General features: G+C 73.4%; 42 protein-coding genes and 2 pseudogenes. 35 read left to right on the top strand and 9 right to left on the bottom strand.

The window, feature by feature from the left end:
* Together infB and B1H55_RS08030 are read left to right on the top strand one after the other, a co-directional pair.
* On the top strand, nt 1-2,035 hold a 2,035-nt coding region (infB, locus tag B1H55_RS08035; RefSeq protein WP_080461670.1), incomplete at its 5' end, for a translation initiation factor IF-2.
* A gap of 188 nt (nt 2,036-2,223) precedes the next feature.
* Nucleotides 2,224-3,237, top strand: a complete 1,014-nt coding sequence (locus tag B1H55_RS08030; protein ID WP_231952891.1) for an NADP-dependent oxidoreductase — start codon at nt 2,224-2,226, stop codon at nt 3,235-3,237.
* 136 nt (nt 3,238-3,373) lie between these two features.
* On the opposite strand, the gene B1H55_RS08025 is transcribed toward B1H55_RS08030, so the two are convergent.
* Entirely contained in the window at nt 3,374-4,219 is an 846-nt protein-coding gene (locus B1H55_RS08025) for a restriction endonuclease (protein WP_077240335.1), read from the bottom strand.
* Nucleotides 4,220-4,464: 245 nt separating this feature from the next.
* Nucleotides 4,465-5,403, bottom strand: coding sequence for an EamA family transporter RarD (rarD, locus tag B1H55_RS08020; protein WP_231952903.1), 939 nt, complete (start codon nt 5,401-5,403; stop codon nt 4,465-4,467).
* Nucleotides 5,404-5,596: 193 nt separating this feature from the next.
* Here rarD and rbfA point away from each other — a divergent pair, with 193 nt between their 5' ends.
* From rbfA to B1H55_RS12870, 3 genes are all read left to right on the top strand, one after another.
* On the top strand, nt 5,597-6,097 hold the full coding sequence (gene rbfA, locus B1H55_RS08015) for a 30S ribosome-binding factor RbfA (RefSeq protein ID WP_073453196.1): 501 nt from the start codon (nt 5,597-5,599) through the stop codon (nt 6,095-6,097).
* Entirely contained in the window at nt 6,094-7,167 is a 1,074-nt protein-coding gene (truB, locus tag B1H55_RS08010; RefSeq protein ID WP_077240333.1) for a tRNA pseudouridine(55) synthase TruB, read from the top strand. The genes rbfA and truB overlap by 4 nt, the downstream gene beginning before the upstream one ends.
* A gap of 128 nt (nt 7,168-7,295) precedes the next feature.
* Entirely contained in the window at nt 7,296-7,436 is a 141-nt protein-coding gene (locus B1H55_RS12870) for a hypothetical protein (protein WP_231952906.1), read from the top strand.
* A 124-nt stretch (nt 7,437-7,560) separates the two neighbouring features.
* Here B1H55_RS12870 and B1H55_RS08000 read toward each other — a convergent pair.
* The 3 genes and pseudogenes from B1H55_RS08000 to B1H55_RS07990 all read right to left on the bottom strand — a co-directional run.
* Nucleotides 7,561-7,758, bottom strand: a pseudogene (locus B1H55_RS08000) (hypothetical protein); the annotation flags it as partial.
* Nucleotides 7,740-9,041 (bottom strand): MFS transporter, encoded by a 1,302-nt coding sequence (locus B1H55_RS07995; protein ID WP_077240331.1) that lies wholly within the window; start codon nt 9,039-9,041, stop codon nt 7,740-7,742. The pseudogene B1H55_RS08000 and the gene B1H55_RS07995, both read right to left, overlap by 19 nt.
* Complete coding sequence (locus B1H55_RS07990) at nt 9,038-9,673, bottom strand: TetR/AcrR family transcriptional regulator (RefSeq protein WP_077240330.1); 636 nt, start codon at nt 9,671-9,673, stop codon at nt 9,038-9,040. Before B1H55_RS07990 ends, B1H55_RS07995 begins: the two co-directional genes overlap by 4 nt.
* A 250-nt stretch (nt 9,674-9,923) precedes the next feature.
* Between B1H55_RS07990 and B1H55_RS07985 the strand changes: the two genes are divergently transcribed.
* From B1H55_RS07985 to dapB, 6 genes are all read left to right on the top strand, one after another.
* Nucleotides 9,924-10,949 carry a bifunctional riboflavin kinase/FAD synthetase gene (locus tag B1H55_RS07985; RefSeq protein ID WP_077240329.1) on the top strand — a complete coding sequence of 342 codons (1,026 nt, stop codon included), beginning with the start codon at nt 9,924-9,926 and terminating at the stop codon, nt 10,947-10,949.
* Nucleotides 10,950-11,123: 174 nt separating this feature from the next.
* Nucleotides 11,124-11,393 carry a 30S ribosomal protein S15 gene (rpsO, locus tag B1H55_RS07980; RefSeq protein WP_073453210.1) on the top strand — a complete coding sequence of 90 codons (270 nt, stop codon included), beginning with the start codon at nt 11,124-11,126 and terminating at the stop codon, nt 11,391-11,393.
* A 171-nt stretch (nt 11,394-11,564) separates the two neighbouring features.
* Complete coding sequence (locus tag B1H55_RS07975; protein WP_077240328.1) at nt 11,565-13,937, top strand: glycoside hydrolase family 3 N-terminal domain-containing protein; 2,373 nt, start codon at nt 11,565-11,567, stop codon at nt 13,935-13,937.
* Between the two features lie 144 nt (nt 13,938-14,081).
* A complete protein-coding gene (locus B1H55_RS07970) occupies nt 14,082-16,487 on the top strand; it encodes a polyribonucleotide nucleotidyltransferase (protein WP_073453212.1) in 2,406 nt (801 codons plus the stop codon).
* 98 nt (nt 16,488-16,585) lie between these two features.
* Complete coding sequence (locus B1H55_RS07965) at nt 16,586-17,974, top strand: M16 family metallopeptidase (protein ID WP_073453214.1); 1,389 nt, start codon at nt 16,586-16,588, stop codon at nt 17,972-17,974.
* Between the two features lie 67 nt (nt 17,975-18,041).
* Complete coding sequence (dapB, locus tag B1H55_RS07960) at nt 18,042-18,794, top strand: 4-hydroxy-tetrahydrodipicolinate reductase (RefSeq protein ID WP_077240327.1); 753 nt, start codon at nt 18,042-18,044, stop codon at nt 18,792-18,794.
* Between the two features lie 158 nt (nt 18,795-18,952).
* On the opposite strand, the gene B1H55_RS07955 is transcribed toward dapB, so the two are convergent.
* The gene (locus B1H55_RS07955) at nt 18,953-19,639 is read right to left on the bottom strand and encodes a GNAT family N-acetyltransferase (protein ID WP_073453216.1); all 687 of its coding nucleotides are present in this window, start codon (nt 19,637-19,639) and stop codon (nt 18,953-18,955) included.
* Between the two features lie 472 nt (nt 19,640-20,111).
* Here B1H55_RS07955 and B1H55_RS07945 point away from each other — a divergent pair, with 472 nt between their 5' ends.
* From B1H55_RS07945 to B1H55_RS07935, 3 genes are all read left to right on the top strand, one after another.
* On the top strand, nt 20,112-21,041 hold the full coding sequence (locus B1H55_RS07945) for an NAD(P)-dependent oxidoreductase (RefSeq protein ID WP_231952908.1): 930 nt from the start codon (nt 20,112-20,114) through the stop codon (nt 21,039-21,041).
* A 42-nt stretch (nt 21,042-21,083) separates the two neighbouring features.
* Nucleotides 21,084-21,986, top strand: a complete 903-nt coding sequence (gene dapA / locus B1H55_RS07940; RefSeq protein WP_073453220.1) for a 4-hydroxy-tetrahydrodipicolinate synthase — start codon at nt 21,084-21,086, stop codon at nt 21,984-21,986.
* Between the two features lie 64 nt (nt 21,987-22,050).
* The gene (locus tag B1H55_RS07935; RefSeq protein ID WP_073453222.1) at nt 22,051-22,932 is read left to right on the top strand and encodes an aldo/keto reductase; all 882 of its coding nucleotides are present in this window, start codon (nt 22,051-22,053) and stop codon (nt 22,930-22,932) included.
* 76 nt (nt 22,933-23,008) lie between these two features.
* Here the strand turns inward: B1H55_RS07935 and B1H55_RS07930 are convergent, their stop codons facing one another.
* Both B1H55_RS07930 and B1H55_RS07925 read right to left on the bottom strand, forming a co-directional pair.
* Nucleotides 23,009-24,814, bottom strand: a complete 1,806-nt coding sequence (locus tag B1H55_RS07930) for an AMP-binding protein (protein WP_073453224.1) — start codon at nt 24,812-24,814, stop codon at nt 23,009-23,011.
* Nucleotides 24,815-24,875: 61 nt separating this feature from the next.
* Nucleotides 24,876-27,467: a HelD family protein gene (locus tag B1H55_RS07925; RefSeq protein ID WP_077240325.1), complete on the bottom strand. Its 2,592-nt coding sequence runs from the start codon at nt 27,465-27,467 to the stop codon at nt 24,876-24,878.
* Between the two features lie 384 nt (nt 27,468-27,851).
* Between B1H55_RS07925 and B1H55_RS07920 the strand changes: the two genes are divergently transcribed.
* A complete protein-coding gene (locus B1H55_RS07920) occupies nt 27,852-28,766 on the top strand; it encodes a PAC2 family protein (RefSeq protein ID WP_077240324.1) in 915 nt (304 codons plus the stop codon).
* 44 nt (nt 28,767-28,810) lie between these two features.
* Here the strand turns inward: B1H55_RS07920 and B1H55_RS07915 are convergent, their stop codons facing one another.
* The gene (locus B1H55_RS07915) at nt 28,811-29,650 is read right to left on the bottom strand and encodes a spermidine synthase (RefSeq protein WP_077240323.1); all 840 of its coding nucleotides are present in this window, start codon (nt 29,648-29,650) and stop codon (nt 28,811-28,813) included.
* 81 nt (nt 29,651-29,731) lie between these two features.
* Here B1H55_RS07915 and dinB point away from each other — a divergent pair, with 81 nt between their 5' ends.
* The 20 genes and pseudogenes from dinB to B1H55_RS07815 all read left to right on the top strand — a co-directional run.
* The gene (gene dinB / locus B1H55_RS07910) at nt 29,732-30,958 is read left to right on the top strand and encodes a DNA polymerase IV (RefSeq protein ID WP_073453231.1); all 1,227 of its coding nucleotides are present in this window, start codon (nt 29,732-29,734) and stop codon (nt 30,956-30,958) included.
* A 164-nt stretch (nt 30,959-31,122) separates the two neighbouring features.
* Entirely contained in the window at nt 31,123-31,512 is a 390-nt protein-coding gene (locus tag B1H55_RS07905; RefSeq protein ID WP_073453233.1) for a DUF3040 domain-containing protein, read from the top strand.
* 356 nt (nt 31,513-31,868) lie between these two features.
* Nucleotides 31,869-32,300, top strand: coding sequence for a division/cell wall cluster transcriptional repressor MraZ (gene mraZ / locus B1H55_RS07900; protein ID WP_017176957.1), 432 nt, complete (start codon nt 31,869-31,871; stop codon nt 32,298-32,300).
* 165 nt (nt 32,301-32,465) lie between these two features.
* Nucleotides 32,466-33,548, top strand: coding sequence for a 16S rRNA (cytosine(1402)-N(4))-methyltransferase RsmH (gene rsmH, locus B1H55_RS07895; RefSeq protein ID WP_073453235.1), 1,083 nt, complete (start codon nt 32,466-32,468; stop codon nt 33,546-33,548).
* On the top strand, nt 33,545-34,069 hold the full coding sequence (gene ftsL, locus B1H55_RS07890; RefSeq protein ID WP_077240322.1) for a cell division protein FtsL: 525 nt from the start codon (nt 33,545-33,547) through the stop codon (nt 34,067-34,069). The genes rsmH and ftsL overlap by 4 nt, the downstream gene beginning before the upstream one ends.
* Before the next feature lie 6 nt (nt 34,070-34,075).
* Nucleotides 34,076-35,896, top strand: coding sequence for a peptidoglycan D,D-transpeptidase FtsI family protein (locus B1H55_RS07885; RefSeq protein ID WP_073453239.1), 1,821 nt, complete (start codon nt 34,076-34,078; stop codon nt 35,894-35,896).
* A gap of 216 nt (nt 35,897-36,112) precedes the next feature.
* Nucleotides 36,113-37,720, top strand: a complete 1,608-nt coding sequence (locus B1H55_RS07880; protein WP_077240321.1) for a UDP-N-acetylmuramoyl-L-alanyl-D-glutamate--2,6-diaminopimelate ligase — start codon at nt 36,113-36,115, stop codon at nt 37,718-37,720.
* Nucleotides 37,705-39,195 (top strand): UDP-N-acetylmuramoyl-tripeptide--D-alanyl-D-alanine ligase, encoded by a 1,491-nt coding sequence (locus tag B1H55_RS07875; RefSeq protein ID WP_073453243.1) that lies wholly within the window; start codon nt 37,705-37,707, stop codon nt 39,193-39,195. Before B1H55_RS07880 ends, B1H55_RS07875 begins: the two co-directional genes overlap by 16 nt.
* The gene (gene mraY / locus B1H55_RS07870; RefSeq protein ID WP_073453245.1) at nt 39,192-40,334 is read left to right on the top strand and encodes a phospho-N-acetylmuramoyl-pentapeptide-transferase; all 1,143 of its coding nucleotides are present in this window, start codon (nt 39,192-39,194) and stop codon (nt 40,332-40,334) included. Before B1H55_RS07875 ends, mraY begins: the two co-directional genes overlap by 4 nt.
* Nucleotides 40,335-40,408: 74 nt before the next feature.
* Nucleotides 40,409-41,893, top strand: a complete 1,485-nt coding sequence (gene murD / locus B1H55_RS07865) for a UDP-N-acetylmuramoyl-L-alanine--D-glutamate ligase (protein ID WP_077240320.1) — start codon at nt 40,409-40,411, stop codon at nt 41,891-41,893.
* Entirely contained in the window at nt 41,890-43,302 is a 1,413-nt protein-coding gene (locus tag B1H55_RS07860) for a peptidoglycan glycosyltransferase FtsW (protein WP_077240319.1), read from the top strand. The genes murD and B1H55_RS07860 overlap by 4 nt, the downstream gene beginning before the upstream one ends.
* Nucleotides 43,295-44,509 carry a UDP-N-acetylglucosamine--N-acetylmuramyl-(pentapeptide) pyrophosphoryl-undecaprenol N-acetylglucosamine transferase gene (locus B1H55_RS07855; protein ID WP_073453249.1) on the top strand — a complete coding sequence of 405 codons (1,215 nt, stop codon included), beginning with the start codon at nt 43,295-43,297 and terminating at the stop codon, nt 44,507-44,509. Before B1H55_RS07860 ends, B1H55_RS07855 begins: the two co-directional genes overlap by 8 nt.
* On the top strand, nt 44,506-46,005 hold the full coding sequence (gene murC, locus B1H55_RS07850; protein ID WP_073453252.1) for a UDP-N-acetylmuramate--L-alanine ligase: 1,500 nt from the start codon (nt 44,506-44,508) through the stop codon (nt 46,003-46,005). Before B1H55_RS07855 ends, murC begins: the two co-directional genes overlap by 4 nt.
* Nucleotides 46,005-46,973 carry a cell division protein FtsQ/DivIB gene (locus tag B1H55_RS07845; RefSeq protein ID WP_077240318.1) on the top strand — a complete coding sequence of 323 codons (969 nt, stop codon included), beginning with the start codon at nt 46,005-46,007 and terminating at the stop codon, nt 46,971-46,973. Before murC ends, B1H55_RS07845 begins: the two co-directional genes overlap by 1 nt.
* A 156-nt stretch (nt 46,974-47,129) precedes the next feature.
* Entirely contained in the window at nt 47,130-48,452 is a 1,323-nt protein-coding gene (gene ftsZ / locus B1H55_RS07840; RefSeq protein WP_073453254.1) for a cell division protein FtsZ, read from the top strand.
* Between the two features lie 14 nt (nt 48,453-48,466).
* On the top strand, nt 48,467-49,249 hold the full coding sequence (locus B1H55_RS07835) for a purine nucleoside phosphorylase YfiH/LACC1 family protein (RefSeq protein WP_077240317.1): 783 nt from the start codon (nt 48,467-48,469) through the stop codon (nt 49,247-49,249).
* A gap of 158 nt (nt 49,250-49,407) precedes the next feature.
* Nucleotides 49,408-49,860 carry a cell division protein SepF gene (locus B1H55_RS07830; RefSeq protein WP_073453258.1) on the top strand — a complete coding sequence of 151 codons (453 nt, stop codon included), beginning with the start codon at nt 49,408-49,410 and terminating at the stop codon, nt 49,858-49,860.
* Between the two features lie 15 nt (nt 49,861-49,875).
* Nucleotides 49,876-50,175: a YggT family protein gene (locus B1H55_RS07825; protein WP_370427860.1), complete on the top strand. Its 300-nt coding sequence runs from the start codon at nt 49,876-49,878 to the stop codon at nt 50,173-50,175.
* 198 nt (nt 50,176-50,373) lie between these two features.
* Nucleotides 50,374-51,012, top strand: a complete 639-nt coding sequence (locus B1H55_RS07820; protein WP_073453262.1) for a DivIVA domain-containing protein — start codon at nt 50,374-50,376, stop codon at nt 51,010-51,012.
* A gap of 121 nt (nt 51,013-51,133) precedes the next feature.
* Nucleotides 51,134-51,322: pseudogene (locus tag B1H55_RS07815) on the top strand (hypothetical protein); the annotation flags it as partial.

Raw genomic sequence — 51,322 nt, 5'->3', positions numbered from 1 at the left:
CGGCTCAGGCGGCGGCCGCGGCGGCCGTCCCAGTGGCGGCGGTCGTCCCGGTGGCGGCGGCGGCTTCGGCGGCGGTCCCCGCGGGGGGCGCGGCGGACGCGGCTCCACCCAGGGCGCCTTCGGGCGCGGCGGGGGCGCTCCCCGCGGGCGCAAGTCCAAGCGGGCCAAGCGCCAGGAGTTCGAGCAGCAGAGCGCGCCCTCGCTGGGCGGCGTCATCGTCCCGCGCGGCGATGGCTCCACCGTGGTGCGCGTGCGCCAGGGCGCCACGCTGACCGACCTCGCCGAGAAGATCAACGCCAACCCTGCGGCCCTGGTCACCGTCCTGTTCCACCTCGGGGAGATGGCCACGGCCACCCAGTCCCTCGATGAGGACACCTTCGGCCTGCTGGGCGCCGAGCTCGGCTACGATGTCCAGATCGTCTCCCCGGAGGACGAGGATCGCGAGCTCCTGGGCTCCTTCGACATCGACCTGGAGGCCGAGGAGGCGGCCTGGGACGACGAGGACATGGCCCCCCGGCCGCCCGTGGTCACCGTCATGGGCCACGTCGACCACGGCAAGACCAAGCTCCTGGACGCCATTCGCTCCACGGATGTCGTGGCGGACGAGGCCGGCGGCATCACGCAGTCGATCGGCGCCTACCAGGTGCGCGTCCCCGTGGGCGATGAGACCCGTCCCATCACCTTCATCGACACCCCCGGTCACGAGGCCTTCACGGCCATGCGCGCCCGCGGCGCCGAGGTCACGGACATCGCGATCCTCGTCGTCGCCGCGGACGACGGCGTCATGCCGCAGACCGTTGAGGCCCTCAACCACGCCCAGGCGGCGAACGTCCCGATCGTGGTGGCCGTCAACAAGATCGACAAGGAGGGCGCGAACCCGGACAAGATCCGCGGCCAGCTCACCGAGTACGGCCTCGTGCCCGAGGAGTACGGCGGCGACACCATGTTCGTCGACATCTCCGCCAAGCAGCGCCTCCACATCGACGAGCTCCTCGAGGCCGTGGTCCTCACCGCGGATGCGGCCCTGGACCTGCGCGCCAATCCGAGCTCGGACGCGCGCGGCGTGACGGTCGAGGCCAAGCTCGACAAGGGCCGCGGCGCCGTGACCACGGTGCTCGTCCAGCAGGGGACCCTGCGCGTGGGGGACCCGATCGTGGCCGGCTCGTCCTACGGGCGCGTGCGCGCCATGTTCAACGAGCACGGGGACAACCTCGACGAGGTCGGGCCCGCCCGCCCGGCCCTGGTCCTGGGTCTGACGAGCGTACCCAGCGCCGGTGATTCCTTCATCGTCGCCCCGGACGACCGCACCGCCCGGCAGATCGCCGACAAGCGCGAGGCCGCCGAGCGCGCCGCCCTCCTGGCCAAGCGCCGCAAGCGCGTGTCCCTTGAGAACCTCTCCGACGTCCTCAAGGCCGGGAAGGTCGACACCCTCAACCTCATCCTCAAGGGTGACAGCTCGGGCGCCGTCGAGGCCCTGGAGGACTCGCTGCTCAAGATCGACGTCGGCGAGGAGGTCGCCCTGCGCGTCATCCACCGCGGCGTCGGTGCGATCACGCAGAACGATGTCAACCTCGCGACGGTCGACTCGGCCGTCATCATCGGCTTCAACGTCCGCCCCGCCGAGCGCGTGGCGGAGCTGGCCGACCGCGAGGGCGTCGACATGAAGTTCTACTCGGTCATCTACAACGCGATCGAGGACGTCGAGGCCGCCATGAAGGGCATGCTCAAGCCCATCTACGAGGAGGTCGAGCTCGGCACCGCCGAGATCCGCCAGGTCTTCCACTCCTCGAAGTTCGGCTCGATCGCCGGTTCGATCGTCCGCTCGGGCACCATCAAGCGCGGCGCCAAGGCCCGCCTGGTGCGCGACGGCGTGGTTGTCGGCGGTGACCTCACCGTCGAGACCCTGCGTCGCGAGAAGGATGACGTCACCGAGGTCCGCGAGGGCTACGAGTGCGGTATCAACCTGGGCTTCAAGGACATCGCCGAGGGCGACGTCATCGAAACCTGGGAGATGCGCGAGAAGGCGCGAGCCTGACGCCATTCCCCTGACGGCGGGCCTCCCACCCATCGGTGGGCGGCCCGCCGCCGTCGGGAGGCGCATGCGGGGGGCGCCGATGCGCTCGCCCCCGCCCCCGCGGTTGACCCCGCCGTCGACCACCACCGCATCCGCACCGCATCCGGCGGCCTTGCGCCCAGCGCGCGATCCCGGACAGGAGACGCACCATGATGAGAGCCGCCGTTCAGACCTCCTACGACGCGAAGAACCCCCACGTGGAGCTCATACGGGTCCGCCGACCCGGGATCGGCCCGCACCAGGCCCTGATCAAGGTCTCCGCCGCCGGGGTCAACCCGCTCGACATCATGATCGCCCGAGGCGAGGTCCGCCTCATCACTCCCTACGCCCTGCCGCTGGTCGCCGGCAACGAGATGGTCGGGATCGTCGAGCAGGTCGGTTCGGGCGCGCGCTCCCTCGAACTGGGGCAGCGCGTCTTCTCGCGCCTTCCCCTGGGCTCCATCGGCGCCTTCGCCGAGTACGTCGCTGTTGACGCCGACGCGCTGGCAGCGGTCCCCGAGCACCTCACTGACGAGGAGGCCGCCGCTGTGCCCCTGACGGCCCTCACAGCCGTCCAGGCGCTCGACCTCATGGGCGCCACCGCCGGGGGGACGATCTTCATCTCGGGCGGTACCGGATCGGTGGGCGCGATGGCGATCCCGATCGCCAAGTCCAGGGGCCTGACCGTTGTGACCAACGGCAGCGCCCCCAACCGGGAACGGGTCCTCTCCCTGGGCGCGGATCGGTTCCTCGACTACCGCACCGAGGACTACGCGCAGGTCCTCAACGGCATCGACTACGTGCTGGACACCCTCGGGGGCGAGGAGACCCGTCGGCAGATGGGCGTCATGAGGCGCGGTGGGCACCTCGTCTCCCTGCGCGGCCTGCCCAACGGGGCCTTCGCCTCACGGATGGGGATGCCCGCCTGGAAGCGGGCGCTCTTCACGGCGGCCGGATGGCGCCTGGATCGCGCCGCCCGCGGATGCGGGGTCCGCTACGACTTCATCTTCGTGGAATCCAACGGGGCGCAGCTCCAGGAGGTCGCCGACCTCCTCTCGAGTCGGCGGATCGTCCCGTCCGTCGACGAGGTGTTCCCCTTCGACGAGGTCGGCGCCGCTCTGGACGAAGTGGCCAACGGCCACTCGCGCGGCAAGACCGTCCTGAGCATGACGGCACGGCGCTGACCACCGCGATCCTGTTCTCCCCGCTCTTCCCGCCCCTGGAGAGGCCTCCTCGGCGGATAGGGGGCGAGTTCGTACTTCTGGCGACGACCTCGTACCCCAGCCCACCGAACTCGTCACCAGAAGTACGAACTCGAGGCTAGACCTGCCCTCGCATGTCGGGAGGCATGTTGGCGAGAATGTCCTGCGGGCTCAGAGTGACGATGGCGGGGAGGGGGGCTGGTCGCTCGTGCGTCGCGTAGCCGACCCGGAAGCACAGATCCATGAGGCGCTGCCCATCGAGAAGCCGGATCCCGGTCAGCGCGGCGTACTCCTCGGCTCCCTTGGAGAAGGTTGACGTCGTGATCACGAGCATTCCGTAGGCCCGCTCCGTGGCGTTGGCGCCGTACAGCTTCTGAAGGACGGGTCTTCCGACGGCGTTCCCCGGAGTGAAGCACTTGCACTCCGCGATGTACCTGCGCCCGTCCCTCTCCATTCTGAGGTCGAGCCCGCCGTCATTGGCCGGCGGAGTGACCTCGGCCCGGTAGCCCATGGCGCGGAACAGGCCGGCGCAGAACTCCTCGAACCCCGTCGGCGTGTCGGCGTACCGGTTGATGATCTGGTCGATGGACGTGATCGCGTGATGGGCATGCGAAGCGGCTGCCAACTCCTGGCGCTTCCATCTCTCCTCGTAGGTCTCCGCGATCGGCTCGCCTCGGCGCCGCAGTGACTGGACGAGCTCGTAGAGTTCGAAGACATCCTTCGATGAGACGCGCCAGGAACCGAACTCGAGAGCGGATCTGGGGTAGACGGGGCGATTGTGCGAGTAGCGCAGGTCCCTGGTCCCGTCCTTCTTGCAGTAGCGCCAGGTCGGGTACTCGAGGCGGAAGGCACCGATGTGCCGGGATGGGCGCAGGGGCTCCGCTCTGAAGGATGGGCCCAGCGCGATGCCGAGCTCCTGGCCGGCGCGGCGGCGTCGGATGCCCGCGCGGAATGGGACGTACATGGGGAGGCTCTTCGGGAGTGGGAATGGGAGGGCTCTCAGGGGCGTGTCAACGGCCCGTTGGGGCCCGGGGGCAGGCTAGAGCAGATACGCGTTCGCGAGTTCACCTGCATGCGATCGAGACACTTCCGCGCCCTCGATGTGATTCCTCGGCCCTAATATGCGTTATTTCCGGTGACGACCTCGTACTCCCGCCGACCGAGCTCGTCACCGGAAGGACGAACGTGCGGTCACCGGACGGCGGCGGCTCAGGGGCGCGCCCGCCCCGGCTGCTTGCGGATCTGGGCTACGAGGTCGATGACGAACACGGCGACCGCCGCCCATACCAGCGCCATGGCGGCCCATCGAGCGGTGGAGATCTCCTCGTGGAACACCAGCCACGCCAGGAGGAATTGGAGGATCGGCCCCAGGTACTGCACCATGCCGATCGTCGTCAGGGCCACCCGGCGAGCGCCCGCGGCGAAGAGCAGGAGGGGGACGGCGGTCACGGGCCCCGCTATCAGGAGCAGTGCCCCGATGCCCGGCGAGGCCTGCGCGCCCTGGAAGACCGTCCGGCCCTGGGCGGCGAGACATCCCAGGTAGGCGACGGCGAGCGGCGCCATGGCCAGGGATTCCACGGTGAGCCCCGTGAGGGCGTCCACATGCGCCCCGGACCGTTTCTTCGCCAGGCCGTAGAGCCCGAAGGTCCCCGCCAGTCCGAGGCTCACCCAGGGCAGGGCCCCCTGGGCGACGACGAGCACGAGCACGCCGAGCCCCGCCAGGGCCAGCGCCGCCAGCTGGAGCCGACGCAGGCGCTCCCCGAGGAAGACCGCGGCCAGCGCCACGGTGACGAGCGGGTTGATGAAGTAGCCCAGGGCCGCGTCCGCCGTGCGCCCCGAGTTGACGCCGTAGACGTAGATGAGCCAGTTGAGGGTGATGATGAGGCCTGAGACCACGAGGGATCCGGCCAGCCGGGGCGCGGTCAGCGCGGCGCGCAGGCGGTCCCAGCGGCGCAGCAGGGCCACGGCGATGAGGCACGTGGCCAGCGTCCACAGGATCCGGTGCCCGATGATCTCCAGGCTGCCGGCGGCGGCCAGCAGGTGGAAGTACAGCGGGAATATGCCCCACAGCAGGTAGCAGCCGAGCACCATCATCAGGCCTGTCGCGGCCGGGGCGGGGGAACGCGCGGGGGAGGGTTCGATGCTCATCGCGTGCCCATCATGCGCCATCCGTGCGCCCATCGCGCGCTCGGCGCGCTCATGGCGTGGTCGTCCGCGCTCTCCCGCCCGGGGGCCGCGGGCCCGATACTATCGGCGCGCCGGGCGCGCCGCCCGGACGCCTGACCGCCCAGCACCGACCCGCATGCCGTGTGAATCCGCATGCCGGATGAAGGAGAGCCCCATGGCAGACTCCGCCCGCGCCCGCAAGGTCGCCGACCGCATCCACGAGACCGTGGCCCGCCTTCTCCAGGGCCGTGTCAAGGACCCCCGCCTGGGATTCATCACCATCACCGATGTCCGCGTCACCGGCGACCTGCAGCAGGCCACAGTCTTCTACACCGTCTACGGCTCCGACGAGGAGCGCAAGGACACCGCCGCTGCCCTGCGCTCGGCCAACGGCCTCATCCGCTCCGAGGTGGGCCGCGCGCTCGGCATCCGCCTGACCCCCACCATCGCCTTCCAGCTCGACGCCCTGCCGACGACGGCCAAGTCCATCGAGGACGCCCTCGCCCAGGCCCGCGTCGACGACGAGAGGATCGCCCGTGCCGCCGAGGGCGCCTCCTACGCCGGGGATGCCGACCCCTACCGGCACGACGACGAGGAGCCCGCCGAGGACTTGGGTCCTGACCATGAGCCCGCCCCCGGGAGCGCCGGGGCGCCGGGCGCGGCGGCCGAGCGGTGAGCCGCCCCCGGGTCGCCCGCGGCGCCGTCACCGCCGACGACGGCCTCCTCCTCATCGACAAACCCGCCGGGGTGACGAGCCACGATGTCGTCGCCGCCGCACGCCGCATGGGCGCCACCCGCAAGGTCGGCCACGCCGGCACCCTCGACCCCATGGCCACCGGCCTGCTCATCCTCGGCATCGGCCGCGCCACTCGCTTCCTCACCCACCTCGTGGGCGCGGACAAGGTCTACGAGGCCACCGTGCGCCTGGGGCAGGAGACCCTCACCGAGGACGCCGAGGGCGAGCCCACCGCGTGGCGGGGCTGCCCCCTCCCGCGGGCGGATGAGGCGCGAGCCGATCTCCAGGAGAGGATCGAGGCCGCTCTCACGTCGCTGACCGGCCCGATCATGCAGGTTCCCAGCGCCGTTTCCGCCATCAAGGTCAATGGCGTGCGCTCCTACAAGCGCGTGCGCGACGGCGAGGAGGTCACCCTGGCACCCCGTCCCGTCACCATCCACGCCATCACCCCCCTCGGGGCCCTGCGCCCGGGAATCGTGGCGGGCCAGGAGGGCCAGGAGGTGCCCGTCGTCGACCTCGATCTGCGGGTGTCCTGCTCCTCGGGGACCTACATCCGTGCCCTGGCGCGCGATCTCGGCGAGGCCCTGGGCTGCGGCGCGCACCTGACCGCCCTGCGCCGCACCCGCGTCGGCCCCTTCGATGTGGCCGAGGCCCTCTCCCTCGACCGGGCCAGCGCCCAGGTGGAGGCCGGCGTCGACGATGATCCGCCATCGGGGCTGCCCACACTGCCCCTGGCCGAGGCCGGCCGGCGCTGCTTCCCCGCCGTCGAGCTCAGCCGCGAGGAGGCTCGCGCGATCCGTCACGGGCGGGGACTGCCCGCGGCGGCGCTGGATCGCGCGGGTCCGGTGCCCGCGCGCCCCGTGGTCGCGAAAGCGGCGAAGGCCTCCGGTGACGAGTACGGCGAGGAGAGCGGCGTCGTCGCCGGGTTCGATCCCGACGGCGTCCTCGTGGCACTGTTGATCCGAAAGGGCGGGCGGGCCCGGCCGGCCCTCGTCCTATCACCAGCATGATGAGCCCCGGCGAAGGGAGTACGGCGATGAGTGGATGCGGCTGCGGAGGATGCGCGTGCGGCGGCTCCGGCGCGGAGTCCGCCGGGGCCCGGGCCGGTCGCACCCCGGCCCCCCAGGCGGCCCGGCCCATGACGGCCGCGGCCGGGGGCGCTGCGAGTCCCGAGGGCATCGTCCCCGGCCGCAAGGCCGGCAACATCCTGGGTCTGCGCGCCGTCAGCACTGCGCCGGCCACTCCCGGTGGCTGCGGCTGCGGGCACGACGGGCACTGAGGCCCCGCTTGACCGCGGAGGCCTGATCCGACGGCGGGGGAGAAGACGGGGCCCGTCTCCTCCCCGGACGGTACGGCTGGCGCCCGACTCAGACCGCCTGGCGCCGCAGGGCGCGGGAGACTGCGTCGAGGCGCCCCGAGTGCATCTGCACCAGGTCCGGCAGATTGGCCCGACGGGCGAGCTGGTTCGTGGCCGACGTCGTGTCGACGATGATGCGCGCGGAGGCGCTCGCCAGTGAGCAGGCCAGCGCGATGAGCGCTGTCAGGGTCACGGCGACGGCGGCGCCGCGCGTCAGATCGGCCCTCAGGAGTCTGCGGAGCATACTGCGCCCTCCTTCGGTGAATCGGTGGGGGCGGCGGGCACCGCTTCAGGAGCCAGGCGCGCCCGTTCGATGCGCAGGAGGGCCGCGAGCGCGATCGTGAGCGCTCCGGCGACGGCGATCGTCAGTGCAGCCCCCCGTCCCGGCCCGGAGCCGACGGTCGCCCTCCCGATCCCGGAGAGCGCGCCGGCGCGCAGGAGCGGTGAGAACAGGCAGTCGGCCAGTGGGGCGGCGGTCGCGTAGGCTAGGAGGTAGCCCGACTGCGTGATGAGGCTGATCGCTCCCCAGGCGGCGGCCTCGCGCCCAGGGTCGAGGCGGCCGCGCACGAGGGCATCGGCCCCGGCCTGGCACAGGGCGAGGGCGGTGAAGGCGATGATCCCGGCCGTGGCGACCGACCAGGTCCAGGGGCGGGCCGCCAGGCCGACCATGGCGGTGCCCGTCATGGCGGTGCCCCCGGTGAGCAGCGCCACCGGATGGGCCCGGGTGGCTGTCGCCAGGGTCGCGCCGATCAGCAGGCCCGTGGCGCACAGGGTCTCGACCAGTCCCACGGACTGGGCGCTCATCCAAGGCAGGAGTGAGGGCTTGAACAGCACCTGCACGATCCCGATCGTGGTGGTCAGTGCGGTCATGATGATGACGAGGGTCCGCAGCCGGGGGTCGTAGCGGATCTGGTGCCATCCGCCCAGGAGGCGCTCGCGGGCGGGCTCGGGCACGGCGTCGGCTCGCGGTGGGAGCGCTCGGCGCACGGCTAGTGAGCAGGCCACCGTGATGAGGCAGGTGGAGGCGTCGATGAGGATGATCCCCGTCAGGCCGATGATCGGCAGGAGGAGCCCGGCGAGGGCGGGGGCCATGAGGAGCTTGGCAGCGCTGGAGGCCTGGAGGAGGCCGGAGGCGCGCACGTACTGCGGTGGCTCGACCAGCTCGGAGACCGATGCCCGCAGGGCGGGCTCGGTGAGTGAGGCCATGATCGAGGACAGGGTGACGCCCGCGAGCACGACGGCCGGGCTCGGGGAGTCCGATCGCAGTGCGATCAGGACGACGAGCAGGCCGAGGACGGAGCCGCCGTCGCCGATGACCATGACCAGGCGCCGGTCGACGCGGTCGGCGACAGCGCCCGCCATGGGGGCGAGCAGGATGAGCGGTGCCAGGGCGCACATCTGCACGGCGGCCACGGCGCTGGCCGAGCCGTTGATGGCATAGGCCATGATCGCCAGGCCGAAGGCCGTCATCCCCGTGCCGAGTGAGGTGATGAAGGAGCCCAGGACCAGCAGGCCGAGCAGCCTCATCCCTCCGCCTCCGGGGAGGCGGGCGCGGCCGGGCCGGTCAGCGCCCCGGGGGCGGTGGAGAGGAGGGTCTCCGCGGCCCGCAGGACGCCGGCCATTCGCCGGGGGGCCTGATCGGCCTCACCGGTGAAGATGCCCTCGTCGACGAGCATGGCCCCGCTGGTCAGCAGGATCTCGATGGTGGTGCGCGGGTCGGAGCAGTCGAAGGAGCCCTCGGCGATCCCGTCCTCCACGACCCCCACCAGGATCGGGGTGAGCGCGCGGATCGTGGTGACCAGCGATAGGAGGTGGAAATGCGTGTTGGCGGCGTCGTGGAGGTCGTCGATCATCTCAGCCGCATCGCCCTCGACCCTCATGGCGCCTATGACCGCCATGAACCGCTGCGGCGCCGGGAGGCTGGTCGCCGCCGCTGCGGCGGCGCGCTCGGCGATCAGCGCGGCCGTGCGCTCGATGAGGGCGTGCAGGATCGCGTCCTTGCCGGTGAAGTGGTAGTAGAGCGTGCCCTTGGCGATGCCCACCGCCTCCAGGATGTCGCCTGTGGTGGTGGCTGTCACCCCCTTGGCGGCGAACAGGCGCTCGGCGGCGTCGAGGATCTCCTCGCGGCGCTCGGCCGCGGGCTTGCTGACACGGGGCATGGGACCGGTCTCCTCCCGGGAGGGCTCTGGGCCGATCCATATCGACCGATCGTCGGTCGGTAGCGTAGGGGCGGGGGCCGCCCGATGCAACCCCCGCCGTTCGGGTGCTGCTCGGCGGGGCCCGGTCCCTCCTCCTGGTTCGCGCCGCCGTCGCCTCCGTGGCAGGGTTGCCCCAGTCATGCAGGCCGGTCCGGCGGGGCTGCCCACCCGCGGGCGCCCGCCGGCCATGAGAAGAGCAGGATCGCACCCGGTGGAGATCTGGTACGGCGCCGAGCAGGTGCCCGAGTCGCAGCGCCCCTCCAGTGGCGCCGCTAGCGCTGGAAGCGCCGTGACCGTCGGCGTCTTCGACGGCGTCCACCGCGGCCACCAGCGGATCCTCGCCCGCGTCGTCGAGCGCGCCCGCGCCCTGGGGCCCGGCTGCCTCGCCGTCGCAGTCACCTTCGACCCGCACCCCCTGACCGTCCACCGCCCCGGGATCGACTTGGCGATGATCGCCTCCCTGCCGGACCGCCTCGAGGCCATGGCCGCCACCGGCCTGGACGCCGTCCTCGTCATCCCCTACACCCTGGGCTTCGCCGACCAGTCGCCCGAGGACTTCGTGCGCGACTGGCTCGAGGGGCTCCTCGGCGCGCGGGCCGTCGTCGTGGGAGCCGACGTGCGATTCGGCCGGGACAACTCCGGCGACGCCGACTCCCTGCGCGCCATCGGCGCCGCCGACGGCGTCGAGATCGAGATCGTCCCCGAGGTCCTGGCCCCCGGCGGGCGGCGATGGTCCTCCACCTGGGCGCGCGAGTGCCTCGCCGTCGGGGACGTGCACCAGGCCGCCGAGATCCTGGGGCGGCCCCATCGCGTGCGCGGCGTCGTCATCCATGGGCTGCGGCGCGGTCGCGAGCTCGGCTTCCCCACCGCCAACCTCGACGCCGCCACCGCCGGCGTCGTGCCCCCGGACGGCGTGTACGCCGGATGGCTCGTGCGAGGGGGGCGGGGCGGTGCCTCCGAGGGCGAGCGCCTGCCCGCCGCGATCTCGATCGGCACCAACCCCACCTTCGACGATGTCCCGGCCCGCACCATCGAGGCCCACGTCCTCGGCCGGGCGGACCTCGATCTCTACGGCGAGGATGTGGCCGTGGACTTCGTATCCCACCTGCGCCCCATGCTCGCCTTCGATTCCCTGGAGCCGCTGCTGGAGCGGATGCGCCAAGACGTGCTCGACACCGCCGAGGTGCTGGGCTCCCCCGTTCCCGAGCCCGTGCGCCCGCAGGACGTCACCGCCTGAGCGCGGCCCCGCCGGGAGGAGGTGCGCCCGCCCTGTGCCCGGTCCCACAGGCCCCGGGGAGGGGAGGGGAGCGGTCTGCTGGTACTGTTGGCGCGCCGTCGATCGGCCGCGGAACCGTCATGCCCGGGTGAACATGCCCCGGCGCTCCGCGCAACGAGAAGAAGGAGCCCGCACATGTCGGTCACCCCTGAGCGCAAGTCCGAGATCATCGCCGAGTACGCCACCCACGAGGGTGACACGGGCTCCCCCGAGGTCCAGGTCGCCGTTCTCACCGAGCGCATCTCCAACCTCACCGAGCACTTCAAGACCCACACGCACGACCACCACTCGCGCCGCGGCCTCTACCTGCTCATCGGCAAGCGCCGCCGCCTCCTCGACTACCTCATGAAGGAGGACATCGAGCGCTACCGCTCGCTCATCTCCCGCCTCGGCATCCGCCGCTGAGGCCCGAGCCCGAGGTCTTCCGCCCGGCCCCCGTCATCCCCCGGATGACGGGGGCCGGGCGTGTTCGCGCTGATCCGGCCGCGCTCATCCCGCCCGGTCGTCTAGGATCGCAGGGCCGCCCGCGCAGAGCGGGCCCGCGCCGACGACGACGTCCCGCCCGAGGAGGCCCCAATGCCCGCAGCGCCCACCGCGCCCGATGAGTCGGCCGGTCCCGCCGGCCCCCGCTACCTCGATCCGGCCGCGCCCATCGGCGAGCGCGTCGAGGATCTGCTCGGGCGCCTCAGCCTGGAGGAGAAGGCCGGTCAGCTCATCCAGTACTTCTACCAGCGCTCCATGATCCCCGGGCTCCCCGGGTCCGATGGCGCCGACCGCCTTGCCGAGCAGGACCGGGATGTCCTGGCCCAGTCCGAGATGGTCGAGGGCGAGGTGCGCGCCGGGCGGGCCGGGAGCCTGCTCTTCGTGCGGCGCCCGGAGGCCGTCAACGCGCTTCAGCGCATCGCCGTGGAGGAGGGCCCCCACGGCATCCCGCTCCTCTTCGGCTACGACGTCATCCACGGCCTGCGCACCATCATGCCCGTGCCCATCGCCATGGCCGCCTCCTGGGACCCCGCCATGATCGAGGAGGCGCAGGCCGTCGCCGCGCGCGAGGCCCGAGCCGTCGGCCTGTCCTGGACCTTCGCCCCCATGGTGGACATCGCCCGCGACCCGCGCTGGGGCAGGATCGTCGAGGGGGCGGGGGAGGACCCCTGCCTGGGCGCCGCGGCCGCCGCCGCCCAGGTGCGCGGCTTCCAGGGGGAGCGGATCGGCGCCCCCGGGCGCGTCATCGCCGGCCCCAAGCACCTCGCGGGCTACGGGGCGGCGCGCGGTGGCCGCGACTACGAGGACGCCGAGATCTCCGACAACGAGCTGTGGAACGTCTACCTCCCGCCCTTCCGCGCCGCCATCGGGGCCGGGGCGGGCAGCATCATGAGCGCCTACATGGATCTAGGCGGAGTGCCCGCCTCCGGCAATGCCTGGCTCCTCACCGACGTGCTGCGCGAGGAGATGGGCTTCGAGGGCTTCGTCGTCTCCGACGCCAACGCCGTGCGCTCGCTCACCGCCCAGCACTTCGCCGCCGACCTGCCCGACGCGGCCTCCCGCGCCCTGACGGCGGGCCTCGACATGGAGATGACGATGGAGGACGCCGCCTTCAGGCGCCTGCCGGAGGCCGTGCGGGCCGGGCGGGTGGAGGAGGGCCGCCTCGATGAGGCCGTTCGCCGCATGCTGACCGCCAAGTTCGCCATGGGCCTGTTCGAGAGCCCCTACGCCGACGCCGGGACCGCCCCCGCGGTCCTCGCCGACCCCGCCCACCGCGAGGTCGCCCGCCGCGCCGCCGAGCGCAGCCTCGTCCTGCTCAAGAACGCGCCCTGGCAGGGGCGCTCGGCGGGCGAGGCGCGTGGCGGCGAGCCAGAGGGCGCCCCCGTCCTCCCCCTGGCCGAGGACACCCCCTCCATCGCCGTCATCGGCCGGCTCGCCGACTCGCCCCGCGACACCCTGGGCCCCTGGGTCTTCGACGAGGATCTGGACGAGGTCACCACGATCCTGGCCGGCATCCGCGCGCGAGCGGGAGGCGCGCGCGTCGACTACGCGGTGGGGGAGTGGGCGCCCCCGCGGGTCTTCCCCTCCATGTTCGACGATCACGAGGCCCCGGGCTCCCTGCCCGCGCGCCCCGAGGGCTTCGACGACGACGCGGCCCTCGCCGAGGCCGTCCGGACCGCGCGGGGCGCCGAGGCGGCGATCGTCGTCGTCGGGCAGGCGCAGAACCAGATCGGCGAGAAGGCCTCCACCTCCACGCTGGCCCTCCCCGGCCGCCAGCTCGAGCTGCTCCGGGCCGTCGCCGCCACCGGCACTCCCACCGTCGCCCTCGTCATGTCCGGGCGCCCCCTCGACCTTCGCTGGGCGCAGGAGAACCTGCCGGCCATCATGCAGGTCTGGTACCCCGGAACGCGAGGCGGCGAGGCCGTGGCCGCCGCCCTGTTCGGGGACATCGACCCGGCCGGGCGCCTGCCCTTCACCTGGCCGCGCACCGTGGGCCAAGTCCCCATGATCCACTCCCACTACCGCACCTTCCAGCCCGAGGGTGCGGGCGAGCGCTACTGGGACGAGGCCTCCGCGCCCCTCTACCCCTTCGGGCACGGGGGCTCCTACACGGCCTTCTCCTACTCCGAGCCGCGCCTGTCCTCGCCCCGCATCGCCGTGGGGCAGAGTGTGACCGTGAGCGTGGACGTGGCCAACATCGGCCCGCGCGACGGCGAGGAGGTCGTCCAGCTCTACATCCACCAGCGACACGGCACCTCCACCCGCCCCGAGCGGGAGCTCAAGGCCTTCGCCCGCGTCGCCATCCCCGCCGGCCGATCCCGCGCCGTCGAGCTCGTGCTCGGCCCGGATGAGCTGTCCTACTGGTCGGCCGTCACCCGTTCGCGCGTCCAGGACGCCACCACGATCGATGTCTACGTGGGCGGCTCCAGCGCGGCCGGCGCCCACGCGGTGCTCGAGGTCGTGTAGAGAGGATATCGCCCCCGCTTCCCTCTCTCTTCTCTCCCCCCTCCCCGCAGCGCGTCCCATCTCACGTGATGGATCCGGCCGCCCGAGCGGGTCCCGGCTTAGACTTTGCCTGCCATATCTTTGTGAGAAAGAGACACATCGACGATGTTCATTGATGACCCCGAGGTCACCGCCGCCGAGGCAGTGATCGACAACGGCTCCTTCGGCAAGCGCGTGATCCGCTTCGAGACCGGCCGCCTGGCCAAGCAGGCCGCGGGCAGCGCCATGGCCTACCTCGACGGCGAGACCGCCATCCTGTCCGCCACCACCGTGGGCAAGCACCCCAAGGACCAGTTCGACTTCTTCCCGCTGACCGTGGATGTCGAGGAGCGCCAGTACGCCGCCGGCCGCATCCCCGGCTCCTTCTTCCGCCGCGAGGGCCGCGCCGGCACCTCCGCCATCCTGGCCTGCCGCCTCATCGACCGCCCCCTGCGTCCCTCCTTCGTCAAGGGCCTGCGCAACGAGGTCCAGGTCGTCGAGACGATCCTCGCGATCCACCCCGACGACGCCTACGACGTCCTGGCGATCAACGCCGCCTCCATGTCCACCCAGATCGCGGGCCTGCCCTTCGCCGGACCGGTGGCGGGCACCCGCCTGGCCCTCATCGACGGCCAGTGGGTGGCCTTCCCCCGCTGGTCCGAGCTCGAGCGCGCCACCTTCAACATGGTCGTGGCCGGCCGCGTCCTCGAGGACGGCGACGTCGCCATCATGATGGTCGAGGCCGGCGGCACCGAGAACATGATGGACCTCATCGCCGCCGGCGCCACTGCCCCCACCGAGGCCGTCGTCGCCGAGGCCCTGGAGGCCGCCAAGCCGCACATCAAGGCCCTGTGCGAGGCCCAGATGGAGGTCGCCGAGCACGCCTCCAAGCCCACCGCCGAGTTCCCCCTCTACCTGGACTACTCCGACGAGCAGTACGAGGCCGTCGAGAAGGCCGCCCAGGCCCACGACCTCGCCGCCGCCATCGCCACCGAGGGCAAGCACGCCCGCGACGAGGCCATTGACGCCGTGCGCGACCAGGTCCTGGCCGACCTCGCCGAGGCCTTCCCGGCCGAGGAGGACGCCAAGGCCCTCAAGGCCGCCTTCCGGTCCGTCACCAAGAAGGTCGTGCGCCACCGCACCCTCACCGAGGGCATCCGCATGGACGGCCGCGGCCTGAAGGACATCCGCACCCTGGGCGCCGAGGTCGAGGTCCTGCCCCGCGTCCACGGCTCGGCGATCTTCGAGCGCGGCGAGACCCAGATCATGGGCGTGACCACCCTCAACATGCTGCGCATGGAGCAGCAGATCGACGACCTCTCGCCGATCACCCACAAGCGCTACATGCACCAGTACGTCTTCCCGCCCTTCTCCACCGGCGAGACCGGCCGCGTCGGCGCCCCCAAGCGCCGCGAGATCGGCCACGGCGCCCTGGCCGAGCGGGCCCTCGTGCCCGTCCTGCCCAGCCGCGACGACTTCCCCTACGCCATCCGGCAGGTCTCCGAGGCCCTGGGCTCCAACGGCTCGACCTCCATGGGCTCCGTGTGCGCCTCGACCCTGTCGATGGCCCAGGCCGGCGTGCCGCTGCGCGACCGCGTGGCCGGCATCGCCATGGGCCTCATGCACGAGGTGATCGACGGCGAGACCAAGTGGGCCACCCTCACCGACATCCTCGGGTCCGAGGACGCCTTCGGCGACATGGACTTCAAGGTCGCCGGGACCCGTGACTTCATCACGGCCCTCCAGCTCGACACCAAGCTCGACGGCCTGCCCTCCGAGGTGCTCGCCGGGGCGCTCGGCCAGGCCCGCGACGCCCGCTTCCACATCCTCAACCTCATCGACGAGGCCCTGGGCGACGAGCCCTTCGAGATGGCCCCCACCGCCCCGCGCGTGCTGACCGTCAAGATCCCCGTCGACAAGATCGGCGAGGTCATCGGCCCCAAGGGCAAGATGATCAACCAGATCCAGGAGGACACCGGCGCGGACCTGACGGTCGAGGACGACGGCACGATCTACATCGGCGCCACCGACGGCCCGTCCGCCGAGGCCGCCCGCGAGGCCGTCAACGCCATCGCCAACCCGCAGATGCCCGAGATCGGCGAGCGCTTCATCGGCACTGTCGTCAAGACCACGACCTTCGGCGCCTTCGTGTCCCTGTCCCCGGGCAAGGACGGCCTGCTGCACATCTCCCAGATCCGCCGGCTCGTCGGGGGCAGGCGCGTGGAGAACGTCGAGGACGTCCTGGCGGTGGGCGACAAGGTCCAGGTCGAGCTCGCCGAGATCGACCCGCGCGGAAAACTCAGCCTGCACGCCGTCCTCACCGAGGAGCAGCAGGCCTCGGAGGACGAGGCCCGCGCCCACCGCGGTGAGCGCTCCGAGGGGGCCGAGCGCCGTGAGCGCCGCCCCCGCCGCGCCCGCGCCGCCTCCGCCGACTCGGAGGATGCCGAGGCGGGCGACGCCGAGGGCTCTGAGCGCCGTGAGCGCCGCCCGCGCCGCCGTCGCACCCGTACCGCGGAGGCCTCCGAGGACTGATCCTCTCGCAGCGAACCGCTCCTGACGTTCCTCGCGCAGGCGGAGCATCACGCTCCGCCTGCGCGAGGAACATCTATCGGGGCGGTTAGGCTGCGCGGGTGACTGAGACGAGCACGAGCAAGACGACCGCGGGAGCCAGGGGCGCGCGCAGCGGCGCCGACTACGCCGAGGTGGAGCTCATCCGCGCCGGCGCGGGAGCCCCCGGAACAGAGCTGTCCCTCACCGACGACGGCGCCCGGCTGCGCCGCTCCATCCTGCCCGGGGGAGTGCGGGTCATCACCGAGCAGGTGCCCGGGCTGCGCTCGGCCGCGCTCGGCATGTGGCTCGGGGTGGGATCGCGCGACGAGGCCCCCGGTCAGGAGGGCTCCACTCACTTCCTGGAGCACTTGCTGTTCAAGGGCACGCCAACGCGGGATGCCCGCGGCATCGCCGAGGCCTTCGACATGATCGGCGGGGAGTCCAATGCCGCCACCGCCAAGGAGCACACCTCCTACTACGCCCGCGTCCAGGGCGAGGACGCCCTGACCGCCCTGGACATCCTGGCCGACATGGTCACTTCCTCCCTCCTCGACCCGGACGAGGTGGAGACCGAGCGCACGGTCATCGTCTCCGAGCTCGCCGACGCCGCCGACGACCCCCAGGACGTGGCGCAGGAGGCCTTCGCCCGCGCCGCCTTCGGCGAGGGCACCCCCCTGGGCCGGCCCATTGGCGGCACCCCGGCCACGGTGACCGCCGTGCCCCGTGACGCCGTCTGGGAGCACTACCGGCGCACCTACGCCTCCGACGCGCTCGTGGTGGCCGCGGCCGGCGCCGTCGACCACGACGAGATCTGCGAGCGCGTGGCCGCCGATCTCGCCTCGGCCGGCTGGGACTCATCGGCCGATGCCGTGCCGCGCCCCCGCCGCTTCGAGACCGAGCCGATCGTCGATCTCGACGTCCACGACGTCACCATCGAGCGCGACAGCGAGCAGAGCCACCTCTACCTCACCTGCCAGGGCATCCCCGTGCGCGACGAGCGCCGCTGGGCGATGAGCGTGCTCACCACCATCCTGGGCGGGGGCATGTCCTCGCGCCTGTTCCAGGAGGTGCGCGAGAAGCGCGGCCTGGCCTACACGACCTACGCCTTCGACGCCGCCTACGCGGGCTCGGGCGCCTTCGGCATGTACGCGGGCTGCGCCCCCGGGGACGCCCAGGAGGTCGCCGCCGTCATGGTGGGGGAGTTCGAGCGCCTGGCCGCCGACGGCATCACCGAGCGCGAGCTCACCCGTGCCCGGGCCCAGCTGCGCGGCTCCATGGTTCTGGGCGGCGAGGACTCCCTGGCCCGCATGGGCCGCCTCGGCCGCGGCGAGGTCTCCACGGCCCGCCTGCGCTCCATGGACGAGAACCTGCGGCTCCTTCAGGCCGTCACCGCCGAGGATGTGCGCGCCCTGGCCGCCTGGCTGGCCGCCCAGAGGCGCGCCCGAGTCCTCGTCGGGCCCGCCGCCTGAGGCTGAGGGGACGGCCGCCCCGCGGTCACGTCCGGCGGCACGCGGGGCGGCTGCGTAGACTGCCGGCATGATGATTCGTGTTGCCGTTGTCGGCGCCGCCGGGCGCATGGGGTCCACCGTCTGCCAGGCCGTTGAGGACGCCGAGGGGCTCGAGCTCGTCGCCCGCCTCGACGTCGGCGATGGGATCACCCCCGAGACCCTCGCCGGCGCCCAGGTCGCCGTCGACTTCACCGTCCCCGACGTTACCGAGGCCAACGTCCACGCCCTCATCGACGCCGGGCTCGACGTCGTCGTCGGCACCACCGGCTGGACCGAGGATTCCTACAGCCGCGTTCGCGAGCACCTGGCCCGCCCCGAGGCCGCCGGGCGGGGCGTCCTCATCGCCCCCAACTTCGCGCTGTCAGCCGTCCTGTCCATGCGCTTCGCCGCCCTGGCCGCCCGCTACTTCGAGTCCGCAGAGGTCATCGAGCTCCATCACCCGAACAAGGTCGACGCCCCCTCCGGCACCGCCACGGCAACCGCCAAGGGCATCGCCGCCGCTCGCGCCGAGGCGGGTCTCGGCCCCTCGCCCGACGCCACCCGGACCGACCCCGACGGCGCCCGCGGGGCGGTCATCGACGGCGTCCACGTTCACGCCGTGCGCCTGCGGGGCCTGACCGCGCACGAGGAGGTCGTCCTGGGGAACCCGGGCGAGCAGCTGACTATCCGCACCGACTGCTTCGACCGGGCCTCCTTCATGCCCGGCGTCATCCTGGCCGCGCGCGAGATCGGCGGCCGCGAGGGCCTGACCATCGGCCTGGAGAACCTCCTCGACCTCTGAGGCGCTTCGATGGTGACGAGGTTTGAGGATTGCTCGCCCGCAGATGAGCCCTGAATGCCCGAGTCTCGAACGGGGCAACGCTTTGACCTGCACTAACGTACGATCGGGCATCGTGTCAGAAAAAGGAATCCTCAAACCTCGCCATTTCGCGCCATGAGTCAGATGGCGGCGGCCCAGCAGTCCTCGACGATGCCATCGCCGATCGGCAGCTCGCGCCGCATCCCCGTGGGAGCCATCCCCACGGCCGTGAGCAGCCGGGACATCGACTCATCCCCGCGCACCGCCCACACGCTCACTGCGCTCGCCCCATCCTTGCGGGCCAGGTCCACCGCCGCCGCCATGAGCCGCGAGCCATGACCGAGCCGCTGGTGCTCCGGCGCCACCCCGATCGCCGTCACCTCCACCGCCTCGGCGCCGGCCACCGGCCGCCCGGAATCGTCGAGGCCCTGCGTGGGGGCGAGCCCCAGCAGCCCCACCACCAGGGCGCCCCGCGTGGCCACGAGGACATGATGCCGCGGGCTCGGCGGCGCGATCACCGGCTCCTCCCAGCCCGCAGCCACCACTGGCGCCGCGATCATCGCCCGCACGCCATCGGGAAGGCCCGCGCCACCGTGCGCGCCGGCGTGGCCCGCCTCCATGGAGGCCAGCATCGTCGCCGCGTGGACCCTCCCGATCAGGGGCAGGTCCGACTCCCGCGCGGGGCGCACGAAGCCCGCCCGCTCCGCAACCGGTTCGGCGGCCTTCTCCGCGGAGTCGCCCCCGCCTGCAGGGACCCCGCTCAGCCCGGAGGCGGGATCGGCGTCGAAGACAGAAGGCGCTTGGCGCCGCTCGCTGCTCTCACTCATGGGCGCGAGCCTATCGGCCGAGCCCCGGCTGAGCCCGCCCGTCGTCCGCCTCAAGCCCGCCTGACTGGTGCCGTTTGCACCCACTGGTGCGGGCAGGACGCTCCACTCGGTGCGACACGCACCAGTCGATGGACGCCGAGCTGATCACGCGGCCGCGCGCCCTGACCGGCACGATGCAGGCAGTCCTCTCGCACCTGTGCGCCACCGCCGGCCTGTGGTCCGACAACATGCGGGTGGCGGACTCCATCCCCCTTGAGTGCGCCCACTCCCGGCGCCCTCAAGGGGCGGCTCGACCTCGAGGCCCACGCCGCAGGGGCCCCGCCGGCATCTCAGTCCGCGTCCCCCAACCCCTTACGACCACTAACCACCCCCCTGGAATCAATCATCTAGGCTGGTCTGCGAGCGGCGCGACAGCATCGGCGCGAGGAACGGGCGTCGGCGCCGCGCACCCCTGCGTTGAAGGAGGAAGCGAATGATCCGCACCATCGCCTGCATCGGGGTCGGCCGCATGGGCGGCGGCATCGCGAGGAACCTGGCCAGGAGTCACCGCTTCGAGGTGCGCGTGGTCGGGCGCAGCAAGGCGCCGGTCGAGGCCTGCGCCGCGGCCGGGGCCATCGCCGCGGCCGGCATGCGCGAGGCCCTCGACGGCGCCGACCTCGTCATCACCTGCCTGCCCATGCCCGAGACGGTCCTCGAGGTCCACGAGGCCAACCGCGAGTACTCGCCCGCCGGGGCGATCTGGATGGACGCCTCCACCGTCGACCCCGCCACCGCCCGCGCCCTCGCCGATGGCGCCCGGGCCGCCGGACGCCGTTTCGTCGCCTGCCCGCTGGGCAAGGGCCCGGCCCAGGCCGAGGCCGGAGAGCTGCCGCTCTTCGTGGGCGGGGACGAGGGCGCCCTGGAGGAGCTGGCAGAGGTCTTCGGGATCATCGGCGCCGTCGTCCACCGCATGGGCTCTGTGGAGAGCGCCGCCGCCTTCAAGCTCGTCTCCAACCTCATCGGCATGACCACCGTCGCACTCGTCGCCGAGGGCTATGAGCTGTGCCGCGCGGCCGGCGTTGAGCCCGCCGCCTTCCTGGAAGCCCTCAAGGACACCGGCGGCTGGTCCTACCAGGCCGACCTGCGCCTGCCGTGGATGATCGACGGCGACCTCGCCAACCGCTTCGGCGTCGACTTGGCCCTGAAGGACCTGCGCCTGGCTGTCGAGGCCGCCGCCCGCCTGGGCGTGCCCACCCCCGTCGGCGCGGCCGGTCTCATGCAGCTGGCCGCCGCCCATGCCCAGGGCTACGGCGGCCTCGACGTCGCCGCCATCGACAGGGTCGTCGCCCCGAGGCGGCAGCCGCGGACCCAGGAGGACCCAGGAGGACCCGGGAAGACTCGGGAGGACTCGGAGATGCCCTGAGACGCCCTGTCCTCGGCGCGTGATCACCGTTACCCTCGGGGCATGACCCAGAACACCCTGCCCCCGCGCTCCTTCGGCTCCGTCGGCGTCGCCATGATCACCCCCTTCACCCCCGAGGGCGAGATCGACGTCCCCGCAGCCCAGTCCCTGGCCGTCTCCCTCGTCGACGACGGCGCCGATCTCATCCTTCTGGCCGGAACCACCGGGGAGGCCCCCACCACCCACCTGCCCGAGAAGCAGACGCTCCTGCGCGAGGTCAAGGACGCCCTCGGCGGGCGCGCCATGCTGATGGCCGGCGCCGGCTCCAACGACACCGCCCACGCCGTGCGCATCGGCGCGGGCAGCCAGGCCGCGGGCGCCGAGGGCCTGCTCATCAACGCCCCCTACTACAACCGCCCCAGCCAGGAGGGCGTCTACCAGCACATCATGGCGGTCGTCGAGGCCACCGACCTGCCCGTCATGGTCTACGACATCCCGGGCCGCACCGGCGTGCGCATCACCGACGACACCCTCGCGCGCCTGGCCGAGCATCCCCGCGTACTCGCCGTCAAGGACGCCACCGGCGACGTCGAGCAGGGCTTCCGCCGCATGGAGGCCACCGGCCTGGAGTACTACTCGGGGGACGACGGCCTCAACTTCGCCTGGCTCGCCCACGGCGCCAGCGGCGTCATCTCGGTGGTCGCCCATGCGGACGCCCATTCCTGGCGCGAGATGATCACCGAGGTCGATGAGGGGGACCTCGCCGGGGCCCGTGCCGTCGCCCAGCGCATGCGCCCGCTCGTCGGAGCCATCATGGGAGGCGGTCAGGGGGCCGTCATGGCCAAGGAGGCCCTCCTCCTTCAGGGGCGCATCCCCAGCGCCGCCGTGCGCCTGCCGCTCGTGCGGGCCTCCGCCGAGGAGATCGACGCCCTGCGCGCAGCCCTGGCCGCCTCCGGCCTCCTGTAGGAGCCCCACCACCGCGACCGTCAGCGGCAACCACCGCAACCGCCTCACCGCTAGGGAGATCCTCATGACCAGCGCCCCATCCACCCCTGAGATCCCCACCACCACCCTCAACAACGGCGTCGTCATGCCGATGATCGGCTACGGCGTCTTCCTCACCCCGCCGGAGGAGACCGAGCGCGCCGTGCACGAGGCCATCGAGGTCGGCTACCGCTCGATCGACACCGCCCAGGCCTACCGCAACGAGGAGGGCGTGGGGGCCGCCGTCGCCGCCTGCGGCATTCCCCGCGAGGAGCTGTTCCTCACCACGAAGGTCTGGTTCTCCAACGCCGGCGAGGGCACGGCCACCCGCTCGATCGACGCCTCCCTGCGGCGCCTGGGCACCGACTACGTCGACCTCCTCCTCGTCCACCAGCCCTTCGGCGACTACTACGGCACCTACCGCGCCATGGAGGCCGCCCTCCGGGCCGGCAAGGCCCGCGCCATCGGCGTGTCCAACTTCTTCCCGGACCGCTTCGTCGACCTGGCGCAGAACGTCGAGGTCGCCCCGGCCGTGAACCAGATGGAGACCCACGTCTTCAACCAGCAGGCGGCCTCGCGCCCCTGGTACGCCAAGTACGGCACCGCCCTGGAGTCCTGGGGGCCGCTCGCCCAGGGCCGCAAGGGCATCTTCACCCACCCGGTGCTCACCGCGATCGGGGAGGCGCATGGCAGGACCGCCGCCCAGGTGGCCCTGCGCTACCTGCTGCAGCGCGACGTCATCATCATCCCCAAGTCCGTGCACCGCGACCGCATGGCCGCCAACCTGGACATCCTCGACTTCTCCCTGGCCGAGGAGGAGATGGCCGCCATCGCCGCCCTCGACGAGGCAACGCCCTTGACCGCCGACCACTACGACCCCGAGTTCGCCCTGGGCCTCATGGAGCGCTACCGCCTCCCCAGGGACTGACAGGGCTGACAGGCCTGCCCGGGGCCGCGGGCCGCCGATGGTCGGCGTCCGGGCGCGGCCGCGCTCCCGCTGCCCCTCACTGATCGGACTGGGGCCCCTGGCCTCCCGCGCCCTCGCCCCGGACGGCCAGGATCTGGTCGCGCACCGCACGCCGCAGCACCTTGCCGATCATCGAGCGGGGGAGCTCGGACAGGATCGCGATCTCACGGGGGAGGGCGTAGTGGGAGAGCGTCCGCTCGGCCCACGCGCGCACCTGCTCCAGGGTGACGGTCTGCCCCTCATGGGGGACGATCGCCGCCACCACGCGCTCATCGCCGGCACGACTGGGCACACCCACCACGGCCACGTCGGCGATCTCGGGCATGGAGCGCACGGCGGCCTCCACCTCGGTGGGGTAGATGTTGAAGCCGCCGGAGATGATGAGCTCCTTGCGGCGGTCGGCGATGACGTAGAAGCCGTCGGCCTCCTGACGCACGAGGTCGCCGGTGCGCAGCCAGCCGCCGGGCAGCATGACGGCCTCGGTCTCCTCGGGGTCGTGCCAATAGCCGGCGAAAACCTGGGGGCCGCGGGCCACGAGCTCACCGACCTCGCCGGGCGCCACCTCTGCCTCCGGGTTGTCCGGGTCCACGAGGCGCACCTCGGTCGACGGGTAGGGAACCCCCAGTGCCCCCGCGCGCCGCTCGGGGGAGATGGGATTGCCCAGGATGATGGGGGAGGTCTCGGTCATCCCGTAGCCCTCGATGATGACCCCGCCCGTGGCCTCCTCCCAGGCCTGCGCCACCGCCCTGGGGTTCGCGGCCGCCCCGCACACCGCCACCGAGCAGCTCGACAGGTCCGCACCAGTGGCCCGCGCCCGGGTGAGGATCCGGTCGAACATCACCGGCACGCCGGGGAAGAAAGTGGCCGGCCGCCGTTTCCAGGCCGTCAGCACCATATCCGCGCTGAACTTGGGCAGCACCACCTGGGTGGCCGCCAGGCCGACGGCGCACAGCAGGTTGAGGGACAGCCCGAAGGCGTGGAAGAAGGGCAGGACCGCGTAGAAAGTCTCACGGCCCGGCGCGCAGACCTGCGAGGCCCACTCCAGGCTCATCTCGGCGTTGGAGCGCAGGTTCGCATGGGTCAGCCGCACGGCCTTGGGGGTTCCCGTGGTGCCGCCGGTGTACAGGAGCACGGCGACATCGTCGACGCCGGGCAGCGGGTGACTCGCGGGCAGCAGCGGGGAGGCGGCCACGAGGTCGTCCCAGGAGCGCACGCCCGCGGGCACCTGCCCGCGCAGCTCGTGGCGCTGGGAGCGGGCGGCGGCCACCGGCAGCTTGAGGGCGAGGCGGCTTGTCAGGGGCAGGCGGCGCGAGAGGTCGACGCTGAAGACCTGACGGCCCTCCAGCGAGGCCTCGGCCAGCGATCCGGTGGCGGCCACGACCCGGGCGATCGTCTTCTCCCAGGCGATGATGACTCCGCCCTGATGGATCTCGATCTGCTCGCGTATCTGGGCGGCCGGGGCCAGGGGGTTGTGCTCGGCGACGATCGCGCCGATCCGCCAGGCCGCGTAGGCGAGCAGGACGTGCTGGGGGCAGTTGGGCAGGATGAGGCCGACGACGTCGCCGGGCCGTACCCCCAGGCCCCGCAGCGCTTCCGCGGCTCGGGCCACCTGGCGGGCCAGCCGCTCATAGGTGGTGGTGGCGCCCAGGAAGTCCAGGGCGACCCGGTCCGGGTAGTCGCGCGCGGCGTCGTCGAGCATCCGGGACAGCGGCTCGGTGACGGGCGGGATCGTCGCGGACACGCCCGGCGCGTAGTGCGGCCGGCTCACCCGCTCGGGTGTCGAGGCCCCTGGGCCGGTTGCCCGAGGGGCCGGCGCGGCGGGGCCGCCGTGGTCCTGATCCACTCGTCCTCCTCGCGTTGGTCGGCGCCGCCGGGCGCGGCGCGCGCTCCTACGCAACCGTAACCTACGGTGCCGTAAGCCCGCTCGGCAGGGACCCGGAGGAGACCACGCGCAGGCGCCGGGTCGGGCGGGTCATGGCCACGTACAGGTCGCCCGGACTCGCCCGGCCGATCTCGCCCGGCTCGACGAGCACGACGATGTCGAACTCCAGGCCCTTGGACATCACCGGGCCCATGACCGCCAGGCGCGAGCGCAGCACGTCCCCGCCCGGCGCCTCCATCGCGGCGGCCAGCGCGGCGTCGGCCGCCAGGCGCGCGGCCCAGGGCTCGGGATCGGGCGCGATGAGGGCGATCCGGCCCCCCTCGGGCCCCACCGCCTCATCGAGCGCCGCCATCTCCTCGCGCACCGCCGTCAGGACCGCCTCCTCGAGGGCGGCGCCCGCGGCGCCCTCCGCCCGGCCCGTCGAGTCCACCGGGCCGACGCGGTCCACCCGCAGGCAGTCCGGCAGGTCGCGCACCGAGGACACGGGGTATACCGGCGGGTGCCCCAGCGAGGTCACCGCCGCGTCCGCGGCCTCCATGACCGTGGCCGGGGTGCGGTAGCACACGGTGAGGACCTCCTCGCGCAGCGGCGTCGACCCGCCCCGCGAACCGCGCCTGGCGCGCCCGCCCCGACCGGGCTGGTGATGATCCCTCCGGGGGCTCCCTCCACCATCTGCTGACGGGATCGTGCCCAGCGCCCGCAGTGCCTGCCCCCAGCTCGACGGCGCCGTCGGCCCCGAGTACTGCGCCAGGTCGCCCACCACCGTGAAGGAGCGCACCGGGCAGCGCCGCGCCAGCGCCCGCCAGGCCATCGCCCCCAGCTCCTGCGCCTCGTCGACGACGACGTGCCCGTACGTCCAGCTCCGATCCGCCCGGGCGCGCTCGGCGAGGGTGAGGGAGGGCCCGTGGTCGGCGACGCGGTCGGCCAGCATCTCCGCCGTCACGATCCCACCGCCGAGCTCCTGGGACTCGATCGCCTCGGCGGCGTAGGCCACCAGCTCCTCGCGGCGGCGCGCCTCCAGACGGGCCCGCTGCGCCTGGGCGTCGTCGCTGGGGCCCAGCAGCTCGGCGAGTTCATCGATGAGGGGGATGTCCGCGGGCGTCAGCTCGGACCCCGGTGAGCGGCGCAGCGCCTCGCGCTCGGCCCCGGTGAGCTCGGGGGCCAGGCGCTCCAACAGGGCCGGGCGTGCCCACAGGCGCTCCAGGAGGCCCTGCGGCGTCGTCGGCATCCAGCACAGGTTGATCTCCCGGCGGGCGTCGCGCGAGGTGCGGATGTCCTCGCGGATCCACGCGCGCGTCTCCGGGTCCGAGGCGTCCTGACGGGTCGCGGCGGCGAACTGGTCCGTCAAGCGCTCCAGCAGCCACAGCACGAAGGGCTCGCGGGCCAGGTTGTGCGGCTTGCCGCCGCGCCGCGCCCTGGCCATCGCCTCGCGCACGTCCTCGGGCCGCAGCTCCAGCGCGGTGCCCTCCACCACGATCGGACGAGGCTCGTCCGGGACGCGCTGGAGGCCCTTGACCGCCCGGGCCAGGATCCGAGCCCACAGGGCCCGCCCCTTGATCTCCGCGATGGCGGTGCTCTCCGCGCCACGAGCCCGGATCCCGGGCACCAGGTCGCCGATCGTCGTCGAGACCACCCCCGTCTCCCCCAGGGAGGGCAGCACCTGCTCCACATAGCGCAGGAAGGTTCGCGAGGGGCCCACCAGCAGCACCCCGGAGCGCTCCAGGCGCTCCCGCTCGGCGTAGAAGAGGTAGGCCACCCGGTGCAGCGCGACCGCGGTCTTGCCCGTGCCCGGCCCTCCCTGGACCACGAGCACCCCCGTGCCCGGCGCCGTGACGATCCGGTCCTGCTCGGCCTGGATCGTCGCGACGATGTCCCCCATGCGACCGTCGCGGGCCGCCGACATCGCCGCCATGAGAGCCCCCTCGCCCTGCAGCCCCTCTGCCGCCAGCCGCGCCCCCTGCTCGCCGGCGGCCCGGGCATCGGCGCCATCGAGGGCCGAGACGTCGATGAGCTCGTCCTCCACTCCCAGGACGCGCCGGGCGCGCGTATCGATATGGCGGCGGCGCACCAGTCCCATGGGCTCCAGGGCGGTCGCCTGGTAGAAGGCCCTGGCCAGGGGCGCGCGCCAGTCCAGGACGACCTCCCGGCGGGCGGCGTCATGCAGCCCGATCCTGCCCACGTAGTGCCGAGGAGGGCCGCCGACGGCGCCGCCCCCGGCGGGGCCCGCGCCGAGGGAGGACCCGGGCGAGCCCGGGCCGTCGGGGTCATCCGCCCCGGGAGTGCCGGGCTCGTCGGCGCCCATGTCCATCCGTCCGAAGACCAGTCGCTCCTCCACGCCCTCCAGGGTGGAGATCAGCCCCGAGTAATGAACGGCGTAGGCGTCGCGCTCGCCCCGGGACTGGTGGGTACCGCTCGCGCCGCGCGCCTCGGTGCTGGCCAGCGCGGCCCTGGCCTCGGCGAGCCGGCGGTCCAGCTCCCCGTAAGCGGCGTCCACCACCCGCTGCTCGGCGGCGATCTCGCGCTCGCGGGCCGCTCCCTCCGGGCCCGGGGCGGCGGGAGGCGCCTCGGGCGCGGGATCGGGCGCAACCTGGGGGGACCGGCTCGACGTGCTCACGGGGCCTCACTGGGATCAATGGCGGATATGACGGGCCGCCGGGCGGCCCAGTGCGCTTCCGGGCGGCCCGGGCGCGGTCGCGCTGCGGTGGCGCGCGGGCGTCCGGTGCCCCGCAGCACAGGGCCGTCCATTATTCTCCTCGTGGGGACGCCGCGGCGCAGCCGGGGCGACGCCCACCGCGAACACGTCCGCCACCTGCGTCCCATGGCCCTCCTGGGCAGGAGGCGGGCACGGGCCGGGCATCCCGGGAACACTCCGGGGCGACGGCGCGTTGGCCCATGAGGCGCCCCTCGTCGTGGAGCGAGGGGGGCGCTCCCTCCGGCCCCGCCCGAGCCGCCGGGCAATGAGCACCACCGCGATGACGATCACGAGAGGAGACCAGGGATGATCCAACCGCCGCTCTACACCTTCGCCAGCCTGACGCGCCCCATCGCCCCGCGCGTCCTCCTCCACTACTTCGACGGCGCCATGGACGCGGGCCACGCCGGGGCGCTGGCCGTCGAGCAGCTGCTCCTCGCCCTGCCCCACGAGCGCCTCGCCACCTTCGACGTCGACGGGATCATCGACTACCGGGCCCGCCGCCCCGTCGCGCGCTTCGAGTCCCGCCAGTTCACGGGCGTGGAGCTGCCCAGCCTCGTCCTGGATCTCCTCACCGACGACGGCGGCGCCCAGCTCCTGCTACTCCACGGCGCGGAGCCGGACTACCGCTGGCAGGAGGTGGCCGGGGCCATCACCCACCTGGCCGTCTCGCTCGGCGCCGGCCAGGCCATCAGCATCCACGGGCTGCCCTTGGCCGTGCCCCACACCCGGCCCACCTTCATCCACCAGCACGGCAGCCGCCTCGACCTCCTGCCCGAGCAGCCCGACTTCTTCGGGACCGTCGAGGTTCCCAGCACCTTCGCCACCTACATGGAGATCCGGCTGGGCGAGGCCGGGCTCGACTCGCGCGGACTGGCCGCGGGCATCCCGCACTACGTCGCCCGCGACGACTACCCGGCGGGGGCCTCCGCGCTCCTGGCAGCCGTCGCCGACGCCGCCGGGCTCGCCCTGCCGCTGGGCGACCTCGAGGCGGCCGCCAGCCTCAACCGGCACGAGATCGACGCCGAGGCCTCCCAGCAACCGGAGGTCACCGCGATCGTCAACGCCCTGGAGGCCCAGTACGACGTCCTGGCCCCGAGCAAGGACGACGAGGGCATCGGCGAGCTCTCGTCCCTGCTCGACCTGCCCAGCGCCGATGAGATCGGCGCGCGCCTCGAGGCGTTCCTCGAGACGAAGGATCCCGGCAACAACCAGTCCTGACCCCGGGCGGGGGAGGGGGCCGCGCGCTCGCGACCGGGACGGGCTCAGCGCCCGCGAGGCGCCAGGTCGTCCGCGCCCCAGGTGCGCACCGGCAGCGGCAGGCGTCGCACCGCCCTCTCCACGGCCTCCTCCTCCGCCGGGCCGAAGGGCTCGCGGCGGGCCACGATCACCAGGTTGCCCTGGCGCTTGCCCCGGGCCACCGCCGGATCGGCCACCACGATGATCCCGCCGAAGACGCGGGAGGCCGCCCGCAGCTCATCGTGGGCCTGCGCGCGCGGCATCGCCGGCGAGTTCGCCAGGAGCAGGCCCTCATCGGCCAGCGCGGCGCGGCAGCCGGCCAGGAAGGACCCGTCCCGGCAGGACGCGGGCACGGCCCCGGCGGCGAACACGTCGCGCACGATGACATCCCATTCGCCCGCGCGCAGCTCGGGCACCACCCGGGCCGCGTCGCCCACGCGGATCCGGAGCCGCGGGGAGCGCGGGAGGTCGAACCACTCCCGCACGCGGCCGGCCAGGATCTCATCGATCTCCACCGCCGTCTGCGTCGAGCCCGGACGGGTGGCGTCCCAGGCGCGCGCCAGGGCGCAGCCCGCCCCTCCCAGGTGCAGGGCGCGGACCGGGGCGCCGGGCCCGCTGAGCGCGTTGAGCGCGGCGTCCATCTGCTGCTGGTACTCGAAGTCCAGATGAGACGGATCGCGCAGGTCGATCCATGACGACTCCGTCCCGTCGAGGAGGAGGAGCACGCCCGACTCGCGCACCTGCAACTCGGCCACACCCAGGGACGTGGGCACCGGGCCCACCGGGAGGGCCGCCAGCGAGCGCGCGGGGGAGTGCGCTGCGCCCCCGCGCCGTCGACCGCCGCTGCGGGACTGCTTGCGTGTCACAGGAGCACGCTAGCCTGGGCGCGTCACGAGCACGATCGGATCAGCGGGGCGCCCGGCGGGCCCCGGCGGGGAGGAGGGCCCATGAGCAGAGCCCCGCGCGCCGCCGGCGCCCGCCGCGACTGGGGGGATGACGACTCCGCCACCCCCATCCTCCACGTCGACATGGACGCCTTCTTCGCCTCCATCGAGCTCCTCGACCACCCCGAGCTCGTGGGCCGCCCCGTCATCGTCGGCGGCGCCGAGGGCCGCGGCGTCGTCTCCGCTGCCACCTACGAGGCGCGCGCCTACGGGGTGGCCTCCGCCATGTCCATGGCCGAGGCCATGCGCCGCTGCCCGCAGGCCGTCGTCCTGCCCGTGCGCCACCGCCACTACGGCCGGGTCTCCCGGGCCGTCATGGGCATCCTGGGGGAGGTCACCCCCCTGCTGGAGAAGGTCAGCGTCGACGAGGCCTTCCTCGACGTCGCCGGCGCCCGGCGCCGCATGGGATCCCCGGTCGCCATCGGCCGCTGGATCCGCCGCGAGATCCGTGCCCGCCTCGGCCTGCCGGCCTCCGTGGGCATCGCGTCGACCAAATTCGTCGCCAAGCTCGCCTCCTCCCACGCCAAGCCCGACGGGCTCCTCCTCATCCCCGCCTCCTCCACCCAGGACTTCCTGGACATCCTGCCGGTGGGCGCCATGTGGGGGGTGGGCGCCAAGAGCGAGGCCGCCCTGGCCCGGTGGGGCATCACCGATGTGCGGGCGCTTGCCGCCACGGACGCCCGCACCCTGGCCCGCATCCTCGGCCCCGCCGCGGCCCGCCACCTGTCCGCCCTGTCCCACGGGATCGACCCGCGCCCCGTCAGCCCCGGCCGCGAGGAGAAGTCCGTCGGCACCGAATCCACCTTCTTCGACCTCCTGCGAGATCGCGACCACGCCCGTCGCGTCCTGCTCGACCAGTGCCACCAGTGCGCGGCGCGGCTGCGGGCGGGGGAGCTTCGGGCCCGCGTCGTCGTCCTCAAGGCCCGCGGCGCCGACTTCACCACCGTCACCCGCTCGCGGACCCTGACCGAGCCCACGGACCTGGCGCGCGATGTGTGGCGGACCATCGAGGAACTCTTCGACGCCCTGCCCACCCCGCCGGGCGGGTACCGCCTCCTCGGCGTGCGCTGCGAGGGCCTGAGCCGCGGTGACGACGGCGTTCAGCTCCTCCTCGACGATGACCCCCGTCGCGGGGCGCCCGAGCGCGCGGCGGACGAGGTGCGGCGCCGATGGGGGGCGGGAGCCGTGGCCCCCGCCAGCCTTCTCCGCCCGCCGGTTAGCGGTCGGTGAACCGGAGCAAGTAGACTCGAAGGCGGATCCCTGGGCTCGGCATATCGTCCTGAGCGACCGGCTCGGGGGTTCAGGCCGGGCTCCGAGAGCCGGTCCCGGTCGGCCCCGCTCCCGCCTCCCCAGGGCTGCGAGGCGCAGTGGCGAACAGGAAGCGAGGGACTGGCATGTCGCTCTCGGAGCGCGAGCAGCGGGTGCTGCGAGACCTCGAGCGCCAGCTCCATGAGGAGGATCCCGCCCTCGCGGAGACCATCCAGCATCCCGAGCGCCATCTCGCGCGCGTCTCCCCGAGGAACATCGGCTGGGGGATCGCCCTGGTGCTCGTCGGGCTGGTCGTTGTCATCTCCGGCGTCGTGCTGGGCCACGGCAACGGCCTCGTCTCCGTCATCGTCGGAGTGACCGGGTTCGGCCTGGCCGTCGCCGGCGTCGCGCTCATGGTGCGCCGCCCCCCGATGCTCAAGGACGCCCAGGGCAAGGGCGGGGCCCGCACGCGGCGCTCCACCTTCATGGAGCGCCAGTCCGAGCGCTGGGAGCGCCGCCAGGACGACGAGCGCTGAGCCGCCTCCCCATCGACTCCTCCACGTCGCTCCCCGACGCCCCACCCGGTGCATTCCCGCCCCTCCACTTCCCTCCACCGCAGCGCCCGCGCCGCCCCCGGACGCTGTCGCGCCCCCCTGATCCGGTCCCATCCACGCCCCGCAGCCGCCCGCCGGGCCCGTCGCCACCCAAGGCGACGGGCCCGGCGCCGTTTTGCGCCCCACTTCCCTCCACCACGTGAAACCGCGCAATCTCGCGGTTCCTCAACCGAATATTGGTGGATATCCATCACAAGTGGGTGTCAGGGTGGTTGGAAAGGGAGGGAAGTGGAGTAGGGTGGAGTCCACTGGATCGCCGAGGGGAAGGAGTGGACCCGATGTTCCTGGGCACCCACGCTCCTCGCCTCGACGACAAGGGCCGCCTCATCCTCCCGGCCAAGTTCCGGGAGGAGCTGGCGGGGGGCATCGTCCTGACCCGAGGCCAGGAGCACTGCCTCTACGCCTTCACCACCGCGGAGTTCGAGCGCATGTACGCCCAGCTGCGCGAGGCGCCCCTGGCGCAGAAGCAGGCGCGCGACTACGTCCGCGTCATGCTCTCCGGCGCCGACTCCCAGATCCCCGACAAGCAGGGCCGCATCACGCTGCCCGCCCCCCTGCGCGCCTACGCGGGACTGGATCGCGACCTGGCGGTCATCGGCGCCGGGTCGCGCGTCGAGATCTGGGACGCCACCGCCTGGGAGAACTACCTGAGCGCTCAGGAGCAGGTCTTCGCCGACACCGCCGAGGAGATCATCCCCGGCTTCTTCTAACCCGATCGGCCGATCCGGATCGCCCCGTGAGGTCTCCGCCCGCCGCCGCATCCGACGCCTCTTCCCCGGCGCCGGAAACTGCGGGAGGAGTCCTGGCAGGACGATCAACGGCCGGCCCGGCGGCGCCGCCCCAGCGCCACAGCACGACAGGAAGGAGGAGCGCCGATGAGCGCGATCACCGCCCCCGCGGGTTCCGCCGCGCAGCGGCACACCCCGGTGCTCCTCTCCCGCTGCCTCGACCTCATGGCACCCGCCATCGAGCAGGCGGCCGCCCGGGGCGCCACCCCCGTGCTCATCGACTGCACGCTCGGCATGGGCGGCCACAGCGAGGGGGCCCTGGAGCGCTTCGAGACCCTGCGCGTCATCGGCATCGACCGCGACCCCCAGGCCATCGCCCTGGCCGGCGAGCGCCTCGCCCCCTTCTCGGACCGCTTCACCGCCGTGAGGGCCACCTACGACGCCGTCGAGGACGTTGCGCGCGAGTACGCCCTGATCACCGAGGAGGGCGTGGGCGTCGTCGACGCCGTCCTCATGGACCTCGGGGTCTCCTCCCTCCAGCTCGACGACGCCGAGCGCGGCTTCTCCTACGCCCGTCCCGCCCCGCTGGACATGCGCATGGACCAGGGCTCGGGCCCCACCGCCGCGCAGATCCTCGCCACCGCCGATGCCGCCGAGCTCACCCGCATCCTGCGCGTCTACGGCGAGGAGCGCTTCGCGGCGCGCATCGCCCGGGCGATCGTCGCCCGGCGGGACGGCGGCGCGCCGTTGACGCGCACCGACGAGCTCGCCGAGCTGGTGCGCGACGCGATCCCCGCCGCCGCCCGGCGCGCCGGCGGGCACCCCGCCAAGCGCGCCTTCCAGGCGCTGCGGATCGCGGTCAACGCCGAGCTCGAGGTCCTCGAACGCGCCGTGCCCCGGGCCCTCAACTCCCTGAGGGCGGGCGGGCGCCTCATCGTCGAGTCCTACCAGAGCCTGGAGGACCGGATCGTCAAGCAGGCGATCACCGCCGGCTCCACCAGCAGGGCCCCCCAGGGCCTTCCCATCATCCCCGAGGAGGACCGCCCCTACCTGGAGCCCCTCACCCGGGGCGCCGAGCGGGCCGATGAGGCCGAGCTCGACGCCAACCCCCGCAGCGCCCCCGTGCGTCTGCGGGCGGTCACCCGAACCCGCCCCGCCTCCCTTGCACCGGCCCCTGAACCGGCACACCGCCGCAGAGCACCGACCGATCGAGGAAGGAGGAGCCGATGAGCGCCGCAACCGCCGCCACGGCCCGCCCCAGCAGCCCCGCCAAGAGGACCTGGGAGGGCAGCGCCCGAGCCCGATCCCAGGGCGGGGCCCGGGAGGCCCCGCTGCCCCAGCGCCAGCTGCGCGTGGTGCGCGGCATCGCGCCCGGCCGCTCCACCATCCCCTTCGTGCTGCTCATCGCCACGATCCTCATCGGAGCCCTGGCGACCACGATGGTGCTCAACGCCAAGATGGCCACCACGGCCTACGAGCTCCAGAAGGCCTCCACCGAGCTCGACGTCGTCGAGGACCACGTGGAGACCGTGCGGGGACAGGTGAACGACGCCGCCGCGCCCGACGCCCTGGCCGATCGCGCCGTTGAGCTCGGCATGGTCCCCGCCGCCGCCCCCGGTGTGGTCGACCTGCGCAGCGGCACCGTCACCGGCGGCAGCGCCGCGGGCGCTCCCGGCGCGGGCGGCGCCGGGAGCGCCCGCGGCGCGCCCAACGCCGGTGGTGCTGCCGGTGACGGCGCGAGTGGGCAGTAACCGCCGATGAACCCGAGCCGACGTCGCGCCCTGCAGCTCCTCGGCCTGACCGGCTTCACCGCCGTGGCGGCCAAGACCGCCTGGCTCCAGGTGGCCCAGGGCCCGGACCTGGCGGAGAAGGCCCGCGCCGAGCGCACGCTGACATGGACGAACGTTGCCCTGCGGGGCAATATCTGCGGACGCGATGGCACCATCCTGGCCACCTCCTCGGTGAGCTTCGACATCGGTGTCAACCAGCTGCTCGTCGCCCAGTGGGAGGACAAGGTGGAGCAGGACAACCCCACCACCGGCCTGCCCGAGACCGTCGTCGTCGGTCACGGCCCCGCGGCCGCGGCCGACAGGCTCGCCCCCATCCTCGGGGTCGACGCGGCCGAGCTCGGGGCCAGGATGGTGGGGGAGTCCACGTACTCCGTCATCGCCGAGGCCGTCCCCCCGGACACCTGGCGCCAGATCAAGGCCCTGGGCATCCGCGGCGTCGAGCCCGACCAGCGGGTGCGCCGCACCTACCCGGCGGGCTACGTCGCGGGCAACGTCGTCGGTCTGACCGCCGAGGGCGAGGGCCGCGTCCTTCAGGGCACGGCGGGCATAGAGATCACGCAGGACGAGCGGCTCACAGGCGTCAACGGCTCGGGGTCCATGGAGGTGGGCCGCACCGGCACGCAGATCCCCTCGGGGAGGGTGACCGAGACGGCCTCGACCCCCGGGGCCACCGTCACCCTCACCCTCGACCCCGATCTCCAGGTCCTCGCCCAGCAAGCCATCGACGAGGTCGTCACCGCCCAGGGCGCCGAGTGGGGCTGCTGCGTCGTCATGGAGCCGTCCACCGGCAAGGTCCTCGTCATGGCGGACAGCCGCACCGTCGACCCCGCCGACCCCACCGCCTCCGCCGAGGGCGACCGCGGGGCCCGCTGCGTCGAGGCCGTCTTCGAGCCAGGCAGCGTCGGCAAGGTCGTCACCTTCGCCACCGCCCTGGAGGAGGGCGCGGTCACGCCCGAGGAGACCTGGACCGTCCCCTACTCCTGGACCTCCGCCAACGGCCAGAGCTTCGTCGACTCCCACGCCCACGGCGTCGAGCAGCTCACGACGGCGCAGGTCCTGGCCGAGTCCTCCAACGTCGGCACCGTCCAGATCGGGGAGAGGGTCGCCGACGACGTCCGCTACGCCTACATGGAGCGCTTCGGCTGGGGCGCCCGCAGCGGCATCGAACTGCCGGGGGAGTCCGCGGGGCTGCTCACACCCCCCTCGGAGTGGGATGACCGCACCCGTTACACCACTATGTTCGGCCAGGGCATCGCCGGGACGACGCTCCAGTCCGTCCAGGTCCTGGCGGCCATCGCCAACAAGGGCGTGCGCGTGGCCCCCCGGGTCATCGACTCCTGGACCGCCGCGGACGGCACGGTCACGCGGCAGGCCCAGCCCGAGGGCGTGCGCGTCGTGTCCGAGGCCACCGCCAAGACGCTCACCGACATGCTCGTCGGCGTCACCCGGGAGGGGGGCACCGCCGAGGAGGCCTCGATCGACGGCTACCTGGTGGCGGGCAAGACCGGCACCACGGAGATCCTCTCCGAGGATGCGACCGTGGCATCCTTCGTCGGATTCACCCCCGCCCACGACCCTGCCATCGCCGCCGCCGTCATCGTCAACAAGCCCTCGGGCATCTACGGGGGCGTCGTCGCCGCCCCGGTCTTCCGCACCATCGCCCTGGCGACGCTCCACAAGCTGGGCATCGCCCCCGACCCCTCGGTGATCGCGGCCGCGAAGGCCCATCAGGGGGATCAGGCCACCCCCGACCAGGGTGGGACGGCCGGGACGCCGGGACAGGGCTGAGCGGATGGCGCCCGCTCCCGCCCGGTCCGTGCCGAGGCCCACGGGGATGAGCGCTGGGCCCCCGCCTCCTCGACGTCCCACGTCCCCTCGGCGTCCCGGACCAGGGGAGATCCTGCTCACGCCCGCAGAGCCCCGTATGGGAGAACGCGGGGATCACAGAACCCGGTCGCCTCTCCTGATCTGCGCACGACCTCGGGCGCGATAGATTGTGGGACTATGAGCAACCACGCGTACGAGTCGGCCGCGGCCCTGCGCCCGCACCGAAACGCTCCCCTCGCTCTGAGCGACCTCGCGCAGCGATTCTCCCTGAGCCCCGCCACTCCCGCCGATGCCCAGGTCATCACCGGCCCCGTCCCCCTGACCGTCTCCGGCGCCTCCGTGGACTCCGGCGACATCGCCCTCGGCGAGCTCTTCGTCGCCCTGCCGGGATTCCGCGCCCACGGCGCCGACTACGCCGCCCAGGCCGTCGAGGCCGGCGCCGTCGCCGTGGTGACCGATGAGGCCGGGGCCGCCATCGTCCACGGCTCCTGCCCCGGCACCCCGGTGCTCATCTGCGCCGACCCGCGCGCCGTGGTGGGCCCCCTGTCCGCGCAGATCTACCACCAGCCGTCCCACCGCCTGGTCACCACGGCCGTCACCGGCACGAACGGCAAGACGACCACCTCCTACTTCCTCGACGCCATGCTCACCGCCCACCTCGGCGGCTGCATGGTCGCCGGCACCGTGGAGCTGCGCGCCGGCGGCCTGTCCGTGGAGTCGCCCCGCACCACCGTCGAGGCCCCCGTCCTGCAGCGCATGATGGCGCTGTGCGTCGAGGAGGGCGTGGGCGCCGCCTCCTTGGAGGCATCCAGTCACGCCATCGTCCTGCACCGCCTCGACGGCACCCGGATCGACGTCGCCGGCTTCACCAACCTCCAGCGCGACCATCTCGACTTCCACCACACGATGGAGGAGTACCTCGACGCCAAGGCCCGGCTCTTCACCCCCGAGCGCGCCGGGCGCGCCGTCGTCTGCGTCGATGACTCCTGGGGCACCTCGCTCGCCGAGCGCATCGACCGGGCCGGCGGGCTCCCCCTGGACCGCGTGCGGGCCTACGGCGGCAACGCCCCCGCCGACTGGTGGGTCGCCGATGCGGCCGTGTCCCTGACGGACTCGGCCACCACCTTCACCCTCCACGGGCCTGACGGCGTGGAGATCGCCGCCAGCTGCCCCCTGCCCGGGCTCGTCAACGTCCAGAACGCCGCCCTGGCGCTCGTCATGGCGATCCGCGCGGGCGTTCCCGCGGACGTGGCCGCCCAGGCGCTGGCCGCCGCGCACAACATCCCGGGCCGCATGCAGCGCATCAGCCAGCGCGACGGCACCCGGGGCCTGACGATCGTCGACTTCGCCCACACGCCCGACGCCATGGAGCTCGCGCTGGCCGCCGTGCGCCCGATCACCCCCGGGCGCCTCATCGTCGTCTTCGGCTCCGACGGCGACCGCGACCAGGGCAAGCGCCCCATGCTCGGCGAGGTCGCCGCGCGCCTGGCAGACGTCCTGATCATCACCGACGAGAATCCCCGCAGTGAGGACCCCCGGCTCATCCGCGACGCGATCCTGACAGGGGTGCGCTCCGTGCGCCCCGACCTGGCCGACGTCGAGGAGATCACCACCTGGCGCGGGGACGCCGTTCGCCGCGGGGTCGAGCTGTGCGGCCCCGATGACACCGTCATCGTCACCGGCAAGGGTCACGAGCCCTTCCTCGAGGCGGCCGGTGAGTTCATCCGCTACAACGACGCCCCCGTCATGCGCGAGGCCGTCGAGGCGAAATGGGGTGCCGCGTGATCGCCCGCACGATAGACGAGTTGGCCTCCTGGGCCGAGGGCCGCCTCGTCCCGCCCGCCGCCCCCTCGGGGACGCCCGTGACCGCCGTCGTCACCGACTCCCGGAAGACCGGGCCGGGCGCGCTCTTCGTGGCCATCAGGGGCGAGCGCGCGGACGGCCATGACTATCTCGCCGCCGTCGCCCGTGCCGGTGCTGCGGCCGCCCTCGTCAGCGACGAGGCCGCGGCTCGCGCCGCCCTCGCCGAGGCCGGCGGGCCCGGAGCGGCGATGGCGCTCATCGTCGTGGGGGACACCGTGGCCGCCCTCGGGCGCATCGCCCGCGGGCACCTCGCGGACCTGCGCCGGCGTGCGGGGGAGCGGGGCCTGGCCGTCGTCGCGATGACCGGCTCGGTCGGCAAGACCACCACCAAGGACCTCACCCGCCAGCTCCTGGCCGCCCAGGGGCCCACGATCGCGCCGGTCGCCTCGTTCAACAACGAGATCGGCCTGCCCCTGACCGTCCTCGAGGCGGACGAGTCCACCCGCTACCTCGTCCTCGAGATGGGCGCCTCCGGACCGGATGACATCGCGGATCTGGTGGAGATCGCCCCGCTGGACGCCGCCGCCGTCCTCATGATCGGCCACGCCCACATGGGCGGCTTCGGCTCCATCGAGGGCGTCGCCACCGCCAAGAGCCACATCGTGCGCGGCCTGCTGCCCCACGGCACCGCCGTCCTCAACCTCGACGACGAGCGCGCCGCCGCCATGCGCGCCCTCGCGCCGGGCAGGGTCCTCACCTTCTCCGCCAGCGGCGACGAGCGCGCGGACCTGCGCGCCACCGGCGTGGAGCTCGACGAGGCCGCCCACGCCGTCGCCGACATCCACCTGCCGGGCGCCGGGCCCCGCCGCGTGCGCCTGGGACTGCCCGGCGCCCACAACGTCGCCAACGCCCTGGCCGCCCTCGGCCTGGCCCTCGCCGCGGGCGTCGGCCCCGAGGCCCTCCTGGATGCCATCGCCTCCGCGGGCCTGGAGAGCCCCCACCGCATGGCGGTGTCCGACCTGCCCGGAGGCGGCCGTCTCATCGACGACTCCTACAACGCCAACATCGACTCGATGACCGCCTCACTCGCCTCCCTGCCCGCGCTGGCCGGGGGCCGCCGCCGCGTCGTCGTCATCTCGGAGATGCTCGAGCTCGGCGAGACCTCCGCCGCGGATCACGCCACCGCAGGGGCGCTCGTCGCCGGTGCGGGCGCCGCCCTCCTGGTCACCATCGGGGCGGGCGCGGCACCCGCGGCCGAGACCGCCCGCCGGCGTGGCGTGGAGGTCGTCGAGACCCCCGACGCCGACGACGCCATCGCCCGCATCCCCTCGCTCCTCGCCCCCGGGGACGCGGTCCTCGTCAAGGGCTCGCACGGGTCGGGCGCCTGGCGCGTGGCCGATCACCTGGCCGCCGGCCACGACGCGACTGACGGACGTGATGGAAAGGACGCCCGATGACCGCCATCCTCGTCTCCTCCGCCGTCTCCCTGCTCGTCTCCCTCCTGGGCACACCCGCCCTCATCAAGTTCCTGGAGCGGCGCCACTACGGGCAGTTCATCCGGGACGACGGCCCCGAGGGGCACTTCATCAAGCGCGGCACCCCCACGATGGGGGGCCTCGTCATCATCATCGCCCTCGTCCTGGGCTACGCCGCGGCCAACCTCGTCGAACTCCGCACGCCGCGGGCCAGCGGGATCCTCCTGCTCTTCCTCATCGTCGGGCTGGGGCTCATCGGCTTCCTCGACGACTTCGAGAAGATCTCCCGGCAGAGGTCCCTGGGCCTGACCCCCTGGCAGAAGATGCTCGGCCAGGCGGTCATCGGGATCGCCTTCTCCGTGGCCGGCCTCCTCTTCGCCGACCGCAACGGCCTGACCCCCGCCTCCACCCGCATCTCCTTCGCCCGCGACTCCCTCATCGACATGGCCTTCCTGCGCGGTGGGGGCGGCTCCTTCAGCCTCGGCGGCGTCACCGGCCTGACCCTGGTGGGGGCGGCCGTCGCCCTCCTGCTGTTCGTCCTGTGGTCGAACTTCCTCATCACCGCGTGGTCCAACGCCGTCAACCTCACCGACGGCCTCGACGGCCTCGCCGCGGGCGCCTCCGCGATGGTCTTCGGCGCCTACACCCTCGTGAGCGTCTGGCAGTCCAACCAGTCCTGCGTCTACGGGCACCCGGACATCGTGGTCAACACCTGCTACCAGGTCCGGGACCCCCGCGATCTCGCCATGATCGCCGCGGCCCTCATGAGCGCCTGCTTCGGGTTCCTGTGGTGGAACGCCTCCCCGGCCAAGATCTTCATGGGGGACACCGGCTCCCTCGCCCTGGGCGGGGCGGTCGCCGGGCTGTCCATCCTGTCGCGCACCGAGTTCCTCGCCGTCATCCTGGGAGGCCTGTTCCTGGCGGAGGTCATCTCCGTGATCCTCCAGGTCGTCTCCTTCAAGTCCACGGGCAAGCGCATCTTCCGCATGGCGCCCCTGCACCACCACTTCGAGCTCGGCGGCTGGACGGAGGTCAATGTCGTCATCCGCTTCTGGATCGTCGCGGGCCTGTGCGTGGTGGCGGGCCTGGGCCTGTTCTACGCCGAGTTCCTCGTCTCCTGACCCCCGCCGGCCCCGGATCAGCGCGGCCCCGGCGCCCGTGCCCCCCAACCCACACAAGGAATGGAAGTCCCTCGATGAATGAGATGTCCGGTGCACGCGTCGGAGTGGTGGGCCTGGGCAGGACCGGGGCCGCCGTCGTCGACGCGCTGACGACCCTGGGCGCCGAGGTCCACGCCTACGACGGCCGCGCCGAGGCCGTCGAGGCCCTCGCCGCCCCGGTCGCCTCGCGCATGGCGGGCAGCCCCGAGGAGATCGCCGCCGCCCTGGCAGCCTCCGACCTGCGCCTGCTCGTGGTCTCCCCGGGAGTGCCCGCCACCGGGCCGATCCTCGCCGCCGCCCAGGCCGCCGGCATCGAGACCTGGTCCGAGATCGAGCTCGCCTGGCGCCTCCAGCGCGCCGCGGCGCGCCCGGGCGCCCCCTGGCTCGCCGTCACCGGCACCGATGGCAAGACCACGACGGTCGGCATGCTCTCGGCCATCCTCACCGCCGCCGGTCTCACCGCCCCGGCCGTCGGCAATATCGGCGACCCGGTCATCTCCACCGTCCTGGCCGGGAAGGCCGACGCGCTGGCCGTCGAGCTCTCCAGCTTCCAGCTCCACACCACCCGCACCCTCTCGCCGGTGTCCGCGGCCTGCCTCAACGTGGCCGCCGACCACCTCGACTGGCACGGCGGGCCCGAGGCCTACGCCGCGGACAAGGCGCGCGTCTACGCCCGCGCCCAGCGCGCCGCCGTGTACAACTGCCAGGACGGGGCCACCCGCGACATGGTCGCCGACGCCGATGTCATCGAGGGCTGCCTCGCCGTCGGCTTCACGCTGGCCGCTCCCGCCCTGGGGCAGGTCGGCCTCGTCGAGGACCTCCTCATCGACCGCGCCCTGCATCCGGCCCGCCACGCCGAGGGCCGCGAGATCGCCGCCCTCGACGACCTCGCCCATCTGGCACCCGGTGGGAGCGCCGACCGCCTCCCGGCTCACATCGTCGCCGACGCCCTGGCCGCAGCCGCCCTCGCCCTGGGCTCGGGCCTTCCCGGCGTCGGACCCGAGGCCGTGGCCGCGGGACTGCGCGCCTTCGCCCCCGGCGCCCACCGCATCGTCACAGTCGCCGAGGCGGGTGGCGTCGCCTGGGTGGACGACTCCAAGGCCACCAACCCGCACTCCGCGCGGGCCGCTCTCGCCGGGCTGCCCGCCGGCACCGGCGTGTGGATCGCCGGCGGGGACACCAAGGGCGCCACCTTCCACGAGCTCGTGCGCGCCGTCGCCCCCGCCCTGCGCGGCGTCGTCCTCATCGGGCGCGACCAGTCCGCGATGTCCGAGGCCCTGGCCGCCCAGGCGCCCGACCTGCCCGTCACCCGCGTCCCCGACGGCGCTCCCCGCGAGGTCATCGAGGGCGCCGTGGCCGCCTCGGCCGCCATGGCGCGGCCGGGGGACACCGTCATGCTCGCCCCGGCCTGCGCCTCCTGGGACCAGTTCGCCTCCTACGCCGAGCGCGGCGACCTCTTCGCCGACGCGGCGCGCCACCGCGCCGCGAGCGTCGAGAACGGGGATGATGGGCGGTCATGAGCGCCCAGCAACGTCGGCCCGCGCGCACGGGCCCCAGCGGTCGTGCGCGCGGACACCGTTCCCGGCCGCCCGTCATCCCCGCCCCGGGGGAGGGCCCGTCCTCCGGGCGCGATGCCGAGACGACTCCCGCCGCCGCGCCCCAGCACCGGCCCGGTCCCGTCGGCCGCGCCCTGCGCCGCGCCGCCAGGCGGGTCGGGGGTCCCGACGGCCCCCGGGACGCCGACACGAGCCTGCTGAGCTTCTACGCGCTGCTGCTGGCCACCGTCCTGCTGATGACCATCGGCCTCATGACGGTCTTCTCCGTTCAGCAGGTGGTGTCCGCCGCCCGCGGGCGCGACGCCGTCGTCGACTTCTCCAAGTACCTCATCTTCGCCGGGGTCGGCCTCATCGGCATGTGGGGCATGTCGCTGCTCTCCGAGCGAGCGCTGCGCAACCTGGCGATCCCCGTCCTCGCGGGCGCCACCGCGCTCCAGTCCCTCGTCTTCACCCCACTGGGGACCTGCACCGGCGGCAACTGCAACTGGGTTGAGGTCCCCGGCATCGGCACCGCCCAGCCCTCGGAGTTCATCAAGGTGGGGCTGAGCCTGTACATGGGCCTCATCGTCGCGCGCTGGTTCGCGGAGGGGCGCTGGGAGAGCCTGCACTGGCTGGTCAAGGCCGCGGCAGCCCTGCTCCCGCTGGCCGCCATCGCCCTGGTCATGGGCGGCGGGGACCTGGGCACCGTCATCATCCTGGGGATCCTGCTGGCGGGCGCGGGCTGGATGGCCGGCCTGGCCAAGCGCTGGTTCATCACCTTCGGGGCTGTCGGGGCGGCCATGTTCGTCTTCGCCTCGGTCATCTCCCTCAACCGGCGCACGCGCATCCTGGTGTGGCTCCACCCCGACCGCGATGACCCTCTGGACATCGGCTACCAGCCCAAGCACGCCCGCTGGGCCCTGGCCACCGGCGGCTGGCAGGGCGTGGGCCCGGGATCGTCGCGCCAGAAATGGGGTTACCTCACCCAGGCGGAGTCCGACTACGCCTACGCGGTCCTCGGAGAGGAGCTGGGCCTGGTCGGGACGCTGCTCGTCATCGTCCTGTTCGCGATCCTGGGCTGGGCCCTGGCCCGGATCATCCGGCGCTCCAACTCCCTGTACGCGGGCGTCGTCGTCGGCGGCATCATGGTGTGGATCATCGGCCAGGCCATCATCAACATGGCGGTGGTGACCAACCTCCTGCCGGTGCTCGGCGTCCCCCTGCCGCTCATCTCACAGGGCGGCAGCGCGCTCATATCCGTGCTGCTCGCCATCGGGATAGCCCTGTCCTTCGCCAGGAGGGAGCCGGGCGCCCAGCAGGCCCTGAGATCACGGCCCGGCGCTGTGCGCCGTACGCTTGCGGTGATCTCGACCCGCAGGAGGAACCGTGCCTGACACCCGCCCCGATGACGCCCCCTCGCGCCCCCTGCGCGTCCTCCTCGCCGGGGGAGGCACCGCCGGCCACGTCAACCCCCTCCTGGCCACCGCCGCCGCGCTGACGGACCCGGCCCTGGGCGGAGACCCGGGCGTCCGGATCCTCGTGCTCGGCACCCGCCAGGGCTTGGAGGCGCGCCTCGTGCCGGAGGCCGGCCACGAGCTCGCCTTCATCCCCCGCGTGCCCCTGCCCCGCAGGCCGAGCCCTGACCTGCTCCGGCTGCCCGGCAACCTGCGCTCGGCCGTGCGCGCAGCGCGCGAGGCGATCGGGCGGGTGGAGGCCGACGTCGTCGTGGGCTTCGGCGGCTACGTCGCCACTCCCGCCTACCTCGCCGCCCGCCGCGCCGGCGCGCCCATCGTCATCCACGAGCAGAACGCCCGCCCCGGCCTGGCCAACAGGCTCGGCGCCCGCTGGGCCCGAGCCGTGGCGCTGACCTTCGCCTCCACCCCCCTCAAGGCCGCCAAGGGCTCCACCCGGATGACCGGACTGCCCCTGCGCCCCGCCATCGCCGGCCTCGTCGAGGCCCGGTCCACCGCCGCCGGCTCCACTGCCGCCAGGCGCGAGGCCGCATCGGCCCTCGGCCTCGATCCCGATCGCCCGACCCTGCTCGTCACCGGGGGATCGCTCGGCGCCCAGCGCCTCAACGAGGTCCTCGCCACCGCGATGACCCGGCTGCCCGAGGAGCTCCAGGTCCTCCACCTCACCGGCAAGGGCAAGGACGCCCCCGTCCGCGAGGCCCTGACGGCGGCCGCCGGGCGGTACCCGTCCCTGCCCGATCGCTACCGGGTCCTGGACTACCTGACCACCATGGAGCAGGCCTACGCCTGCGCCGACGGCGTCGTGTGCCGCTCCGGCGCCGGGACCGTGGCCGAGCTGACGGCGCTGGGCCTGCCCGCCCTCTACGTCCCCCTGCCCATCGGCAACGGCGAGCAGCGCCTCAACGCCGCCGACTGCGTGAGCGCCGGGGGAGGGCGGATCGTCCCCGACGCCGAGCTCGACGCCGGCGCCCTGCTCTCCTTCACCGGTGTCATCGCCGACGCCGAGCAGCGCGCCGCCATGGCGCGGGCCGCCTCCGGCGTGGGCGTGCGCGACGGTGCCGCCCGGCTCGGCGCCCTCATCCGCGCCGCAGCGACCAGCCGTGCCGATGCCGAAGGGAAGAAGAAGTGAGCACCAGCGAGCAGTCCAGTCATCCGGGGACCTCCGGGCCCGCCGGCCTGGAGGGCCGGGTCTTCCACCTCGTGGGCGTGGGCGGCGCGGGCATGAGCGTCGTCGCCCAGCTCCTCGTCGAGCGCGGCGCCACGGTCACCGGCTCCGACGCCAATGGGGGCGAGGCCTTCGACCGTCTCGCCGCGGCCGGGATCGGCGTGGTCATCGGCCACGCCGCCGGCAACGTCCCGCCCGACGCGACGGTCGTCGTCTCCACTGCCATCAAGGAGACCAACCCCGAGTTGGCCGCGGCCCGCCGGCGCGGCCAGGAGGTCCTGCACCGCTCCCAGGCCCTGGCCCTGGCCGCGCAGGGCCGCGATTTCGTCGCCGTGGCCGGCGCCCACGGCAAGACCACCACCTCCGGGATGCTCGCCGAGGCGCTCACCGAGGCGGGGGCGGACCCCTCCTTCGCGATCGGCGGCGTGGTCCGAGCCCTGGGCACCGGCGCGCATCTGGGCTCCGGTCGCGCCTTCGTGGCCGAGGCCGACGAGTCGGACCGCTCCTTCCTCAACTACGCCCCGCGCATCGCCCTGGTGACGAACGTCGAGCCGGACCACCTCGACAACTACGGCACGCCCGAGGCCTTCGAGGCCGCCTTCGTCGACTTCGCCCGGCGCCTCGTCCCCGGCGGACTGCTCGTGGTCTGCGCCGACGACCCGGGAGCCGCCCGCCTGGCCGACTCCGCCGTCGCCGAGGGACTGCGCGTGGCCACCTTCGGCACCGCCGAGCCGGCCTTCCTCGGCCCGAGCCACGAGGCCCATACCCGCCTGCGGATCACCGGCAGGGAAGCGGGATCCACCGCCGCCGAGCTCACCCGCGCCACCCCCGATGGCGCGCGGGAGCGGGTTGCGCTCGTCCTGCGGGTCCCTGGCGACCATGTGGCCCTCGACGCCGCCGGCGCCTGGACCGCCGGCATCGAGCTGGGGGTCACGGGCCGGGAGATGGCCGAGGCCCTGGGCGCTTTCGGCGGCACCGGGCGCCGCTTCGAGGACCGCGGCGAGGCCGGGGGAGTGCGCGTGGTGGACGACTACGCGCACCACCCCACTGAGCTCGAGGCCCTGCTGGCCACCGCCCGCGGGGTCGCCACCGCGCGCGGCGGCCGCCTGCTCGTCCTGTTCCAGCCCCATCTCTTCTCCCGCACCGCCGCCTTCGCCCCCCGTTTCGGCGCCGCCCTGGCCAAGGCCGACGCCGCCGTCATCGCGGACGTCTACCCCGCCCGCGAGGCCCGGGAGGACTTCCCCGGCGTGAACGGCGGGACGATCGCCTCCCGGGTCCCCGGCGGCCGGGCCCGTTTCGTGCCCGACCGCCTCGAGGCCGCCCACACCATCGCCTCGCTGGCCCGTCCCGGCGACCTGCTCCTGACCGTGGGGGCCGGGGACGTCACCGCGCTGGCCGAGGTGATCCTCGCCGATCTCGCCTCCTCGGCCGCCTCCGACGGCGAGGGCCGGGGACGCTGATGAGGAGGCCCCGCGCCCCGCGCCCGCACGAGTCCACTAAGCCAGCCGACGCCGGCAGGGCCGTCGAGGGGGCTCCCGAACAGGCCCGCCCCGATGGGCCCGATCCCGCGGGATCCTCCACCGCGGCGCCCGGCGCCACCGCCACGGGCCTCGCCGCCAGGGCCGAGCCCGGTTCCCCGGGGCGCCTTCGCGATTACGCCGCCTCCTCCGTCGTCTCCACCGGGCTCACCGATCGCCTGGCCGAGCGGCGCCGGGCGGCCCGCTCCCTGAGGCTGCGGCGCCTGACGGGGATCGTCGTCGTCCTCCTCGTCGGCGCCGCGATCGCCTGGGGGGTCCTCTACTCCCCGCTCCTGGCCCTGCGCCCGGCCGACATCACCGTGCAGGGGCTCGAAGGCGCCGATGGCGCCGTCGATGCCGATGCGGTGCGAGACGCGCTCGCCCCCCACGAGGGGGAGTCCCTGGTGCGCCTCGACGTCGATCGACTCGGCGACGAGGTCGCCGGCGGCCTGGTCCGTGTGCGCTCGGCCGCAGTGACCCGCTCCTGGCCCCACGGCCTGACCGTGTCACTGGAGCTGAGGAGCCCGGTGGCCGTCCAGGAGACCGATGGGGGCTACGCCGTGCTCGACTCGGAGGCCGTCGTCCTCGAGACCGCGGCCGAGGCGCCGGCCGGCCTGGCGCGCCTGGCCGCGGACGGGGCGGAGGAGGGCGGCGCCCCACCGCTCAATGCCGCGCAGGTGGCCACGATGACGGCCGTCATGGGCAGCCTCGATGGGACGACTCGCCAGCAGGTCTCCCAGGCGACGATCTCCACCACCGGCCAGGTCTCGCTCTCACTCGCCAACGGGGCGAGCGTGGTGTGGGGCGATGGCTCCCAGAACGCCCTCAAGGCGCAGGTCCTGACCACCCTGCTGACCACCTCGGCCGGCGTCTACGACGTCTCCGCGCCGCACAACCCGACGACCCGCTGAGCGCGCGTCTGACACGCCGAGGAAAATCCGGGCCGGTGCTGCTGCGGACCCATAGCGTTGCCCTTGTCATCGCAAGAATGACATAAGTATAAACCTCAACATGAGGTTGAGGGTCGAGGGGAGCCCGGAGGGCTCGCACGAGCGCGGAGGCAGACAGTGGTGGAGTCCCAGCACTACCAGGCGATCATCAAGGTCGTGGGCGTCGGCGGTGGCGGAGTCAACGCCGTCAACCGCATGATCGAGGCCGACTTGCGCGGCGTGGAGTTCCTGGCGGTCAATACCGATGCCCAGGCCCTCATCATGTCCGACGCGGACACGAAGCTCGACGTCGGCCGGGACCTGACCCGCGGTCTCGGCGCCGGGGCGGATCCGTCGATCGGCCGCAAGGCCGCCGAGGACCACGAGGAGGAGATCCGCGAGGCCCTCGAGGGCGCGGACATGGTCTTCGTGACCGCCGGTGAGGGCGGCGGCACCGGCACGGGCGCCGCACCCGTCGTGGCGCGCGTCGCCCACGAGCTCGGCGCCCTGACGATCGGTGTGGTTACCCGCCCCTTCTCCTTCGAGGGCCGTCGCCGCGCCGCCCAGGCCGAGGAGGGCGTCAACAAGCTCCGCGCCGAGGTCGACACCCTCATCGTCATCCCCAACGACCGCCTCCTGCAGATCGCGGATCGCAACATCTCCGTGGTCGACGCCTTCAAGCAGGCCGATCAGGTCCTGCTCCAAGGTGTCCAGGGCATTACCGAGCTCATCACGACCCCCGGCCTCATCAACGTCGACTTCAACGACGTCAAGTCCGTCATGCAGAACGCCGGCAGCGCTCTCATGGGCATCGGCTCGGCCACCGGCGAGGGCCGCGCGCTGGCCGCCACCGAGCAGGCGATCGCCTCCCCGCTGCTGGAGTCCTCCATCGACGGCGCCCACGGCGTGCTCATCTTCTTCCAGGGCGGCTCCGACCTCGGCCTCTTCGAGATCTCCGAGGCCGCGAACCTCGTGCGCGAGTCCGTGCACCCCGAGGCCAACATCATCTTCGGCAACGTGGTCGACGGTGCCCTGGGCGACGAGGTCCGAGTCACCGTCATCGCGGCGGGCTTCGACGAGGAGCCCGTCCCCGCGGGCCTCGACCGCGCGGCGTCCCAGAAGAGCGCCCGTCACTCGGCCCAGCCGGCCACCCGCACCGTCGAGCCCCGCAGTGCCTCCCACGCGGCCGACCCGGCTCCGGTGACCACCCCGGTCCCGCAGCCGCCGGTGGCCGCGTCCGCCTCCGCGGCCGCCTCCGCCCCCGCAGCGGTCCCGCCCCTTCCGGAGCCCGCCGCGCGGGAGCGCCCCGCCTCCGTGCCCGTCTCGCCCTCGGACAACACCGGCTCCGTCCCCGTGTTCGTGGACGCCGACGCCGAGCAGCCGCCCGTGGAGCTCGCGGTGCCCCCGATGCTGGGCGCCGACGCGGAGGACACCATCGACCTGCCCGACTTCCTGCGCTGAGCGCGGACAGCGGCATGACCGTCCCCGGCCTCCTCGAGGCCGACCTGGGCCCCCGCGCCCGCGGGTACTTCACCACCCGCGGCGCGGGGGCATCGCGCCTGCCCGGCCCGGCCGACGAGCGCCACGCCCACTGCACCGGGCTCAACCTCGCCGCCCATGTCGGGGACGACCCCGCGCATGTGGCCGCCTGCCGCGCCTGGCTGGAGGAGGCCGTGGGCCTGGGGGACGGGGATATCGCCTGGATGAACCAGGTCCATTCCGACGTCGTCGCCCATGCCCGGCGGGGGAGCGCCCCGACCGCCGACGCCCTCGTCCTCGACGCGCGCGCCGAGGGACCCCGCCCCCGTCCCCTGCGAGGGGCGGGCGTGCTGGTCGCCGACTGCGTGCCGCTCCTGCTCGCCTCCGCCGACGGGCGCTTGGTGGCGGCGGTCCACGCGGGCAGGAAGGGCATGCTCGACGGGGTCGTGCTCAGGGCTGTCGAGGAGATGGCGCGGCTCGGGGCCGATCCCCCGGGGATCAGCGCGGCCATCGGGCCCCGCATCTGCGGGCGGTGCTACGAGGTCCCCGAGGCCATGCGCGACGAGGCCGCCGCCGTGGAGCCGGCCTGCGCCGCCACCACCTCCTGGGGGACCCCCGGCCTCGACGTCGCCGCCGGCGTCATCGCCCAGCTCCAGCGCTCCGGCGTCGAGCGGATCGCGCCGGGGGACTGGTGCACCGCCGAGGATGGGCGCTTCTTCTCCTACCGCCGCGAGGGCGCCACCGGGCGCCTGGCTGGTATCGTCCTGACAACAATCTGAGAATTGCCTGATCGTGGCGGTATTGCCTGGTTGTTGCCCTGAGGACACGCCGCGCCCAATCACCGATGCGCGCTCCGATGACCGATAACGTCGCCCACACCGGGAGGCCAGGGGAAGCCAGGGGGCGCCCGGGGGAGCCAACGGAGAAGGAGCCAGCCATGAGCGCACTGCGCAAGATGTCGACATTCCTCGGGTACACCGAGCCCGAGCAGGACCTCTACGCGGAGGACGAGGAGGTCTACGCGCCCGTCTTCGACCAGGTCGTCGAGGAGGCCGATCCCGAGCCCCCCGCCTCGAGCGCCTACGAGACCTCCCTGGAGCCGGTCTCCGTGCCCGATCTGCGCCGCATCGTCACCGTGCACCCCTCCACCTACAACGAGGCCCGCGTCATCGGCGAGGCCTTCCGCGACGGTGCGCCGGTCATCATCAACCTCACCGGCATGAGCGAGGCCGAGGCCCGCCGGATGGTGGACTTCTCCGCCGGGCTCGTGCACGGCCTGCGCGGCGCCATCGAGCCCATCACCCCCCGTGTTTTCCTGCTCACCCCGGCGAGCGTCGAGATCGACGACGGCGAGGCCGAGGAGCACGGCCGCTTCTTCAACCAGAGCTGAGCCGCAGGGGTGGAAGTGCCGCACGCGATCATCTCGATCATCCAGAGCCTGCTGAGCATCTACATCCTCATCCTCGTGATCAGGGTGGTGCTCGACCTGGTGACCGTCTTCGCCAGGTCGTGGAGGCCCACCGGCCCGGTGCTCGTGCTCGCCAACATCGTGTACTCCCTGACCGATCCCCCGCTGCGCTTCCTCCGGCGGCGCATCCCCGCTCTCAGCCTGGGCTCCTTCGGCATCGACCTGAGCTTCCTGGCGCTCTGGTTCGGCATCATGATCGTCCAGTACCTCTTGGATCTCATCGACAGGCTACTGTGAGGGGGCGCTCACGAGCGCCGATGACCTGCTTCTTCCCACTCCTGGCAAGGGGATCCGTCCGGTTCGGGTGTGATGAGGACAGCGTGATTCGCATCCCTCTCCGGCCCCGCGCGCGGTCAGTTCAGGTACTGTAGTCAGCGTGAGTCACCGGTGATCCGGTGCTTGTGACAATGTCCGTAACGACACCGAGGTGACGATATGACGCTGCTGACAGCAGACGACGTCCTCAACAAGAAGTTCCAGGCGACGAAGTTCCGCGAGGGTTACGAGCAGGACGAGGTCGACGAGTTCCTTGACGAGGTCGTCGAGGCGATGCGCCAGCTCGAGGCAGAGAACGTCGAGCTCAAGGCGAAGCTCGACGCCGCCAACCGCCGCATCGAGGAGCTCTCCCAGGCCGCTCCCGCGAGCACCGGCGCCGCCCCTGTCGTGGCTGCCGCTCCGGTCGTCAACGAGCCCCCGGCGGTCTCCGCCCCCAGCGCTTCCCCGGCACTGCCGGCCATGTCCGCCATGGGTGGCAACGGGGACGAGCCCGGCGCCGCTTCCGGCATGCTCGAACTCGCCCAGCGCCTGCACGACGAGCACGTGTCCAACGGCAAGGCGGAGGGCGAGCGCATCGTCGCCGAGGCCCGCGCCACCGGCGAGCAGATCGTTCGCGACGCCGAGGACCAGCGCAACCGCACCCTCGCCCAGCTCGAGAAGGAGCGCTCCGGCCTGGAGCACAAGATCGACGAGCTGCGCCGATTCGAGTCCGACTACCGGACCCGCCTCAAGAGCTACCTCACCAACCTCCTCACCAACGTCGAGGAGGGCTCCAGCACCGAGGCCGGCCACATCTGATCGGCCCGGAGCCCGGCGCCCCGCGCGCCGGCACCGCAGCCCATCGTCGAGGGCGGCAACCCCGCGAGGGTGGCCGCCCTCGACGCATGGGCGTGCACCGAGCTGACCCCGGGAAGAACCCATGACCGACGACGACATCCCCCAGATCCGCCTCGCCACCGCGGCCGACCCGGGCGCCGTGCCCGCCGGCGCCGCCAGTGCCTCCTCCCCGTCCCCGGCCACCGCGCCCGGCGGCCCCACGGGGAGCACCGTCCCCGCCGCTCCGGACGGGCCCGAGCCCCAGGGCGCCGCCGCCCACGGCGGGGCGCCC

Source organism: Actinomyces denticolens (genome assembly GCF_002072185.1).
Classification (GTDB): Bacteria; Actinomycetota; Actinomycetes; order Actinomycetales; family Actinomycetaceae; genus Actinomyces; species Actinomyces denticolens.
This window is presented reverse-complemented; position numbering and strand designations above follow the sequence as displayed.

Excerpts from the sequence above, each read along its gene's own strand:
- B1H55_RS08030 (WP_231952891.1), top strand. The coding sequence starts at position 2,224 with ATGATGAGAGCCGCCGTTCAGACCTCCTACGACGCGAAGAACCCCCAC.
- B1H55_RS08025 (WP_077240335.1), bottom strand. The coding sequence starts at position 4,219 with ATGTACGTCCCATTCCGCGCGGGCATCCGACGCCGCCGCGCCGGCCAG.
- rarD (WP_231952903.1), bottom strand. The coding sequence starts at position 5,403 with ATGAGCATCGAACCCTCCCCCGCGCGTTCCCCCGCCCCGGCCGCGACA.
- rbfA (WP_073453196.1), top strand. The coding sequence starts at position 5,597 with ATGGCAGACTCCGCCCGCGCCCGCAAGGTCGCCGACCGCATCCACGAG.
- B1H55_RS12870 (WP_231952906.1), top strand. The coding sequence starts at position 7,296 with ATGACGGCCGCGGCCGGGGGCGCTGCGAGTCCCGAGGGCATCGTCCCC.
- B1H55_RS07995 (WP_077240331.1), bottom strand. The coding sequence starts at position 9,041 with ATGAGGCTGCTCGGCCTGCTGGTCCTGGGCTCCTTCATCACCTCACTC.
- B1H55_RS07990 (WP_077240330.1), bottom strand. The coding sequence starts at position 9,673 with ATGCCCCGTGTCAGCAAGCCCGCGGCCGAGCGCCGCGAGGAGATCCTC.
- rpsO (WP_073453210.1), top strand. The coding sequence starts at position 11,124 with ATGTCGGTCACCCCTGAGCGCAAGTCCGAGATCATCGCCGAGTACGCC.
- B1H55_RS07975 (WP_077240328.1), top strand. The coding sequence starts at position 11,565 with ATGCCCGCAGCGCCCACCGCGCCCGATGAGTCGGCCGGTCCCGCCGGC.
- B1H55_RS07970 (WP_073453212.1), top strand. The coding sequence starts at position 14,082 with ATGTTCATTGATGACCCCGAGGTCACCGCCGCCGAGGCAGTGATCGAC.
- dapB (WP_077240327.1), top strand. The coding sequence starts at position 18,042 with ATGATGATTCGTGTTGCCGTTGTCGGCGCCGCCGGGCGCATGGGGTCC.
- B1H55_RS07955 (WP_073453216.1), bottom strand. The coding sequence starts at position 19,639 with ATGAGTGAGAGCAGCGAGCGGCGCCAAGCGCCTTCTGTCTTCGACGCC.
- B1H55_RS07945 (WP_231952908.1), top strand. The coding sequence starts at position 20,112 with ATGATCCGCACCATCGCCTGCATCGGGGTCGGCCGCATGGGCGGCGGC.
- dapA (WP_073453220.1), top strand. The coding sequence starts at position 21,084 with ATGACCCAGAACACCCTGCCCCCGCGCTCCTTCGGCTCCGTCGGCGTC.
- B1H55_RS07935 (WP_073453222.1), top strand. The coding sequence starts at position 22,051 with ATGACCAGCGCCCCATCCACCCCTGAGATCCCCACCACCACCCTCAAC.
- B1H55_RS07920 (WP_077240324.1), top strand. The coding sequence starts at position 27,852 with ATGATCCAACCGCCGCTCTACACCTTCGCCAGCCTGACGCGCCCCATC.
- dinB (WP_073453231.1), top strand. The coding sequence starts at position 29,732 with ATGAGCAGAGCCCCGCGCGCCGCCGGCGCCCGCCGCGACTGGGGGGAT.
- B1H55_RS07905 (WP_073453233.1), top strand. The coding sequence starts at position 31,123 with ATGTCGCTCTCGGAGCGCGAGCAGCGGGTGCTGCGAGACCTCGAGCGC.
- mraZ (WP_017176957.1), top strand. The coding sequence starts at position 31,869 with ATGTTCCTGGGCACCCACGCTCCTCGCCTCGACGACAAGGGCCGCCTC.
- rsmH (WP_073453235.1), top strand. The coding sequence starts at position 32,466 with ATGAGCGCGATCACCGCCCCCGCGGGTTCCGCCGCGCAGCGGCACACC.
- ftsL (WP_077240322.1), top strand. The coding sequence starts at position 33,545 with ATGAGCGCCGCAACCGCCGCCACGGCCCGCCCCAGCAGCCCCGCCAAG.
- B1H55_RS07885 (WP_073453239.1), top strand. The coding sequence starts at position 34,076 with ATGAACCCGAGCCGACGTCGCGCCCTGCAGCTCCTCGGCCTGACCGGC.
- B1H55_RS07880 (WP_077240321.1), top strand. The coding sequence starts at position 36,113 with ATGAGCAACCACGCGTACGAGTCGGCCGCGGCCCTGCGCCCGCACCGA.
- B1H55_RS07875 (WP_073453243.1), top strand. The coding sequence starts at position 37,705 with ATGGGGTGCCGCGTGATCGCCCGCACGATAGACGAGTTGGCCTCCTGG.
- mraY (WP_073453245.1), top strand. The coding sequence starts at position 39,192 with ATGACCGCCATCCTCGTCTCCTCCGCCGTCTCCCTGCTCGTCTCCCTC.
- murD (WP_077240320.1), top strand. The coding sequence starts at position 40,409 with ATGAATGAGATGTCCGGTGCACGCGTCGGAGTGGTGGGCCTGGGCAGG.
- B1H55_RS07860 (WP_077240319.1), top strand. The coding sequence starts at position 41,890 with ATGAGCGCCCAGCAACGTCGGCCCGCGCGCACGGGCCCCAGCGGTCGT.
- B1H55_RS07845 (WP_077240318.1), top strand. The coding sequence starts at position 46,005 with ATGAGGAGGCCCCGCGCCCCGCGCCCGCACGAGTCCACTAAGCCAGCC.
- B1H55_RS07835 (WP_077240317.1), top strand. The coding sequence starts at position 48,467 with ATGACCGTCCCCGGCCTCCTCGAGGCCGACCTGGGCCCCCGCGCCCGC.
- B1H55_RS07830 (WP_073453258.1), top strand. The coding sequence starts at position 49,408 with ATGAGCGCACTGCGCAAGATGTCGACATTCCTCGGGTACACCGAGCCC.
- B1H55_RS07820 (WP_073453262.1), top strand. The coding sequence starts at position 50,374 with ATGACGCTGCTGACAGCAGACGACGTCCTCAACAAGAAGTTCCAGGCG.